Here is a 57671-nt window from a genome sequence, read left to right as displayed (position 1 = left end):
GCCAGCCAACGAAGTTCTGTGGCGTTTGTACCACGAAGAAGAAGTCACCCTCTACGATCCGCAGGATGTTGAGTTCAAATGTACCTGTTCACGCGAACGCTGCGCAGGCGCTCTGAAAACGCTGCCGGATGAAGAAGTTGACAGCATTCTGGCAGAAGAAGGTGAGATCGATATGCACTGCGATTATTGCGGTAGCCACTATCTGTTTAACGCCATGGATATTGCAGAGATCCGCAGCAACGCCTCCCCTGCCGATCCACAGGTGCATTAATCCTCGTTTTGCCCGGTGGCGCGCAGCTTTAAGCCCTACGGTAAAACTGTTGTAGGCCGGATACGGCGCTCGCGCCGCCATCCGGCAACAGATTCACTCATTGTAATAAGTCATTGGCAGTCTTTTGCCATTAATGGTGATATCCCGCCAGACTCTGGGAGCCGAATCCAGTTGATGATTCGCCAGCGCCTGCAGCAGTTGCTCTTTATTGAATCCCTCCGGTAGTCGGGCTGTCGCAATCAACACCCATTTGTTCTCCTTAACGCCAAAGACCAGACTCTCCCCATCACCAAAAGCATACAATACTTGCTCGGACTGCCCATCCGCGTTGAGATCCTGATCCACCAACACACATGCATCCTGCTCGATACAGGAAGCGATCCGGTAGCGTTGTCCCTGTAAAAACGTCCAAAACGCGTCATCGGGTTTCTTGCTTCCCGGTGCAATCATCACCTTCGGCGCTAACTGCGTTGCCGTCAGCTCATTTACCGGATCGCGATGCCCTCGCAGAATGGCATTTAAATCACGCCTGCGTTTGCTGTCTTTGTTGAACGCATCATCTTTTTGTAATGCTTCCAGTGCGGCGCGACCGGGTTTTCCGCTGTGATCCAACATATACAGACTGACCTGGTCAGCCGTAATTTTCCCGCTGTAGTAGCGCCCCATATGGCTATTGACGCTAATACGCCAGACATCAATGACCGGCGACGTCAGCAGAATCAATAGGCCCAATGTCAGGAGCGAAACGCCAAGAATGACCTTTCCCTGAATATCGAGCGGGTTGCCTCCCGCGCGCAAAATACTGACCAGATAACCGAGGGACCACACCAGTAATACAAAGACCACTAATGCGCCATACAAACGCTCAGGCGTCCAGCCATACTGATGAATTCTCAGCCACATTGCCCAACCGGCAATCAGCATATAGAGAGGAGCAACAACCAGTGAAGCGTTAATCAAATAACGTAATGCACCAGGATAAGGTAACGCCTCTTTGTGCGGCTCGCGTACGATGGCCATCAGCAACAGGAAGATCAGCGTCAACGTGGACATCAGGCCCGCCGCTGACACGCGCTGTGAGATAGCATCCAGTCCGGTGAAAGGCAGGGTCAGCATAAACATCAGCGCTAACAGTGCAACCAGTGGGAGTAAACCTGTGGCGAGGAAAGTCAGCAACTTTTGCACCGCAGCAACCAGGCGCGACTGCGTACGCGCCAGTACCACTGCCAGTGCAGTGATCAGGCCAAGCGCCAGATAGACAAACCAGTCAGTCTCAAAGAAAAGCGTGTTGAAGAAAGTGATTCCGACCAGTTGAAACATTTCACTCCACAGCAGGAGCACCAGCCAGAACAGGCCGTTGGCCACAAAAGCGATCAGCAACGTCAGCGAGTTAAGCCACAGGTAGGTATAAAACTGTGGATAGCGAGCCTGTTCACGACGGGCGTGAAGTTGATATTGAATCCACGGCAAAGCCAGCATCGCCATCAACAATAAGCGCCAACCGTAGGCAAAAAAAATGTCATCCTGTCGCCATCTGTCACTGTCCGCCGCACTCCACTTCAGCCACACACTCATCGCCAGCACAACCACGCAGATCAGCGCCATCCAGCACCATAGCGCACGTTGCTTAAATGAGACGACAGTCAGCAAAAGTGCTGAGGAGAGTGCAATCGTTACGGGCATACCGTAGAACAGCCAGTCACTGTTCTGCGGCGCAAGATACGCCATCAGCAGGTAGCACACACACCCTTGTAGCAGTCCGATAAAGACCATGCCCCAGCGGGTCGTTGGTGAAAGCTCAACACTGTCCATGTCGTTTTCCAGAAAGAAGATAAAATCTAATTATCGCATCAACTTCACAAATATGAGTATTCGTCAGCCCATTTCGGACCTCAGCTGCGCGAGGTGAATCGATATTGTTTATGTTTGAGTTACGTTTATTTCTTACATGAATGCGATTACACTCACAAGATTCCCGCCAAAAACACTCTCTATTAACGTTTTAAGAACATTTTCCACAACAAAAAAGGGTTTCCTGCCATAATATCCGCCTCTTTGTGACAGGAGTCGCAGCGTATTCGGTTATTCGTGGAATTACCGGATGCGTAAATCTATGAGCCTTGTCGCGGTTAGCAATCCCTAAAAAACCTTACTATTCCAGGTAATACATATTGGCTAAGGAGCAGTGAAATGCGTGTGAACAACAGTTTAACCCCGCAAGATCTCAAGGCTTATGGTATCAATGACGTTCAGGATATCGTTTACAATCCAGACTACGACACGCTTTATCAGGAAGAACTTGATCCAAACCTGGAAGGTTATGAGCGTGGCGTGTTAACGAATCTGGGCGCCGTTGCAGTTGATACCGGTATCTTTACCGGGCGTTCGCCAAAGGATAAGTACATTGTCCGTGACGACACCACACGAGACACGCTCTGGTGGTCCGACAAAGGTAAAGGTAAGAACGACAACAAACCGCTTTCCCAGGAAACCTGGCAGCATTTGAAAGGGTTAGTCACCCATCAACTCTCCGGCAAACGTCTGTTTATCATTGATGCTTTCTGCGGTGCTAATGCGGATACCCGCCTTTCCGTGCGCTTCATTACTGAAGTCGCCTGGCAGGCACATTTTGTCAAAAACATGTTCATCCGCCCGAGCGACGAAGAACTGGTTGATTTCAAACCTGATTTCATCGTGATGAACGGTGCAAAATGCACTAACCCACAGTGGAAAGAACAAGGTCTGAACTCCGAAAACTTCGTGGCGTTCAACCTGACTGAACGCATTCAGTTAATTGGCGGCACCTGGTACGGCGGCGAGATGAAGAAAGGTATGTTCTCCGTCATGAACTACCTGCTGCCGCTGAAAGGCATTGCATCGATGCACTGCTCAGCAAACGTCGGTGAAAAAGGTGATGTGGCGGTCTTCTTTGGCCTGTCCGGTACCGGTAAAACCACGCTGTCCACCGACCCGAAACGCCGCCTGATTGGCGATGACGAGCATGGCTGGGATGACGACGGCGTGTTTAACTTCGAAGGCGGTTGCTACGCGAAGACCATCAAACTGTCTAAAGATGCTGAGCCGGAAATCTACAACGCGATCCGCCGTGATGCCCTGCTGGAAAACGTCACCGTGCGCGAAGATGGATCCATCGATTTCGATGATGGTTCCAAAACCGAGAACACTCGCGTTTCCTACCCGATTTATCACATCGACAATATCGTTAAGCCGGTGTCAAAAGCGGGTCATGCAACCAAAGTCATCTTCCTGACCGCCGACGCATTTGGCGTACTGCCACCGGTTTCTCGCCTGACGGCCGATCAAACGCAGTATCACTTCCTGTCTGGCTTTACCGCCAAACTGGCTGGTACCGAGCGTGGCGTAACTGAGCCAACGCCAACCTTCTCTGCCTGTTTCGGCGCAGCATTCCTGTCACTGCACCCAACGCAGTACGCAGAAGTGCTGGTAAAACGCATGCAGGCGGCTGGCGCACAGGCTTATCTGGTTAACACCGGCTGGAACGGCACCGGCAAACGTATCTCAATCAAAGATACCCGTGCCATTATCGATGCCATCCTGAACGGGTCTCTGGATGACGCAGAAACGTTCCGTCTGCCGATGTTTGACCTGGCAATCCCAACCGAACTGCCGGGTGTGGATACACGTATTCTCGATCCGCGTAATACCTACGCATCCCCGGAGCAGTGGCAGGAAAAAGCCAACGCGCTGGCGAAACTGTTTATTGAGAACTTCGAGAAGTACACCGACACGCCTGCAGGCGCCGCGTTAGTCAGCGCCGGTCCGAAGCTGTAACGAAAAGTGCCGGATGGCGGCTTCGTCTTATCCGGCCTACAGCAACTGATAAGCGCAGCAACATCAGGCGGTTAGCGAAATAAAAAGGGAGGCATTTAGCCTCCCTTTTCTACGCGTCTTTCGTTGTCCCCTGCGCACGCGTGAAGGGCACCGGAAGCCAGGCGCGTATCGACAGCCCGCCCCGTTCACTGGTACCAATTTCCAGCATACCGTTATGGTTATCGATAATACGCTGCACAATCGCCAGTCCCAGGCCCGTGCCGCTGGTGCTACGCGCGCTATCGCCGCGTACAAACGGCTGGAACAGGTGTTGACGCTGTTCCGGTTTGATACCCGGCCCGTCATCTTCGACCTGGAACCAGGCGCGATGCGGTTCCATACCGCTGCTGACCTTAATCCAGCCATTACCGTAGCGGGCGGCGTTAACCACCATATTAGCAACCGCGCGTTTGATAGACAGTGGGTGCATCTTCACCTGAATGACGCCAGGACGTAATGCAGTATCAATTTCACGCTCGTAACCACTTTCTGCCGCGATCACTTCACCTAATACCGAGTTCAGATCGGCCATCTCCATCGGCATCTCCTGACCCGTTCGCAGATAATCGATGAACTGTTCGATAATGGCATTACACTCTTCGATATCCTTGTTGATGGACTCCGCGAGGTATCCATCTTCTTCACCCATCATTTCCGTCGCCAGACGGATACGTGTAAGCGGGGTGCGTAAATCATGGCTCACGCCCGCCATTAGCAGTGTACGGTCATCAGCCAGCTGTTTTACACCGGCGGCCATATGGTTGAAGGCTCGGGTAACAGAGCGCACCTCAGAGGCGCCATACTCGCGCAGCGGCGGCGGAATAATGCCTTTTCCCACCTGTAACGCCGCATGTTCCAGATCCACCAACGGCCGGTTCTGAATACGGATAAATAGCCACGCGCCACCGATAGCCAGTAGCATGATCGCCAGCGTATAGCGGAACAGCGGTGAGAAGTCACCCTGATGGATTTCAGTGAGCGGCACGCGTACCCAGATATTGGGGGACAGCCAGGTTTTCAGCCAGACGACAGGCGAGCTCTTGTTGACCTCAACACGTACTTCCGTTGGACCACCCAACTGCTGCGCCATCTGATGGCTTAAGAATTCATAGTGTTGTGCCCAACGCAGACCCGCTTCTTCAGCGGCTTCGTTGGAATAAAGGGAAATACCGAGCTCACGGTAAATTTCCCGACGGAATGCAGGTGGCACGACCAGTTGCGTACCGTCCTCCAGTTGCAGTTTATCAGTCATCAGCATACGGACTTCGTAGGCCAGGACCTTATTAAACTGCTGGAGGCTCGGCAGAATCGCGAAGTTCAGCACCACAAGGTAGGTCGTCACCAGGCTTGCAAACAGCAAGGTGACGATAAGCAATAACGTGCGAGCAAACGAACTTCGTGGCGAGAAGCGCATTCGCCTCATGCTTTAGAACCGTCCGGAACAAAAACGTAGCCCAGACCCCATACAGTCTGAATATAACGAGGATGAGCCGGATCTTCTTCCACCATACGACGCAGACGAGAAATCTGCACGTCGATGGAACGTTCCATCGCGGAGTACTCACGACCACGCGCCAGGTTCATCAGTTTATCGCGGGACAGTGGTTCACGTGGGTGGCTTACCAACGCTTTCAGCACCGCAAATTCACCGCTAGTGAGCGGCATAGGCTCATCTTCGCGGAACATTTCACGCGTCCCCAGGTTCAGCTTAAACTTACCGAAAGCGATAACGGCTTCTTCCTGAGAAGGCGCGCCCGGCAGTTCGTTCGCCTGACGACGCAACACCGCGCGAATACGCGCCAGCAGTTCACGTGGGTTAAAGGGTTTCGGGATGTAATCGTCAGCACCGATTTCCAGCCCAACGATACGGTCAACCTCTTCGCCCTTCGCCGTCACCATAATGATCGGCATTGGGTTGCTTTGACTGCGCAGGCGGCGGCAAATTGACAGGCCATCTTCCCCTGGCAGCATTAAATCCAGAACCATCAAGTGGAAGGACTCACGGGTCAGCAGACGGTCCATCTGCTCAGCGTTTGCGACGCTTCGAACCTGGAAGCCCTGCTCGGTCAGATAACGTTCCAGAAGCGCACGCAAGCGCATGTCGTCATCGACCACCAGAATCTTATAGTTCTCTTGCATTGTTATTACTCCCAAAGGTTCGCAACAATTAAGTGTATATTCTTAAGAAAGCTCGCGTGAGTCACCAGCGAATTCTGGTATGAATTCCAGGCTAAATTGTTACAAAGCATATTAAACAGCAGCTTAAGTATACAATGTTTCTCGCAATACATTATTTATTCTGTTGATATGCTCACGTAATACTAATTGTGCGCATCATCACAGAGTCGAAGGTAAAACAATAAGATGAAAACGCCCCTGATAACCCGTGAAGGGTATGAAAAACTCAAACAAGAGCTCAATTATCTCTGGCGTGAAGAGCGCCCGGAAGTCACCAAGAAGGTTACCTGGGCCGCAAGTCTGGGCGACCGCAGCGAAAATGCTGACTACCAGTATAATAAAAAGCGCCTGCGCGAGATCGACCGTCGCGTCCGTTATTTGACCAAGTGCATGGAGAATCTGAAAATTGTCGATTACTCCCCACAGCAAGAGGGTAAAGTCTTCTTTGGCGCGTGGGTCGAGATTGAAAACGACAATGGCGATATCCGCAAATTCCGCATTGTTGGCTACGATGAAATTTTTGGCCGTAAGGATTACATCTCTATCGATTCCCCCATGGCGCGTGCGCTGCTGAAAAAAGAGGTCGGCGATCTCGCGGTGGTGAACACCCCTGCCGGGGAAGCCAGCTGGTACGTCAATGAGATCGAATACGTGAAGTGAGACCGGAACAATCCGAAGCCCCTGTAGATGACTGGCATTTTTGCCAGTCAGTCCGTATAACTATCCCCTGATTTTTTATCCTATAGACGAAGCTATCCATGATGAATGATTCTTTCTGCCGCATTATCGCAGGTGAAATTCAGGCTCGTGCAGAACAGGTAGAAGCTGCCGTTCGCCTGCTTGACGAAGGGAACACCGTGCCGTTTATCGCACGTTATCGTAAGGAAATCACCGGCGGTCTGGATGATACGCAACTGCGTAATCTGGAGACCCGTCTGGGGTATCTGCGTGAACTGGAAGACCGCCGTCAGGCGATCCTGAAATCTATCGGCGAGCAAGGCAAACTGACCGACGACCTGGCAAACGCTATCAACGGCACGTTAAGTAAGACCGAACTCGAAGACCTTTATCTGCCGTACAAACCTAAACGCCGCACCCGTGGGCAAATCGCCATTGAGGCCGGGCTGGAACCACTGGCAGACATGTTGTGGAACGATCCGTCTCACGACCCGGAAACAGAAGCGGCCAAATACCTCAACGCTGACAACGGTGTGGCGGATACCAAAGCGGCCCTTGACGGTGCACGCTACATCCTGATGGAACGCTTCGCTGAAGATGCCGCACTGCTGGCGAAAGTGCGTGACTACCTGTGGAAAAACGCGCATCTGGTTTCCACCGTGGTAAGCGGTAAAGAAGAGGAAGGCGCGAAATTCCGCGACTACTTCGATCACCACGAACCTATTTCTACCGTTCCGTCTCACCGTGCGCTGGCCATGTTCCGCGGCCGTAATGAAGGCATCTTACAGCTGTCCCTGAATGCCGATCCGCAGTTCGATGAGCCACCGAAAGAGAGCCACGGCGAGCAAATCATTCAGGATCACCTTGGCCTGCGACTGAACAACGCACCGGCAGACAGCTGGCGTAAAGGCGTTGTCAGCTGGACGTGGCGCATCAAAGTGCTGATGCACCTCGAAACCGAACTGATGGGCACTGTGCGCGAACGCGCGGAAGATGAAGCAATCAACGTCTTTGCCCGTAACCTGCACGACCTGCTGATGGCGGCCCCGGCCGGACTGCGCGCCACAATGGGTCTCGATCCGGGCCTGCGTACCGGTGTAAAAGTGGCTGTTGTTGACGGTACCGGCAAGCTGGTCGCCACCGACACTATTTATCCACATACCGGTCAGGCTGCCAAAGCCGCCGTTGCCGTTGCAGCGTTATGTGAGAAGTACAACGTAGAGCTGGTAGCCATTGGTAACGGTACGGCGTCGCGCGAAACCGAACGTTTCTTCCTCGACGTACAGAAGCAATTCCCGCAAGTGACCGCACAGAAAGTGATTGTCAGTGAAGCCGGGGCATCGGTTTACTCTGCCTCTGAACTGGCGGCGCTGGAGTTCCCGGACCTCGATGTGTCGCTGCGTGGCGCAGTATCTATTGCTCGCCGTCTGCAGGACCCGTTGGCTGAACTGGTGAAAATCGACCCGAAATCTATCGGTGTGGGCCAGTATCAGCACGACGTTAGCCAGACCCAGCTTGCCCGTAAGCTGGATGCGGTGGTGGAAGACTGCGTAAATGCCGTCGGCGTTGATCTGAACACCGCCTCCGTCCCCCTGCTGACCCGCGTTGCCGGCCTGACCCGGATGATGGCACAAAATATCGTCGCCTGGCGTGATGAGAACGGCCAGTTCCAGAACCGTCAGCAGTTGCTAAAAGTCAGTCGTCTGGGGCCAAAAGCCTTTGAACAGTGCGCGGGCTTCCTGCGTATCAACCACGGCGACAACCCGCTGGACGCTTCCACGGTTCACCCGGAAGCCTACCCGATAGTGGAACGCATTCTGGCCGCCACCGAGCAATCGCTGCGTGACCTGATGGGCAACAGCGACGCGCTGCGTCATCTCAAAGCGTCCGACTTCACCGACGAACGCTTCGGGGTGCCGACCGTCACCGACATCATCAAAGAGCTGGAAAAGCCGGGCCGCGATCCGCGTCCTGAGTTTAAAACCGCGCAGTTTGCCGATGGCGTAGAAACCATGAACGACCTGCTGCCGGGGATGATTCTGGAAGGGGCTGTCACCAACGTCACTAACTTCGGCGCGTTTGTTGATATCGGCGTTCACCAGGACGGTCTGGTACATATCTCCTCTCTGTCGAACAAATTTGTTGAAGATCCACACACCGTGGTGAAAGCGGGCGACATTGTGAAGGTGAAAGTGCTGGAAGTTGACCTGCAGCGTAAGCGTATCGCGCTGACCATGCGTCTGGACGAGCAGCCGGGTGAAACTAATGCGCGTCGCGGCGGCGGGAATAACGAACGCACTCAGGGCAATCGCCCGGCACCAAAAGCGGCGAAACCGCGTGGCCGTGAGGCACAGCCTGCGGGCAACAGCGCGATGATGGATGCGCTGGCGGCGGCAATGGGTAAAAAGCGCTAAGTTTAAACCATGTGCCGGATGGCGGCGTAAACGCCCTGTCCGGCCGGGTTGGCGCAATTAATTCGTAGGCCGGATAAGACGCATGAGCGTCGACATCCGGCATATTTAATCTATGCCTCGCTTTGTTCCACAATATATTTATCACTTTATTAACAGATGAAACCTTAATTAAACATTAAGATCCCCAATAATTACTTCCGCGCATCCTTCGTTCCCAATCAGAATAAATATTGAGGAATATCAAAATTGGCTCAAATTATTATCCAATTGCACATTCCGTCACATTTATTCTATTGATGATAGAAACCATTCTCATTATCATTGATTTGTTGATTATTTACTCTTTCCTTACGTTGGCTAATCATCTGGTCTCATGCCGCCCTGTCGCCCCATGAGGTAATCATCCAGTTAGCGAGATATAAGTAGGTCCCTATGCAATTCACTCCTGACAGTGCGTGGAAAATTACCGGTTTTGCTCGTGAAATCAGCCCGGCTTATCGACAGAAACTGTTATCCCTCGGCATGCTGCCCGGGTCGTCCTTCAATGTGGTTCGTGTCGCCCCGCTCGGCGATCCTATTCATATTGAAACGCGTCGCGTAAGTCTGGTATTGCGTAAGAAGGATCTGGCGTTATTAGAAGTGGAAGCGGTTTCCTGTTAATACAGTGAGTCTATTAAAATGAAAAAACTAACCATTGGTTTAATTGGTAATCCTAATTCCGGCAAGACAACCTTATTCAACCAGCTCACCGGTGCACGCCAGCGTGTGGGTAACTGGGCTGGTGTGACCGTCGAGCGTAAAGAAGGTCATTTTGCGACCACAGACCATCAGGTCACGCTGGTCGATTTACCCGGCACCTATTCTCTGACGACAATCTCATCTCAAACCTCTCTCGATGAGCAAATTGCCTGCCACTACATTTTAAGCGGTGACGCGGATCTGTTGATCAACGTGGTCGATGCTTCAAACCTTGAACGCAACCTCTACCTGACGTTGCAACTGCTTGAGCTGGGTATTCCCTGCATCGTCGCACTGAACATGCTGGATATTGCTGAGAAACAGCAAATCCGTATCGATATCGACGCCCTCTCCGCTCGTCTTGGCTGCCCGGTGGTTCCGCTGGTTTCCACCCGCGCCCGCGGCATTGAAGCACTGAAGCTGGCGATCGATCGCTACAAAGAAAACGACACCGTCGAGCTGGTCCATTATGCCCAGCCACTGCTGCAAGAAGCTGATACCCTCGCCGATGCGATGGCTAAAGATATGCCGCTTAAACAGCGCCGCTGGCTGGGCCTGCAGATGCTGGAAGGCGATATCTACAGCCGTGCTTACGCCGGTGATGCAGCACAAAATCTTGATGCCGCGGTTGCTCGTCTGAGCGAGACAATGGACGACCCGGCGCTGCATATTGCCGATGCGCGTTACCAGTGCATTGCCGCTATCTGCGATACCGTCAGTAATACCCTGACGGCAGAGCCGAGCCGTTTCACCACCGCGGTAGATAAAATTATCCTCAACCGCTTCCTCGGTCTGCCGATTTTCCTGTTCGTGATGTACCTGATGTTCCTGCTCGCCATCAACATTGGCGGCGCGCTGCAACCGTTGTTTGATGTTGGCTCCGTAGCGCTCTTTATCCATGGTATTCAGTGGATTGGCTATACGCTACATTTCCCGGATTGGCTAACCATCTTCCTGGCCCAGGGCCTTGGCGGCGGGATTAACACCGTGCTACCGCTGGTACCGCAAATCGGCATGATGTACCTGTTCCTCTCCTTCCTTGAAGACTCAGGTTACATGGCACGCGCCGCGTTTGTGATGGACCGACTAATGCAGGCGCTGGGACTGCCGGGCAAATCGTTCGTCCCGCTGATCGTCGGCTTTGGCTGTAACGTACCATCAGTGATGGGCGCACGTACGCTGGACGCCCCGCGTGAGCGTCTGATGACCATCATGATGGCACCGTTTATGTCCTGTGGCGCACGTCTGGCGATTTTCGCTGTCTTTGCCGCCGCGTTCTTTGGTCAGAACGGCGCGTTGGCGGTCTTCTCGCTGTACGTACTAGGTATCGTTATGGCGGTGTTGACCGGCCTGATGCTCAAACACACCATCATGCGTGGCGAAGCTACACCGTTCGTGATGGAGCTTCCGGTGTACCACGTGCCGCACATTAAGAGTCTGATCATTCAAACCTGGCAGCGCCTGAAAGGCTTCGTTCTGCGTGCTGGTAAAGTCATTATCATCGTCAGCATTTTCCTCAGCGCGTTCAACAGCTTCTCGCTAAGCGGAAAAATCGTCGACAACATCAACGACTCCGCGTTGGCTTCCGTTAGCCGCGTTATTACCCCTGTCTTTAAACCGATTGGTGTTCACGAAGATAACTGGCAGGCAACCGTCGGTCTGTTCACCGGCGCGATGGCGAAAGAAGTGGTTGTCGGTACGCTGAACACGCTCTATACCGCAGAAAACATTCAGGAAGAAGAGTTCAACCCGGCAGATTTCCACCTCGGTGACGAGCTGCTCGGTGCGGTGGATGAAACCTGGCAAAGCCTGAAAGACACCTTCAGCCTGAGCGTGCTGGCCAACCCTATCGAAGCCAGTAAAGGTGACGGTGAGATGGCTACCGGCGCAATGGGCGTGATGGGCGAGAAATTCGGCAGCGCTGCTGCGGCATACAGCTACCTGATTTTCGTGCTGCTGTATGTACCGTGCATTTCTGTGATGGGCGCCATCGCACGTGAATCCAGCCGTGGCTGGATGAGCTTCTCGATTCTGTGGGGTTTGAACATCGCCTACTCTCTGTCGACGCTGTTTTATCAGACGGTCAGCTACAAAGAGCACCCGACCTACAGCCTGGTGTGCATTTTAGCCGTCATCCTGTTTAACATCGTGTTGCTGGGTCTGCTACGTCGCGCTCGCAGCCACGTGGACCTCGCGCTGCTGGCGACCAACAGGACGGCAAGTTCCTGCTGTTCAAGCACCACTGGCGATTGCCACTAAGGTTATCGACGATGGCATCGCTTATTCAGGTTCGTGATTTACTGGCTCTGCGGGGGCGCATGGAGGCGAAGCAAATTAGCCACACGCTGCATACCCCGCAGCCCATGATTGACGCCATGCTGAATCAGTTAGAGAAGATGGGCAAAGCGGTGCGGATTCAGGAGGATGCTGATGGGTGTCTGTCCGGAAGCTGCAAAAGCTGCCCGGAAGGTAAAGCCTGCCTGCGCGAGTGGTGGGCTTTGCGCTAATCAGCTGCTCTTTGCCGGATAGCGCTACGCTTATCCGGCCTACAAATAACTGCAAATGTTCAGGCCGGATAAAGCGTTTACGCTGATATCCGGCTTTTTGCGTAATGGATTCCACTAAAAGGTCTTTGTTTCAGCAAAACAGATTTATCCTTCAGCCTGCCGCGCATCATTATCAACTCATGGATGATTACTGGCGACCAGGAAAGTAGAGTCTCGTCATCTTGTTTCTCAGGTGACGGATCGCCATGAATACTGACACTTCTACTACGCCACATGATGCGATTTTCAAAACGTTCTTAAACCACCCAGCGACCGCACGTGACTTTCTTCAGCTCCATCTTCCAGCCTCTTTGCAAAAACTGTGCGATCTGAAAACGCTACAACTGGAATCGGGCAGCTTTATTGAGGACGATTTGCGCGCATACTACTCTGATGTACTGTGGTCGTTAAAAACATGCGAAGGCGATGGCTATATTTACACCATCATTGAGCATCAGAGTACCGCCGATGCCCATATGGCGTTTCGGCTAATGCGTTATGCCATTGCGGTAATGCATCGGCATTTGGCTGCAGGCCACAAGAAACTCCCGCTGGTGATACCTATGCTTTTTTATCATGGCTCAGCAAGCCCATACCCCTACTCACTTTGTTGGCTGGACGAGTTTGATGACCCAAAATCCGCCAGACAACTTTATAGCACCGCGTTTCCACTGATCGATATCACCGTCGTGCCCGATGACGAGATCATGCAGCATCGCCGGATGGCGCTGCTGGAACTTATCCAAAAACATATTCGTAAACGCGATTTGATGGGGCTGGTAGAAAAACTGGCCATCCTGCTTGTTAAAGGACACGCTAATGACAACCAGTTGAAAGCCTTGTTTAATTATTTAATCCAGGCCGGGAACACCACACATTTTAGCGAATTTCTTCATGAAGTCGCCGAACGTTTACCCCAACATAAGGAAAAGTTGATGACTATCGCCGAAAGATTACGTCAGGAAGGGCACCTTAATGGTCTTCAGGAAGGTCATAGAAAAGGGTTAAAAGAGGGGTTACAAACGGGTCTGCAACAAGGTAAACGAGAGGAAGCTTTACGTATTGCATCAACCATGCAGGCTGATGGTATAGACCCGCTGACCATCTTCAGAATTACCGGTCTGACCGCTGAGGATCTGGCTACGCGTAGCCATTAATCTCAGGCCCGGCAAGCGTGGCTGTGCCGGGCAACGCAACGGATTTATAACCGCTGTTTTAACGTCACCAGCGCAGAGCAGAACTCGGCAGGATGCGAGATAAACGGCGCATGAGCGGCTTTAGCAAACACCAGTGACTCACTCTTCGGCCACAGAGCATCCAGCATTGGCACCACTTTGCGCGGAACCAGGCCATCGAGATAACCGTATAAGCGCAGGAACGGCAGGTTTAACGCACAGAGCGGTTCACGTAGATCGACCGTTTTCAGGATCTCCAGTCCACCATTGAGCACGTCGACGTCCGGCATGGGGAGCGCCAGTACCGTTTTCTTCAGCGCCCGTGCATCCTGACGCGCGGTTTCCGTGCCCATCGTCTGCAATGCCAGAAAACGCTCTACCGTTTTCTGGAAGTCTTCGCTTAGCTGCTGCTGGAAGCCAGCCAGTACCTCTGGTTTAATGCCCGGCCACGTTTCGCGCGCGCTAAAACAGGGAGAAGAGGCAACCGTCACCAGCGCCTGAACGCGCTCAGGATGGGTCAATGCTACCTGACTCGCCACCAGACCGCCCAGACTCCAGCCGAGCCAGATGGCTTCCCCCGGAGCCTGTCTTAATACCCGTTCAGCCATCTCTTCCAGCGACATCGCGCCAAAACCCTGACTACGGCCAAATCCCGGTAAGTCGACAAGATGCAGTGTAAAATGCGAGCTCAGTTCCTCGCTTATGCAATGCCACACCTCTGCATTCAGTCCCCATCCGTGCAGCAGCACAAGATGGCAATTTCCCGAACCCTGGGTCTGCCACCAGATGTCATTCATCAGTTACTGTTCTCTTTTAGCTAACAAGGATGTCTCTATGCTAACAGTACCAGGATTATGCTGGCTATGCCGAATGCCGCTGAGGTTGGGGCATTGGGGGATTTGCTCAGTCTGCACACAGGCAATACGCCAGCACGACAGTCTGTGCCCGCAGTGCGGACTACCGGCCATTCACACCTCGGTTCCCTGTGGTCGTTGCCTACAAAAACCACCGCCGTGGCAGCGCCTGGTTTCAGTCAGCGACTATGTTCCTCCAGTAAGCGGGCTTATCCACCAGCTTAAATTTTCACGACGCAACGAAATAGCCCCTGCGCTTGCACGTCTGCTGTTGCTGGAGGTATTGCAGGCCCGACGCACTCACGGTTCCCCCCTGCCAGACAGGCTCATCAGCGTACCGCTCTGGCAACGTCGTCATTGGCGCAGGGGATTTAATCAAAGTGACTTGCTATGCCGTCCTTTGGCACGTTGGCTGGGCTGCGACTGGGACAGGCAGGCCATAACACGGGTGCGGGCGACCGCTACACAACACCATCTCAGCGCCCGGTTACGCAAACGTAACCTGAAAAATGCCTTTCGCCTTGAATTGCCAGTGCAGGGACTCCATATGGTTATTGTGGATGATGTCGTCACTACCGGAAGTACCGTCGCGGAAATCGCGCAGCTGCTTTTACGCAACGGCGCGGCGACTGTCCAGGTATGGTGCCTGTGTCGAACCTTGTAGAGCCTCGATGATGGGCGTATTATAACCAAGTAAAATAGTCAACTATTAGGCCATTACTATGATCCATATTTCCGATGCTGCACAAGCGCACTTTGCCAAACTGCTGGCAAATCAGGAAGAAGGGACACAAATCCGTGTATTTGTGATCAATCCCGGCACGCCTAACGCTGAATGTGGCGTTTCTTATTGTCCGCCGGACGCCGTGGAAGCAACCGACACCGCCATTAAATTTGACCTGCTGACCGCATATGTTGATGAACTGAGCGCACCGTATCTGGAAGATGCAGAAATCGATTTCGTCACTGACCAATTAGGTTCTCAGCTGACCCTGAAAGCACCGAACGCAAAAATGCGCAAAGTTGCCGATGATGCGCCGTTGATGGAACGCGTGGAGTATATGCTGCAATCGCAGATCAACCCACAGCTGGCTGGCCACGGTGGTCGTGTCTCTCTGATGGAAATTACCGATGAAGGCTTCGCCATTCTGCAGTTTGGCGGCGGCTGTAACGGCTGTTCAATGGTCGACGTTACGCTGAAAGAAGGTATCGAGAAACAGCTATTGGCTGAATTCCCCGAACTGAAGGGCGTTCGTGATTTAACCGAACACCAGCGTGGTGAGCACTCTTACTACTAACGACCAGACCAGTAGAGTATTCGCAGCCCCGATAAGACACATCAGCGTCGTCATCGGGCATTGATGCCGGATAGTCGCGTTAACGCGTTATCCGGCCCTCGACCTAACCGGGCCAACATTCCTCTGTTACATTCCTGCAATAAAACCCTCCATAATTTGACCAGCTTCTCATAATTTAAATTTTGCCTGCCCAGGTGATTTTCAAGCGCAGCATGTTACCCGTATCATTCGTATCAGCACCCAAGACGCATATAACAGCCAGCTAAACTGATTAGTTTTACAGGCAATCAGCATTGGTGCTGTGAATACTCTGTTCCCGGTCGGGACAATCGGAATTTGTCATCTAAACACTGACGTTACCCATAACAAAGTAAAGGCCAGGTAAATCATGCCATTAGTCATCGTTGCTATCGGTGTAATCTTGTTACTCCTCCTGATGATCCGTTTCAAAATGAACGGTTTCATCGCTCTCGTCCTGGTGGCGCTTGCTGTCGGATTGATGCAAGGGATGCCACTGGATAAAGTCATTGGTTCTATTAAAGCCGGTGTCGGCGGAACCCTTGGCAGCCTCGCCCTGATTATGGGTTTTGGCGCCATGCTGGGCAAAATGTTGGCAGACTGCGGCGGTGCGCAGCGCATTGCGACCACGCTGATTGCTAAATTCGGCAAAAAACACATTCAATGGGCGGTGGTCTTAACCGGCTTCACCGTTGGTTTTGCCCTGTTCTACGAAGTCGGCTTCGTGCTGATGCTGCCGCTGGTATTCACCATCGCTGCTGCTGCGAATATTCCGCTGCTGTACGTTGGTGTGCCGATGGCCGCTGCGCTGTCCGTGACTCACGGCTTCCTGCCGCCGCACCCGGGTCCGACCGCTATCGCGACCATTTTCCACGCCGATATGGGTAAAACCCTGCTGTTTGGTACGATTCTGGCAATCCCGACCGTCATTCTCGCAGGTCCGGTTTACGCACGTTTCCTGAAAGGCATCGATAAGCCGATCCCGGAAGGTCTGTACAGCGCGAAAACCTTCACTGAAGAAGAAATGCCGGGCTTTGGCGTCAGCGTCTGGACCTCTCTGGTACCGGTCATTCTGATGGCGATGCGCGCCGTCGCGGAGATGATTCTGCCAAAAGGTCATGCTTTCCTGACGGTGGCAGAATTCCTTGGCGACCCGGTCATGGCTACGCTTATCGCGGTGCTGATTGCGATGTTCACGTTTGGTCTGAACCGTGGACGTTCGATGGATCAGATTAACGACACGCTGGTGTCCTCAATCAAAATCATCGCGATGATGCTGTTGATCATCGGTGGTGGCGGTGCCTTCAAACAGGTCCTGGTGGATAGCGGCGTCGACAAATACATCGCTTCAATGATGCACGGCTCTAACGTTTCTCCGCTGCTGATGGCATGGTCTATTGCTGCGGTACTGCGTATCGCACTGGGTTCTGCAACCGTTGCAGCAATCACTGCAGGTGGGATTGTGGCACCGCTGATCGCGACCACCGGCGTAAGCCCAGAGCTGATGGTTATCGCAGTAGGTTCCGGTTCCGTCATTTTCTCCCACGTGAACGATCCTGGCTTCTGGCTGTTCAAGGAGTACTTCAACCTGACCATCGGTGAAACCATCAAGTCATGGTCAATGCTGGAAACCATTATCTCCGTCTGCGGTCTGGTAGGGTGTCTGCTGCTGGGTATGGTGGTTTAATCGAGACGGCTTGTAGGCCGGATAAGGCAAAGCCGCCATCCGGCAGCCTGATGGCGCTACGCTTATCAGGCCTACATACTACGAGCTATCACCATAAAAAAGCCGGGGAAATCCCCGGCATTTTTACTTTTTCTTCGCAGCCGCTTTTCGCCGTCTGTCCAAATCCTTAATCAGCTTGTTCACCCCTTCATTGGCAAACATCTGTTCAAGCGTGGCGGTAAGCTTACGCCGCCAATTTTTGTACTGATCGCTGGTGCCCGGAATATTGACTGGTTCCGCCATATCCAGCCAGTCTTCAGGCTGTAGACCCAGAAGTGCACTGTTGCTGTCGGCGATATAACGCTGCATCCCGCGATTGAGGATCGGCGTCATCGACATCAGCGATGCCTTATGCCCGGCACGTTTTGGCAGACAACCGTACTTATGCAGCGCATCCAGCAACCCCTGCTTGGCCAGTTCCCGGTCCTGATACAACCCCCGCAGCACAACCTCATCCGGATACAGCCCCAGCGCTTTACCCAACGTCAGGTCGCCGCTGTCCCAATAGCCTTTAAGCGTAGGAAGGTCATGCGTCGCCGCGACTGCCATTGATTGTTCCGGGTACGCTTTTGGTGCGCGGAAATTCTTCTCATGGTCATTCTCAAAATAGAGCACCTTGTAGGAATACACACCGCTATCACGCAGTTTGCTGACAATCTCTACCGGCACAGTACCCAGATCTTCACCAATCACCATACAGTGATGGCGTTTACTTTCCAGCGCCAGAATAGAGAGTAGGTCATCAACCGGATAATGGACGTAGGCGCCGTGATCGGCAGTCTCTCCGTAGGGGATCCACCACAGGCGCAGCATCGACATCACATGATCGATACGCAACGCGCCGCAGTTCTGCATATTGGCACGCAGCAGTTCGATAAACGGTTCGTAGGCCCGTGCCGTGATGATGTGCGGATCCATCGGCGGCAGCCCCCAGTTTTGCCCAAGCGGCCCAAGAATATCCGGCGGCGCACCAACGGAGGCTTTCAGACAATACAGTTCACGGTCACACCAGGTCTCTGACCCACCTTCTGCCACACCAACTGCCAGATCACGATACAACCCAATCGGCATGGCAAAGCCCTGACTGGTTTCCCAGCAATCCGCAAATTGGGTATACGCCAGCCACTGCAGCCACAGGTAGAAATCCACCTCGTCACGATGCTCTGCGCAGAACTGTTTGACCTCCGGCGAATCTACCGACTGGAAAGCTTCCGGCCATACCGGCCATCCCCAGCGCAACGTATCCTCTTTCACCTGATGCGCATGCAGCGCATCAAAGGCTGCCTGCCAGTACAGACTGTCGCCTTCCTGAGTCACAAACTGGCGAAATGCCGCCATCTGCTCATCATCACGAGCGGAGAAGCCTTTCCACGCCATGCGCAGCGCGGTCATCTTCAGTGCGGTAACGGCAGAATAATCAACCCATTCGGCATCCCGCGCACGTTGCAGGGCTTGCTGAGTTGTGGGTTTCAGCCACCAGCTTTGCGCCTCTTTGCTTAGATGAAAATCCTCCACTGCGTTGACGTCGATATAAATGACGTTCAACCAGCGACGCGAAGACGGACTGTACGGGCTGGCGCTCTCCGGATTCGCCGGATACAACGCATGAATCGGATTAAGACCGATAAACGCCCCTCCGCGTTTCGCCACGTCCACCAGCATGGTACGGAGATCGCCAAAGTCGCCAATCCCCCAGTTTTTCTCTGAACGCAGGGTGTAGAGCTGAACGCACGCGCCCCACAGTTTTTGCCCCTCCAGCAGCGCCTGCGGTTCATAGCAGCGTTTTGGCGCCACAATGACGCGACAGTGAGTGCGCAGCTCGCCCTGCGTCAATGTCAGCGTGTGATAGCCCTCCGGCAGTTTCGTCGGAAGGTGAAAAGATTTGCCGCCGGTGGCATGCCCTTTGTGCTGCACACCATCTTCAGTGGTCAGCAGCCAGCTAAACTCCCCGCAACCTTCAACCGCCAGTGGCATTTTCTTACCCGCGGTATACACCATGACATTGGGCACCGGCGTCACCGCCACCTGCGTGGCGGCGGTGGTGCGATGCATGGCTTCAAGCAAACGCCGCTTGGTTTCGGCACCAATAGACTGCGGTTTGCCGTGAGCGTTAATGTAATTGGGGCTGATCCCCGCCGCCAGCGCGGCATTATCCAGACGTTTGCTTTCCATCGCGATTCCTTAGCGTTTCGCCTGCCAGATACGAGCCTGATAATCGCGGATTGAGCGGTCTGAACTGAACATGCCGCAGCGCGCGGTATTCAGGATCGCCGCCCGCGTCCAGGCATCCTGGTCACGGTACAACACATCAACTTGCTTCTGGGCTTCAACGTAGGCCGCGAAGTCCGCCATCACCAGATACGGGTCACCGCCCTGCTTACCTATACTGTGCAGCATCTGGTCAAAAGCATGTTTATCGCCGTCGCTGTATTTACCGCTTTCAAGCTCCTTCAGAATCGCATCCAGCACTTTGTCTTTCTTACGCCATTTCACCGGGTCATAGCCTTTCGCTTTCAGCGCCTTCACCTCTTCCACCGTGTGGCCAAAGATAAAGATATTCTCATCACCCACCTTCTCAGCGATTTCGACGTTAGCGCCATCCAGCGTACCCACCGTTAACGCGCCGTTCAGCGCCAGTTTCATGTTACCGGTGCCGGAGGCCTCTTTGCCCGCCGTCGAGATCTGCTCGGAGATATCCGCCGCCGGGATCAGCATTTCCGCCGCCGAGACGCAGTAATCCGGCAGGAACACGACCTTCAGCTTATCGCCAACTTTCGGGTCGTTATTGATGGTTTCCGCTACCTTGTTAATGGCGAAAATGATGTTCTTCGCCAGGTAGTAACCCGGAGCCGCTTTCGCCCCAAACAGGAATACGCGCGGTACGCGATCCGTCTGCGGGTTTTCACGGATTTCTTTGTACAATGCCAGAATATGCAACAGGTTCAGGTGCTGGCGTTTGTACTCATGCAGGCGCTTGATCTGAATATCAAAGATAGCGTTAGTCGTTATCTCAATACCGGTACGCGCTTTAATAAACTTCACCAGCCGTTCTTTGTTCGCCAGCTTGATATCGCGGTACTGCTGACGGAATTTCGCATCGTCGGCGTATTTTTCCAGGTTAATCAGTTGGTCTAAATCGTTGGCCCACTCTTTTTTCAGCGACTTATCCAGCAGCGCTGCAAGCGCCGGGTTGCACTGCTTGATCCAACGACGCGGGGTAATTCCGTTAGTCACATTATGGAATTTGTTCGGCCACAGCTGGTGGTATTCCGGGAACAGATCTTTCACCACCAGATCAGAGTGCAGCGCTGCCACACCATTAACCGCAAAGCCGCTGACTACGCACATATTCGCCATGCGCACTTGTTTGTTGTGCACCACCGCCAGCTTCGCCCAAACGGCGGCATCGCCTGGCCAGGTTTTATCGACCAGTTTCTTAAAGCGGTCATTAATCTCTTTGATGATTTGCATATGACGCGGCAGCAGCGCCTTCACCAGCTTCTCATCCCAGCACTCAAGCGCTTCAGGCATCAGAGTATGGTTGGTGTAAGCAAACGTCTTGCTGGTGATCGCCCATGCATCGTCCCAGCTCATCTGATGCTCATCGATCAGCACGCGCAGCAGTTCAGGGATCGCAATAGTCGGGTGGGTGTCGTTCAGTTGAATAACTTCGTAGTCGGCCAGTTCGTGCAGTTTACGTCCCGCCAGATGATGACGGCGCAGAATGTCTGCTACGGAGCAGGCACACTGGAAGTACTGCTGCATCAGGCGCAGCTTTTTACCTGCCGTATGGTTATCGTTTGGGTACAACACTTTAGTGAGTTTTTCGGCGTCGATCCCCTGCTGTTCCGCACGCAGGAAATCACCGTCATTAAATTTGGTCAGGTTAAACGGGTGCGCATGAGTGGCCTGCCACAGACGTAGAGGTTGTGCCACGCCGTTGCGGTAGCCCAGTACCGGCAGGTCCCAGGCCTGACCGGTGATGGTGAATCCCGGCTCCCAGCGCCCGTCTTTGGTGACCTTGCCGCCAATGCCGACTTGCACATCCAGTGCTTCATTGTGGCGAAACCACGGGTAGCTGCCGCGATGCCAGTCATCCGGCGCTTCCATCTGTTGACCATCAGCAAATGACTGACGGAACAAACCGTACTGATAGTTGAGGCCGTAACCCGTCGCCGACTGGCCAACCGTTGCCATCGAATCGAGGAAACACGCGGCCAGACGACCCAGCCCTCCGTTCCCCAACGCCGGATCGGTTTCTTCTTCCAGCAAGTCGGTCAGGTTGATGTCGTGTGCTTTCAGCTCGTCGCTCACCGCCTGATACCAGCCCAGATTGAGCAAGTTGTTCCCCGTCAGACGACCAATCAAAAACTCCATTGAGATGTAGTTAACATGACGCTGATTTTTTGCCGGTTTCACCGCAGGCTGGGCACTGAGTAATTCAGCCAACGCCCCACTCACGGCCTGCCACCACTGGCGCGACGTCATTTCGTGAGCCGACGATAAACCGAAGCGCTGCCACTGACGTGTCAGGGCAGCCTGAAATTGATCTTTGTTGAAAGTAGGCTGTGACATAGGGATTCCAGGTCCTTAGGTAATAAACAACGTTATCGCTAGTTTGCCAGGCTCGTTGTTGACCTTCCTCATCCTGCCAGGGATTAGACAGGGAGGAGGAGCGGGGATGAGCGTTAAAATGTGATCGCCGCCACTTTAAGAGGGGGTGTTATGGCCGATAAATACGCAGGTTATCCGCATACCCTCTGAAATGCATCGCGGTTTTCGCATTAATCAAAAGAGATTATCCAGACAATATCAAACAGGAAGATGACATTTAGAAAAAATATGTAAACGAAGAAATAGTTTCTAACCTGAAATACATATTCTGCTTGAGATATTTCACATGAAAGTTTTAAGTCGAGCACAAAATTCATCGATTTTTATTCATCGCCACAGTAGCCACATTAAAAAAGAGGAATTGTTCCACCCCGTAAAAATAACGCTGGATCCAGTCACCATGCCTGTTGCGACTCTTTAAAACAATTATTGCAATAGATGTATAGATTTGTGACATAGTGCAAAATCAGACACACAAAAAGTCCGCTTAGCTTGCAATAAATCCCGATCTGGCCGACCTTATATCTATTAATTACGAAGCGCAAAAAAAATCGTTTTCCCCCATATTCACACAGTGAAGTGACTAACTTATGTTGATTCCGTCTAAATTAAGTCGTCCGGTTCGACTCGACCATACGGTGGTTCGTGAGCGCCTGCTGGCTAAACTTTCCGGCGCGAACAATTTCAGGCTTGCCCTGATAACAAGTCCTGCTGGTTATGGAAAAACAACGCTTGTTTCACAATGGGCGGCGGGGAAGAACGAATTAGGCTGGTACTCTCTGGATGAAGGCGATAACCAGCAAGAGCGCTTCGCCAGCTATTTGATTGCGGCAATCCAACAGGCGACCGGTGGGCACTGCACCACCAGCGAAGCCATGGTGCAAAAACGCCAGTATGCCAGCCTGACCTCACTGTTTGCCCAGCTGTTCATTGAACTGGCGGAGTGGCATCGTCCACTCTATCTGGTCGTGGATGATTATCATCTGATCTCCAATCCAGCCATCCACGAAGCAATGCGTTTTTTCCTGCGCCATCAGCCGGAAAATCTGACGTTAGTCGTGCTGTCGCGTAACCTACCGCAACTGGGCATTGCCAACCTGCGCGTACGCGATCAACTGCTGGAAATCGGCAGCCAGCAGCTGGCCTTTAACCACCAGGAAGCCAAACAATTTTTTGACCGCCGCCTGTCCTCCCCGATTGAGGCTGCGGAAAGTAGCCGCATGTGCGATGACGTTGCAGGCTGGGCCACGGCGTTACAGCTGATCGCCTTATCTGCCCGTCAGAACAACCATTCTGCCCACCAGTCGGCACGACGTCTGGCCGGTATCAACGCCAGCCATTTATCCGATTATCTGGTCGATGAAGTCCTGGACAGCGTCGATATCGGAACCCGCCATTTCCTGCTAAAAAGCGCCATCCTGCGCTCGATGAACGATGCGCTGATTGTTCGGGTCACGGGCGAAGAAAACGGCCAAATGCGGCTGGAGGAAATTGAGCGGCAGGGATTATTCCTGCAGCGGATGGATGATGTCGGCGAATGGTTTAGCTATCACCCGCTATTTGGCAGCTTTTTACGCCAGCGTTGTCAGTGGGAGTTAGCTACCGAACTTCCTGAAATACACCGCGCCGCCGCTGAAAGCTGGATGGCGCAAGGTTTTCCGACGGAAGCCATCCACCACGCGCTGGCGGCAGGTGACGCCCATATGCTGCGCGATATTCTGCTTAACCATGCGTGGGGACTGTTTAACCACAGCGAATTGGCATTACTTGAAGAATCATTGAAAGCTCTGCCGTGGGAAAGCCTGCTGGAAAATCCACGCCTGGTGCTGCTGCAGGCCTGGCTGATGCAAAGCCAACACCGCTACAGCGAAGTTAACACCCTGCTGGCTCGCGCAGAGCAGGAAATGAAAGGCGATATGGAACAGACGCTACATGCCGAATTTAACGCTTTGCGTGCGCAGGTAGCGATTAACGACGGCAACCCGGACGAGGCAGAACGTCTGGCAAAACTGGCACTGGATGAATTACCGATTGCCTGGTTTTATAGTCGTATCGTTGCCACGTCAGTGCACGGTGAAGTCCTGCACTGTAAAGGCGACCTCACGCGTTCTCTGGCGTTGATGCAGCAAACAGAGCAAATGGCGCGTCATCATGACGTCTGGCATTACGCGCTGTGGAGTCTGATCCAACAAAGCGAAATTTTATTTGCCCAGGGCTTTTTACAGGCCGCCTGGGAGACACAGGAAAAAGCGTTCCAGCTGATTAAAGAGCAGCATCTGGAACAGCTGCCGATGCACGAATTTCTGGTGCGTATACGGGCGCAACTCCTGTGGGCATGGGCGCGTCTGGATGAATCAGAGGCCTCTGCCCGCAGCGGCATTGAACTGCTTGCAACCTTCCAGCCGCAGCAACAGCTTCAGTGCCTGGCGCTGCTGGTTCAGTGTTCGCTGGCGCGGGGCGATTTGGACAACGCTCGCAGCCTGCTTAACCGTCTGGAAAACCTGCTGGGCAACGGCCACTATCACAGCGACTGGATCTCCAACGCCGATAAAGTGCGCGTCATTTACTGGCAAATGGTCGGTGACAAAAACTCCGCCGCCAACTGGCTGCGCCACACGCCGAAACCAGAATTCGCTAACAACCACTTCCTGCAAAGCCAGTGGCGTAACATCGCCCGCGCGCAGATCCTGCTGGGTGAGTTTGAACCGGCAGAAATTGTGCTGGAAGAACTAAACGAAAATGCGCGTAACCTGCGCCTGATGAGCGATCTTAACCGTAACCTGCTGCTGCTTAACCAGTTGTACTGGCAAGCGGGGCGTAAAAATGATGCACAGCGGGTGTTGCTCGATGCCCTGCAACTGGCGAACCGCACCGGGTTCATCAGCCACTTTGTGATCGAAGGCGAGGCCATGGCGCAGCAGCTACGCCAGCTGATTCAGCTCAACACATTACCGGAACTTGAGCAGCATCGTGCGCAGCGTATTTTGCGCGAGATTAACCAGCATCACCGCCACAAATTCGCCCACTTTGATGAAGGGTTCGTTGAACGCCTGCTCACCCACCCGGACGTCCCGGAGCTGATCCGTACCAGCCCGCTGACCCAACGTGAATGGCAGGTTCTCGGTCTGATTTATTCTGGCTACAGCAACGAGCAGATTGCCGGTGAGCTGGCTGTTGCTGCGACGACCATTAAGACGCATATCCGCAACTTGTACCAAAAGCTTGGCGTGGCGCACCGCCAGGATGCGGTGCAACATGCGCAGAAGCTGCTGAAAATGATGGGGTATGGCGTTTAGTTAACGCCTGATGCGCTACGCGTATCAGGCCTGGAATTCGCTTAGCACAGCTCTAACTGGATATGATGGTCAGCAATGACCTGCATCACGCCAGCAGGCGGCAGCGTGTCGGTATATACCGCATCGACCATGCTGATACTGCCCATGTTCACCATCGCATTACGACCAAACTTCGAATGATCCACCACCAGCATCACATGACGTGAATTCTCAATAATGGCGCGTTTGGTGCGAACTTCGTGATAATCAAACTCCAGCAGCGAACCATCGCTGTCGATACCGCTTATCCCTAAGATGCCAAAGTCCAGACGAAACTGTGAAATAAAGTCGAGGGTCGCTTCGCCCATAATCCCACCATCGCGGCTTCGCAGTTCGCCACCGGCCAGAATAATGCGGAAGTCCTCTTTTGCCATCAGCGTATTCGCCACATTGAGATTGTTGGTCACAATGCGCAGGTTGCTGTGATTAAGCAGCGCATGAGCGACCGCTTCCGGCGTGGTGCCAATGTCGATAAACAGCGTGGAGCCGTTCGGGATCTGCGTGGCAACTTTACGGGCAATACGCTCTTTTTCCGCCGTCTGTGTCGCCTTACGGTCATGCCACGGGGTATTCACAGAACTGGACGGCAACGCTGCGCCGCCATGATGGCGCAGAATCATGTTCTGATCGGCCAGATCGTTGAGATCCCGGCGAATCGTTTGTGGGCTGACGGAGAAATGCTCCACCAGCTCTTCGGTGCTGACATATCCCTGTTTTTTTACCAGCTCGATGATCGCGTCATGTCGTTGTGTTTGCTTCATTATTGTTCCCTGAAATTACGTTCGTTTTCGCACATGAATAGTATCGGCAAACGCCATTGCCAGACCCACGGCCAACCCGGCGATATGAGCGCCATTCGCCATCGACATGCCGAATAGATCAAACCAGCCGGCAACAATCCAGATCAAAGCAAAGATAATCAAACCACGCTGCAGGAAAATACCGCTTTGCGGATCACGCTCGCCGCGCAACCACACATAGCCCATCAGCGCATATACCACGCCAGACAACCCACCAAACCACGGGCCGCTAAATTTCTGCTGAACATAGCCGCTCAACAGGGCGCTGATCACGGTAATAACAATCAGTTTTCCACTACCCAGACGCTTTTCAACCGCACCGCCGAGATACCACCACCACAACAGGTTGAACAGAATGTGCATCAGAGAGAAGTGCATAAACGCGTGGGTGAAATAACGCCAGAATTCAAATTTCAGCGTAGGATCAAACGGCCATGCCAGCCAGAGCATAACCGCCTGGTCACCCATCACATTCATCGCGATAAACACCAGCACACACGCGGCCATCACCGCCCAGGTCACCGGCCCCGCACGTTCGCGTAACGTGGCAAGAAACGGATAGCGTTGATAGCGCAAACCACTGTCGGTCTGGCCCGACTGCCAGCTTGCCGCCAGATAACGCGGATCGCCCGGATTCTCCAGAAAACGCGCCAGTTCAGCCCGCACGCGCTCGGCCTGGGACTCATCCGCCAGCCAGACATCCGTTTGCTGATGTTGTTGAATCGTCAGAATAACGCCCTGTGTCGCCATGTAATCAACAAACGCCTGCGCCACGCGGGGGTTAGCAAAAGAGGTAATCATCAACATTGTTGCTGTCGCTTCATCCACACAAAAGAGGACAGTATATAGACCCAGCCTGTTTCAGGCTGCATCTTTGTTAGCTTACGAACCAAACGTCACTTCTGCCGGAAAATGTCGATGCCAGGCATCAAAGCCGCCGTCGACGCTGTAAACCGCATCATAACCTTGCTGAAGCAGATACTGCGCCGCACCTTTACTGCTGTTGCCGTGATAGCACATCACCATCACGGCGGTATCGAAATCGTGGTCACGCATAAACGTCCCCAGCGTATCGTTCGTCAGATGAAACGCCTGGGGCGCGTGACCCATCGCATAACTTTGCGGATCGCGAATATCCACCAGCACCGCCATTCCGTGCAGTAGTTTCTGATGGGCTTCTTCGACATTGATACATTCAAACTGATCCATGGTGTTCTCTTTTTAAGTTCTACTTATGTTCTGGCAGGTAACCAATATTACCCTCCAGTGTACGTTGCCTGAGCAGGTAAACGCCATAATGTTATATGTATCACTGTAAATTGTTTATCCGATGTTACCAATGGCGCGATTCTTTGCTATTATGCTCGATAACGAACATTAATGAGCTATAACGAAAGTGCGAGAGGCCAGCATGGAAACCAAAGATCTGATTGTGATAGGTGGAGGCATCAACGGTGCCGGTATCGCGGCAGATGCCGCTGGACGCGGTTTATCCGTGCTGATGCTGGAAGCACAGGATTTAGCCTGCGCGACCTCCTCCGCCAGTTCCAAACTCATCCACGGTGGCCTGCGCTACCTGGAACACTACGAATTCCGCCTGGTTAGCGAAGCGCTGGCCGAACGTGAAGTGCTGTTGAAAATGGCACCGCATATCGCCTTCCCAATGCGCTTTCGCCTGCCCCACCGCCCGCACCTGCGTCCGGCATGGATGATCCGTATTGGTCTGTTTATGTACGATCATCTGGGCAAACGCACCAGTTTGCCGGGCTCGACCGGTTTGCGTTTTGGCGCGGATTCCGTAATGAAACCCGAGATTGTGCGCGGTTTCGAATATTCTGACTGCTGGGTAGACGATGCACGTCTGGTTTTGGCAAACGCCCAAATGGTGGTGCGTAAAGGTGGGGAAGTATTAACCCGTACCCGCGCAACCTCCGCTCGCCGTGAAAACGGTCTGTGGGTTGTTGAAGCTGAAGATATCGATACCGGTAAAAAACACACCTGGCAGGCGCGCGGTCTGGTAAACGCCACCGGCCCGTGGGTAAAAGAGTTCTTCGACGACGGCATGCACCTGCCATCACCATACGGTATCCGCCTGATTAAAGGCAGCCACATTGTGGTGCCGCGCGTGCATACCCAGAAGCAGGCGTACATCCTGCAAAACGAAGATAAACGTATTGTGTTTGTTATCCCATGGATGGATGAGTTCTCGATTATCGGGACGACCGACGTGGAGTACAAAGGCGATCCAAAAGCAGTGAAAATTGATGAAAGCGAAATCAATTACCTGCTGAAAGTCTACAACGCTCACTTTAAGAAACAGCTGGGCCGTGACGATATCGTCTGGACCTATTCAGGTGTGCGTCCGCTGTGCGATGACGAATCAGACTCACCACAGGCTATCACCCGTGATTACACGTTGGATATCCATGATGAAAACGGCAAAGCTCCGCTGTTGTCCGTCTTCGGCGGCAAGTTGACGACCTACCGTAAACTGGCCGAACACGCGATGGAAAAACTGTCGTCTTACTATCAGGGCATTGGGCCAGCATGGACCAAAGAGTGCATCCTGCCAGGCGGCGATATTGGTGGCGATCGTGAGGATTACGCGGCAAAACTGCGCCGTCGCTATCCGTTCCTGACCGAGTCGCTGGCGCGCCATTATTCTCGCACCTATGGCAGCAACACGGAATGGATCATCGGCGAAGCGACTTCGGTTGCCGAGTTGGGCGAAGACTTTGGCCATGAATTCTATGAAGCCGAGCTGAAATACCTGGTCGAGCACGAGTGGGTTCGCCGTGCAGAAGATGCACTGTGGCGTCGTACGAAAGAAGGGATGTGGCTAAATGCCGAACAGCAGTCCCGCATGACACAGTGGCTGGCAGAATACGTTGAGAAACACCAGCTATCTCTGGCCTCCTGATAAAAATGCCGGATGGCGGCTAACGCCTTATCCGGCCTACAAGAGTAGATAAATGTAGGCCGGGCAAGCGAAGCGCCCCCGGGCATTTTGCCGGATGGCGGCTAGCGCCTTATCCGGCCTACAAGAGTAGATAAATGTAGGCCGGGCAAGCGAAGCGCCCCCAGGCATTTTGCCGGATGGCGGCTAGCGCCTTATCCGGCCTACAAGAGTAGATAAACGTAGGCCGGGCAAGCGAAGCGCCCCCAGGCATTTTGCCGGATGGCGGCTAACGCCTTATCCGGCCTACAAAAGTAGATAAACGTAGGCCGGGCAAGCGAAGCGCCCCGGGCATTTTGCCGGATGGCGGCTAACGCCTTATCCGGCCTACAAGAGTAGATAAACGTAGGCCGGGCAAGCGAAGCGCCCCCAGGCATTTTGCCGGATGGCGGCTAGCGCCTTATCTGGCCTACAAGAGTAGATAAATGTAGGCCGGGCAAGCGAAGCGCCCCCGGCATCGTGTGTTACAACCGCACCGAATCAATATGCCAGATGTTCTCGGCGTACTCTTTGATCGTCCTGTCCGATGAGAAGTAGCCCATATTGGCGATATTTATCATCGACTTCGTGGTCCACTCTTCCGGGTGGCGATACAGTTCGTCAACTTTGTCCTGGCAATCAACGTAGCTGCGATAGTCCGCCAGCACCTGATAGTGGTCACCAAAGTTAATCAGTGAGTCCACCAGGTCACGGTAGCGTCCCGGCTCCTCGGGGCTGAATACGCCACTGCCAATTTGCGTCAGCACCTGGTGCAGCTCTTCATCTTTCTCGTAATACTCACGCGGCTTGTAGCCCTGGCTGCGTAAAGCCTCGACCTCTTCCGCCGTATTCCCGAAGATAAAGATATTTTCTGCGCCCACATGCTCCAGCATCTCAACGTTAGCGCCGTCCAGCGTCCCGATGGTCAGCGCACCGTTGAGAGCAAATTTCATATTACTGGTCCCGGAGGCTTCGGTTCCGGCCAGTGAGATCTGCTCAGACAGGTCGGCGGCAGGAATAATCACCTGTGCCAGGCTGACGCTGTAGTTAGGAATAAACACCACCTTCAGCTTATCGCCAATCTGCGGATCGTTATTGATCACTTTCGCGACATCGTTAATCAGGTGAATGATGTGCTTCGCCATGTAATAAGCCGAAGCCGCCTTACCGGCAAAAATATTCACACGCGGCACCCACTCGGCATCAGGATCGGCCTTAATGCGGTTGTAGCGGGTAATCACATGCAGCACGTTCATCAACTGACGCTTGTACTCGTGAATACGCTTGATCTGCACATCAAACAGCGATTTCGGATTCACCACCACATTCAGCTGCTGTGCGATGAGCGTCGCCAGGCGCTTTTTGTTCTCCAGCTTCGCATGACGCACCGCCTGGTTCACCAGCGGGAAATCGCAGTGTTGTTCCAGTTCGCTGAGCTGACTGAGATCGGTGCGCCAGGTACGGCCAATGTTCTCATCCAGCACATTGGAAAGCGGCGGGTTCGCCAGCGCCAGCCAACGACGCGGTGTCACACCATTGGTAACGTTGCAAAAACGGGTTGGGAAGATATTTGCAAAATCAGCAAACAGCGACTGTACCATCAGGTTAGAGTGCAACTCCGACACACCGTTAACTTTGTGGCTCACCACGACTGCCAGCCACGCCATACGCACGCGACGGCCGTTCGACTCATCAATGATCGAAGTACGCCCCAACAGACCCGTATCGTTCGGATACTGCTCCTGCAGCGTTTTCAGGAAGTAATCGTTAATCTCAAAGATAATTTGCAGGTGGCGCGGCAGAATTTTACCCAGCATATCCACCGGCCAGGTTTCCAGCGCCTCGCTCATCAGCGTATGGTTGGTATACGAGAAGACCTGACAGCACACCTCAAAGGCATCGTCCCAGCTAAACTTGTGCTCATCAATCAGCAGACGCATCAGCTCAGGAATCGACAGCACCGGATGGGTGTCATTGAGGTGAATAGCAATTTTATCTGCCAGATTATCGTAGGTTTTGTGCAGTTGATAATGACGATTCAGAATGTCCTGCACCGTGGCGGAGACCAGGAAATACTCCTGACGCAAGCGCAGCTCGCGTCCCGAATAGGTGGAGTCATCCGGATACAGCACGCGGGAAACGTTCTCGGAATGGTTTTTATCTTCCACCGCCGCAAAGTAGTCGCCCTGATTGAATTTACCGAGGTTGATTTCGCTACTGGCCTGCGCATTCCACAGACGCAACGTGTTGGTGGCGTCTGTGTCGTAACCAGGGATAATCTGGTCATACGCCACCGCGAGGATCTCTTCGGTCTCAATCCAGCGCGTTTTCTTGCCTTCCTGCTGAATACGCCCACCAAAACGCACTTTGTAACGCGTATTGTGGCGTTTAAATTCCCACGGGTTACCGTATTCCAGCCAGTAGTCCGGCGACTCTTTCTGTCGGCCATCGACAATGTTCTGTTTGAACATCCCGTAGTCATAGCGAATACCGTAACCGCGTCCCGGCAGGCCCAGCGTTGCCAGAGAGTCAAGGAAGCAGGCCGCCAGACGACCAAGGCCGCCGTTACCAAGACCAGGGTCATTCTCTTCGTCAATCAGATCTTCAAGATCCAGCCCCATGCCTTCCAGCGCATTTTTGACATCATCATAAATACCCAATGATAACAGTGCATTGGAAAGCGTGCGGCCAATCAGGAACTCCATAGACAGGTAATAGACCTGGCGAGTTTCCTGGGATAATTGCGCACGATTAGAACGCAGCCAGCGCTCCACGAGACGATCGCGCACCGCGAACAATGTGGCGTTCAGCCACTCATGTTTATTGGCAATGACCGGGTCTTTACCAATCGTGAACATCAGCTTGTAGGCAATAGAATGCTTAAGTGCCTCTACGCTGAGTGTGGGCGATGCATAAGTAAATGGAGCATTCATATAGGTGATTCCTGGATATCTATTTCAAGCGATAGTAAAGCTCACGGTAAGACTTCGCCGCGACTTGCCAGCTAAAATCCATGGTCATGGCCTGACGTTGTACGAACCGCCAAAGTGAAGGCCGGGACCACAATACGAAAGCACGCCGGATCGCCCGTAGCAGCGACCAGGCATTACTATCTTCAAATACAAACCCACTGGCGATACCGTCCGCCAGGTTCTCCAGCGAACTATCAGACACCGTATCAGCCAGCCCACCGGTACGCCGCACCAGCGGCAACGTGCCGTACTTCAGTCCATACAATTGCGTTAAGCCGCACGGCTCAAAACGGCTGGGCACCAATATCACATCGGCCCCGCCCATGATGCGATGCGAGAAGGCCTCGTGATAACCAATCTGCACGCCAACCTGGCCTGGATGTTCCGCGGCCGCCGCTAAGAACCCTTCCTGCAATACCGGATCGCCCGCGCCGAGCAACGCCAGTTGTCCGCCCTGCTCTAACAACCCAGGCAGCGCTTCCAGCACCAGATCCAGCCCTTTTTGACTGGTCAGACGGCTCACAACAGCAAACAGCGGCACTTTATCGTTAACCTTAAGTCCCATCGCAATCTGTAGCTGCCGTTTGTTCTCGGCCTTCTCTTCCAGCGAGTCACGGGTATACCGCGATGCCAATAACAGATCGGTTTCCGGGCTCCAGATTTTTTCATCAACACCGTTCAGTACGCCGGAAAGACGCCCCTCACGATGACGCTGTTGCAACAACCCTTCCATGCCATAGGCAAACTGCGGCTCGGTAATTTCCCGTGCGTAGGTCGGACTCACCGCCGTAATATGGTCGGCGTAGTACAAACCGGCCTTCAGGAATGAAATCTGCCCGTTAAACTCCAGTCCGTGCACATTAAAGAACGACCATGGCAATTGGATGTCATCCATATGCTTTGCATAAAACATGCCTTGATACGCCAGGTTGTGTACGGTGAACACCGATTTCGCCGGATGGCCGCGCGCCGCCAGATACGCCGGCGCCAGGCCAGCGTGCCAGTCATGCGCATGCACCACATCCGGGCGCCAGAATGGATCAAGCCCACAGGCCATTTCACAGCCTACCCAGCCGAGCAGCGCAAAACGTTGTACGTTATCGGAGTAAGCAAACAGGTTCGTATCGTGATACGGGCTGCCGGGACGGTCATAGAGATGCGGCGCATCAATCAGATAAATGCCGACGCCGTTGTAATGGCCAAACAACAGCGTTATCCGTCCGGCGAAGGTATCCCGACGCGTCACGACCTGTGCATCAGGAATGCCGCGACGAATATCAGGAAACGCCGGAAGCAACACGCGGGCATCCACGCCGTCCGCAATTTGTGCCGCAGGTAACGCCCCAATAACATCCGCCAGTCCCCCGGTTTTTAACAGGGGGAACATCTCTGAACAAACGTGTAAAACCTGCATTATCGCTCCTGTTTGATTTGCAGTTTGCGTAGCATTTCACGCGTGACCAGCACAATGCCTTCCTCTGAGCGGTAGAAGCGACGAGCATCTTCTTCCGCATTTTCGCCAATCACCATGCCCTCAGGAATGACGCAGGCGCGATCGATAATGCAACGACGTAAGCGGCACGAACGTCCAACCCAGACTTCAGGTAACAACACTGCCGAATCAATGTTACAGAAAGAATTCACCCGCACTCGCGGGAACAGTACGGACTGCACCACCACCGAACCGGAAATAATACAGCCACCGGAAACCAGCGAGTTCAGCGTCATTCCGTGGCTACCGGAACGGTCCTGCACGAATTTCGCTGGCGGCAGTGATTCCATATGTGTACGGATTGGCCAGTTCTGGTCATACATGTCCAGTTCAGGCGTTACCGAGGCCAGATCGAGGTTCGCCTTCCAGTAGGCTTCCAGCGTTCCCACATCACGCCAGTATGGCTCGGATTCCGGATCAGACTGCACGCAGGACAACGGGAATGGGTGTGCATAAGCCATGCCAGCTTCGGTGATTTTCGGGATCAGGTCTTTACCAAAATCGTGGCTGGAGGTTTCATTCAGGTCATCTTCTGCCAGCAATTCATACAGATAATCGGCGTCAAAAACGTAGATCCCCATACTGGCGAGAGATTTAGTGGGGTCACCTGGCATAGCAGGCGGATTCGCTGGTTTTTCAACGAATTCGATAATTTTTTCGTTTTCGTCAACAGCCATTACTCCAAACGCACTGGCTTCTTCGATAGGCACTGGCATACAGGCAACGGTGCAACGTGCACCTTTCTCAACGTGGTCGATCAGCATGCGTGAGTAGTCTTGCTTATAGATATGATCGCCTGCGAGGATCACCACATATTCCGCTTTGTAGCGTCGAATGATGTCCAGGTTTTGGGTCACCGCATCCGCCGTGCCGCGATACCAATTTTCGCCCTGCATCCTTTGCTGGGCGGGCAGCAGATCGACAAACTCATTCATCTCTTCGCTAAAGAATGACCAGCCACGCTGAATATGCTGCACCAGGGTATGTGACTGGTACTGCGTGATCACGCCAATACGACGGATCCCGGAGTTAATGCAGTTGGATAAGGCAAAATCAATAATGCGGAATTTACCGCCAAAGTGCACGGCAGGCTTAGCACGTTTGTTGGTTAAATCTTTCAGGCGGGTACCGCGGCCACCGGCCAGGATCAGGGCAACAGATTTTAATGGCAGCTGGCGCGCCAACATTACACGATCGTTCTTCTCTAAACTCACCATGACTAACTCCTTTTTTATCTTCTCTGGAACACACACAGTCCGTGCGCAGGTCCCTGCCAGACAGCCGTAAGCACCGGATTGTCCTCTCCGGCAAATGGGGGAATGGCATGCCATTCCCCTTCAGGTAAAACGATATCTGTCACCTCAAGCGTGGCGTTTATTGCAATCAGGAAACGGTCTGAAAGCAGGATTTGCATCTGTTTCGGGCCGTTTTGCCACTCATCCGCACTTAAGGGTTGTGCGTACTTATTCAGCCAGCGGACATTGCCATCGCCGTCTTCCCACCAGCAATCTCCGGTGAGAGCCGGGATTTGCTGGCGGAGATGAATCAGGGCGGCGGTAAATGTCGTTAGCCCACTGTTTGCCTGCTGCCAGTCCAGCCAGGTTAGCGCGTTATCCTGGCAGTAAGCGTTATTGTTACCGTGCTGGCTATGACCATGCTCATCGCCTGCCAGCAACATCGGCGTCCCCTGGGAGAGCAGCAGCGTGGTTAACAGCGCATGAATGCTGTCGCGCCGCCGTTCAATCAGGTCCAGCGAGCCGCCTAATCCTTCTTTACCATGATTGTCGCTGTAGTTATTGCTAGTGCCGTCCCGATTTTCCTCACCATTCGCTTCATTGTGCTTATTTGTGAAGCACACACAGTCGCGCAGCGTAAAACCGTCATGCGCGGTCACCAGATTGACGGTAGCGCTGGGTTTGCGGCCATTGCGTTTAAACACATCGCTGGATGCGGCGAAACGTCCGGCAAACTTCCCCAAAGACAGATTACGCTGAAGCCAGAAGCGTCGACTGGCATCGCGAAAATGGTCATTCCACTCGGCAAACGGCGGTGGGAAATTACCCACCTGATATCCGCCTTCACCAATATCCCACGGTTCCGCAATCAGTTTGACGCGAGAGAGCAGCGGACAGTTTTGGATCGCGGTAAACAGGGGGGCATCCTGACGAAACGCAGGCGTACGCCCCATGACGGAAGCTAAATCAAAACGAAAACCATCGACGTGGCAGGTTTCAACCCAGTAACGCAGGCATTCACAGGCATACTCCACGACACCAGGATGGCTCAGATTGAGGGTGTTCCCACAGCCGGTCCAGTTGTAGTAATCACCATCGTCCCTGATCCAATAATAGCTACGGTTATCAATTCCGCGCAGCGAGAAGACAGGCCCCTCAAGATCCAGTTCGGCACTGTGGTTCAAAACGATATCGAGAATGACCTCAATACCCGCTTTATGCAGTGCTTTTACCGCATCACGAAACTCATCCAACGCACTCTCTGGCGAGCAGGCATAGGCTGGATGCAATGCAAACATCGCCACCGGGTTGTACCCCCAGTAGTTCGACAACCCCAACCGCTGAAGGCGCGGTTCGTTGGCGAAATGTGCAACGGGCAACAGCTCCAGCGCGGTAATGCCAAGACGCTTGAAATAGTCGAGCATCACCGGATGACCGAGCGCTTTGTAGGTACCGCGTATCTCTTCAGGGATATCAGGATGCAGATACGTCAGCCCTTTGACATGCGCTTCGTAAATCACGGTATTGCCCCACGGCGTGCGTGGCGGGGTATCGTCTTCCCAGTCATACCGGTCTGACACCACCACGCTTTTCAGGGCGATGGCGGCATTATCGTGATGATCCGGTTCATCAATCCCGCCGTGCAGCAGAGGGTTATCTTTTAATTCACCTTCAACCCGACGCGCGCAAGGGTCGAGAAGCAGCTTCGCCGGATTGAAGCGGTGACCCTGCCCAGGCTGCCACGGTCCATGCACGCGATAACCGTAGCGCAGACCTGGTCTGGCATCGGCCAAATAGCCGTGCCAGATATCCCCGCTACGCCCCGGCAGGTCATAGCGGTGTTCGCAACCTTGCTCGTCGAATACGCATAACTCAACGCGTTCGGCATGGGCCGAGAAAAGGGTGAAATTGACGCCATGGCCGTCATACGTTGCACCATGGGGTGTGGCGTTGCCGGTTGCCAGTTGCGTCATTCCCCCTCCCGAACCAGCCAAATCGTTGCCAGCGGTGGCAACGTGAGGCTCAGTGAGTGTTGACGCCCATGGCTGGCGATTTCATCACTGTGCACAGCCCCACCATTACCGGTATTGCTGCCGTGGTAATGCATCGAGTCGGTATTGAGGATTTCACGCCATTTGCCCGGTTGATTGATGCCGAAACGGTAGCCATGGCGCGGCACTGGCGTGAAGTTACTGGCGACGATAATTTCATTACCAACCTTGTCACGGCGGACAAAAATCAGCACCGACCGTTCGTTGTCATCCACCACCAGCCACTCAAAGCCATAGGCATCAAAATCAAGCTCATGCAACGCTTTATGATGACGATAGGTGTGGTTCAGGTCGCGTACCAGTCGCTGTACACCGTGGTGCCAGTTGTCGCCCCCTTCCAGCAAATGCCAGTCAAGGCTGGCGTCGTGGTTCCACTCGCGTCCCTGAGCAAATTCGTTCCCCATAAACAGCAGTTTCTTACCAGGGAAGGCCCACATCCAGCCGTAATAGGCACGCAGGTTGGCAAATTTCTGCCATGCGTCTCCCGGCATGCGGTCGAGAATCGATTTCTTACCGTGTACGACTTCATCGTGTGACAGTGGCAGAACAAAATTTTCGGTGTAGTTGTACAGCATGCCGAAGGTCAGCTTATCGTGGTGATACTGACGATGAACCGGGTCCAGCTTCATGTAATCCAGCGTGTCGTGCATCCAGCCCAGGTTCCACTTGTACCAGAAACCTAAACCGCCCATATCCTGCGGCCTGGAGACACCGGCAAAATCGGTGGACTCTTCCGCCATGCTCACGGCACCAGGAACCTGTTCGCCAAGAATACGGTTGGTATTGCGCAAGAACTCAATGGCTTCGAGGTTTTCGCGACCACCAAATTCATTCGGGATCCATTCCCCTTCTTTACGGCTGTAGTCGCGATAAATCATTGATGCCACGGCATCCACACGCAGCGCATCGATACCAAAGCGCTCAATCCAGTACAGGGCGTTGCCCACCAGATAGTTGCTGACTTCACGGCGGCCATAGTTGTAGATCAGCGTATTCCAGTCCTGGTGATAGCCTTCACGCGGGTCGCTGTGTTCATACAAACTGGTGCCATCAAACTGAGCCAGACCAAAGTCGTCCGACGGGAAATGACCCGGAACCCAATCGAGGATCACGTTCAGCCCCGCCTGATGGGCGGCATTGACAAAATAGCGGAAGTCATCGCGTGTGCCGAAACGGCGGGTCGGCGCGTACATGCCGGTAGGCTGGTAACCCCAACTGCCGTCAAACGGGTGTTCGTTGATCGGCAGCAGTTCGAGATGGGTAAAGCCCATCCACTTTGCGTAGGGAACCAACTGATCTGCCAGCTCACGATAGCTCAGCCAGAAGTTGTTATCGGTATGGCGACGCCATGAACCCAGATGCACTTCATAGATAGAGATTGGCGCATCAAACTGATTAGCTCTTTTGCGCTCCTCAGTTTGCACCACTTTTTCCGGCAAACCGCAGATAAGCGATGCAGTTTCCGGGCGCATTTGCGCTTCAAACGCGTAGGGGTCGGCTTTAATACGCAGCTTACCGTTCGCATCGATCATCTCGTATTTATACAGCTGACCCTGCTGGGCTCCGGGGATAAACAGTTCCCAGATACCACTCTCTTTACGCAGGCGCATGGGGTGGCGGCGGCCATCCCAATAGTTGAACTGTCCCACGACTGAAACACGCTGTGCATTCGGCGCCCAGACGGAAAAACGCGTGCCGGTAACGCCATCCATGGTGTCTGCATGCGCCCCCAGCGTCTCGTAAGGTCGCAGATGCGTACCTTCAGATAACAGCCAGGCATCCATATCCTGGATTAGCGGGCCAAAACGATAAGGGTCATCAATCAGATTCTGCTGTCCATGCCAGACAACGGCCAACTGATAGCGAAAGAAATTTTTACGGCGGGGAAGTACAGCACAAAAAAAACCGCGAGAGTCGAGGCAATCCAGCTTGCCCACTTTACGTCCGGTCTTTGGTTCGATCACCCACACTTCGGTGGCATCGGGTAATAGGGCGCGGACTTCGAGTCCAGCTTCAGTTTGGTGCATACCCAGTACGGAAAAAGGATCCGCAAAATGGCCTGCAATTAGCGCATTAATCACGTCTCTATCGATACGAACGGACATGGTTGTCTTCCTGTTTTATGGTGTCACCCCTTCCAACTGATTTTCGACATCAGGTGCGACACTTCTTTGACCTGAACGGCGCAGCACAATTGTGCATCCTCTCTGCGTCGTCCCACCTTCAGGCAACAACTTAATACCTCCGGTACTAAGTCACCCTTAAAGAATAGCCAATGCTTTATCTTACTCCCGGTAAAAAATGAAACATCTGCGCTTACTCCTGTATTACGCAAAAAAAAGGGCGACTCAGCACCCAATGTTTATTCACAATATGTGTCTGCCAGATGGCGGTGCGGCCTTACCCGGCCTGCTGACTCGCGTCATTTACAGGCCCGATAAGCGTAGCGCCATCAGGCAGTCCCGCATTACGCCAGCTGACGCAGCATACGGCGCAGTGGCTCCGCGGCACCCCAGAGCAGTTGGTCGCCTACGGTAAAGGCTGACAGGAACTCCGGTCCCATATTCAGCTTACGCAGACGGCCTACTGGCGTGGTCAACGTACCGGTAACGGCCGCTGGGGTTAACTCACGCATAGTGATATCCCGATCGTTTGGCACTACTTTTGCCCACGGATTGTGCGCAGCAAGCAGTTCTTCAACGGTCGGAATAGACACATCTTTTTTCAGTTTAATGGTGAATGCCTGGCTATGGCAGCGCAGCGCACCGACGCGCACGCACAAACCATCAACCGGAATCACCGAAGACGTGTTGAGAATTTTGTTGGTTTCCGCCTGCCCCTTCCACTCTTCACGGCTCTGGCCGTTATCGAGCTGTTTGTCGATCCACGGAATCAGGCTACCGGCCAGCGGTACGCCAAAGTTATCAACCGGCAGTTCACCGCTACGGGACAGGGTCGTGACTTTGCGTTCGATGTCGAGGATAGCAGAGGAAGGTGTCGCCAGTTCATCGGCCACATGGCTATACAGATGCCCCATCTGCGACAGCAGTTCACGCATATGACGTGCGCCGCCGCCGGAGGCCGCCTGGTAAGTTGCCACGGATACCCAGTCAACCAAATCATTGGCAAACAGGCCGCCGAGCGACATCAGCATCAGGCTAACGGTGCAGTTACCGCCGACAAAAGTCTTAATACCTTTGTTCAGACCGTCGGTAATGACATCCTGGTTAACCGGATCGAGAATGATGATGGCATCGTCTTTCATGCGCAATGAAGAAGCCGCGTCAATCCAGTAACCCTGCCAACCGCTTTCACGAAGCTTTGGATAGATTTCGTTGGTATAATCGCCGCCCTGACAGGTCACGATAATGTCCAGCGCCTTCAGCGCGTCCAGATCAAAAGCGTCCTGAAGTGTGCCGGTAGTCGAACCACCGAACGTCGGTGCCGCCTGCCCGAGCTGGGAAGTAGAAAAGAAAACAGGGCGAATGGCGTCAAAGTCGCGCTCTTCAACCATGCGTTGCATGAGAACAGAGCCGACCATACCGCGCCAGCCGATAAAACCAACATTTTTCATAGCGTTTTTTTCCTGCAGAGATGTGTGCTGTGTATGCTAACCAGTATCCTACTGGCCTATCCTTCACCATACAAAAAGCAGCCAAAGTCGCAAGTGAAATTAATCAATGATAGCGAAGCCATCAGTAATGCGACTTATCCCGCTGCGCAAGCAAGCAGAAAGTCCGCGGTAATTATCAGGGAATTTGAGTTATGAATGAAATCATTTCAGCGGCAGTTTTATTGATCCTGATTATGGATCCGCTCGGAAATCTGCCCATTTTCATGTCCGTATTGAAACATACCGAACCAAAACGCCGTCGCGCGATTATGATTCGCGAGCTGTTCATTGCTCTGTTGGTGATGTTCATTTTCCTGTTTGCGGGCGAGAAAATTCTGGCATTTCTTAACCTGCGAGCAGAAACCGTCTCCATCTCCGGAGGCATCATTTTGTTCCTGATTGCCATCAAAATGATTTTCCCCAGCGCCACCGGGAATAGCACCGGGCTTCCGGCAGGCGAAGAACCCTTTATCGTGCCGCTGGCGATTCCACTGGTTGCTGGTCCAACAATTCTGGCATCGTTGATGCTGCTATCGCACCAGTACCCGAATCAGATGGGGCATCTGGTGATTGCGCTACTGATCGCCTGGGGCGGTACCTTTGTGATTTTGTTGCAGTCTTCGCTGTTTTTACGTCTGCTGGGTGAGAAAGGGGTTAACGCCCTTGAGCGCCTGATGGGACTGATTCTGGTGATGATGGCCACCCAGATGTTCCTCGATGGCGTACGGATGTGGATGAAGGGGTAACGTATTCGTTGCACGCCGGGTGGCGGCTTCGCCTTACCCGGCCTACGGTATGAAATGTACTTGATGTAGGCCCGGTAAGCGCAAACGCCACCGGGCAACCGTTTTGAAGCTGGAGAGCATGGCATTTCAGAGAACGATTCCGTTCACATTATGTTCATTGCTTCTCTGAGATCTAGTCACCGGTGAACGTGTTAAGGGGGCTACGCAGCCCCCTTAACAATCCCGGCTCTCCGGCAGGAAAATCGCCACTTCGTGGTTCCCTCCGCTTATTCCTTCAGGCTACCGGGCCGGGCGCGAGGCAGCGTCCATGCAAAACGCGCCCTGAACCCGCATCCCTGCGGGTTCTCCCGGCCTTACGGAAACGCGTCGGCAATTTTCAGCCGGACCAGCCCACACCTCACCACCTGAGCTTTTACTTGAATACCTCTGAACAGCAAAACGGATATAGCTGAAAGCCAGAGCGCTGAAGCGACACCCTGGTCCGGCTGAAAATCGATGAGGTGTTGACGGCTGACCGGGTCTGCCCGCAGGGATGCGGGCAGAGGGGACGGCCTGCATGGATGCAGGCTCGGCCCCGACCCGACAGGCAGACGGAATAAGACGAATAACTCGCGCAGCGACGATTTTCCCGCCGGGAGCCTGGGTTGCAAGGGAGGCGGCGGTGAGCCTCCCTTGCACGTTCACGGGTATCAGAGTTTCAGAGAAATGACACCACTGAGGTGAACGGAAACCTGAGCAATAGTCACATGTTCACCCTACATGCTTAACTGAACGGCATTGCGCTGTAATTTCAGGTATTCCTTACGCTTTTAACTCGCTGAAAAAGCGTATTTTCATTTCTGCGAGGAGCCTTCCGGAATGCCCTCTTGTCAGCATCGCAGATTAGCATTATCTTCTCGCTGCACCTGCAAAATCAGGTGCCAGAATTAGCCTTCTGAACTCCTTCATCGGTGACGCAAGTATTTTTGTGTCGCACGCTTAGGTACACTTCAATGGTGGACCGGGCGGGGGCGTCGCAAGACGCGCCGGTATCCGATGAGGCCGGTAAGGCTAACCCTGCTCGGTTCCACCGCCAGTGAGATTAGCCTCTCCAGTGGTGGATGAAAATCACTCATCGGAGGCTGCCCTATGGCGACTACCCCTCTCTTTTCACACTCTTTATTTACCCTGCCCTTTAGCCATGCCACGGATTTCACCGAGCTGGCGGATAACTGCGAGCGTTTTGTCGAAGGACTTGTTGAATGCCATGACCCGGTTGAAAAACTGGCGATTTGTGCGCGCCTGTCGGCCTGTCTGGCACTATTGCAACCAACCTTAACGGAACCCGTACCGCATCACCTGCAAGCCAGCCTGATGGTGGAAACATTCCCCACCCGTTCTCCCCTCTTTGAACCCGAGCCAGACCAGATGGGGCGTTACTGCCAGCTCTTGACGCATTTACTGATGAGCAAAATGCTGTCTGACGAGATGGAACGCGTGGCGGGTGATTTACTGCAGGATCTGGTGGGCTATTTCGCTGATACGTTAAAAGCGCCGCGTTGGTTGAAAACCGGGGATGGTGTGAGGATGCTGTAAAAAAGCCGGGTGGCGGCTTCGCCTGACCCGGCCTACGATGCGGATATGTAATTGATGTAGGCCCGGTAAGCGCAAGCGCCACCGGGCAACAAGACTCAGCTCAACAGCTGGAAAGCAATCATCCCGACAATTGCACCGACCGTACCGAGGATGGTTTCCATCATCGTCCAGGTCTTCAGCGTTTGCGCTTCCGTTGCACCGGTAAATTTACCGAACAGCCAGAAACCGGCATCGTTCACGTGGCTGACCACGATAGAGCCGCCCGCGATACAGATAGACAGTGCCGCCATCTGCGCACCGGAGAAGTTCAGTTGCTCAATCACTGGCATCACCAGACCCACAGCCGTTAAGCAGGCCACGGTCGCGGAACCCTGAATAATACGTACCGCCGCCGCCAGCACAAAGCAGGTAATGGCAATCGGCAAGCCCATACCGGTTAACGCTTCCCCCAAAGCAGGACCGACACCGGAATCCACCAGCACCTGTTTGAACACGCCACCGGCACCGATCACCAGCAGAATAATCCCCGCCGGTTGCAGCGCGTGGCCGCAGATCTCCATCACCCGGTCTTTCGCCATACCCTGACGAATGGCCAGACCATAAATAGCAACCAGACAGGCGACCAGAATCGCAGTGAACGGATGACCAATAAATTCGAACCATTCATACGCAGTAGAACCGACCGGCACAAAACGTGCGGCGATAGTTTTCAGGCCGACCAGCACCAGCGGCAGCAGGATCAGCGACAGGCTGAAGCCAAAGGATGGCATCTTGCCTTCGCCCAGATGCGGCTCGGTAATGTCTTCCGGTACATGCAGTTCAACGTAACGGCTGATAAAGTTGCCCCACAGCGGCCCGGCGATAATCATGCCCGGAATCGCCGCACACAGGCCAATCAGGATCATCCAGCCAAAGTCAGCGTGCATTTGCGAAGCCAGCAGCATTGGCGCCGGCCCTGGCAGCAGGAACGCGGCAGCAGCAGCCACACCCGCAAACAGTGGAATAACCAGCTTCACCAGGTTAGTTCCCGTATGGCGCGCCATCGAGAATGCGACACTTATCAGCAGCACAATCGCCACTTCAAAGAACAGCGGTAGCGCGCAAATCAGACCGGCCAGACCGATCGCATAATGCGCACGGCTGTGACCGAAGGATTTCAGCATTTTAACGGCAATCTGATCGACCGCGCCCGTCTCATGCAAAATCTTGCCGAACATCGCCCCCAGCGCCACCACAATCGCCAGAAAGCCGAGCGTGCCTCCCATCCCTTTTTCCATCGTTGCCGCGATTTTATCGAGCGGCATACCAGAAAAGAGACCTGCACCAATGGATACCACCATCAAAGCAACGAAGGCGTGCATACGCGCCTTCATTACTAAAAACAGCAGTAATAAAACGGACCCTACTGCTGTTAAAACAAGCGTTAATGTAGTCACTACTTACTGCCCTGGTTAATAACCTCAATGGTGCTAGCTACCACACCGTCCAGCGGCTGATCGATATCCACCACCAGAACATCGTTTTCATTTGCACCCGGTTCTTCCAGCGCTTCAAACTGAGTTACCAGCATCTGCGTTTTGAAGAAGTGACCTTTACGCGCCTTCAGACGACTTTCGATAACGTCAAAATCCCCTTTCAGGTAGATGAAAGAGAGATTCGGGTTACCGTCACGCAACTGGTCACGATAGTCTTTTTTCAAGGCAGAGCAGACGATCAGCGAAACCTTGTTGGTGCGCTGCATCGCGAAGGCGGCGTCATTCAGCGCCTGTAACCACGGTTTACGGTCGTCATCGTTTAATGGCTCACCGGAAGCCATTTTCATGATGTTGCTGCGCGGATGGAGAAAATCGCCATCAAGAAACGCGGCCTGCAGTTGATGCGCCACTTCGCTGGCGACAGCAGATTTACCGCTGCCCGATACGCCCATCAGAACGTAAACGTGGTGATCATGATTAGTCGTGCTCAAAGCGTTGCCCCCACTGGTACAAGAATCAGGAAATTGTTACGGGTAACTGTTATCGGTAACATTGTCCAGCCGGATAAATAGAGAAGCAATATCCATTCGTGCTCGAAGTGTATAAGTGTGAGCTACTTCAAACTTGTTGGGTTAAATAGATCCGCCCGGTGACAAGGTGAAACCTAAATCTAACATTTTAGGTGTGACTACCTCACCACGGATGCGCGCCAGCAGACGTTCTGCGCCAATACTGCCCATTCTTTCACGCGGCGTCAGTACGCTCGCCAGGCGCGGTTCCATCACCTGGCCGATATCGTGACCGTGAAAACCGGCAATCGCCATATCATCGGGTATTCTTAGTCCCAAACGCTGACATTCAAATGCTGCGCCTACCGCTAAGTCATCGTTGGTACAAAAAACACCGTCCAGCTGTGGATATTCACGCCGCGCCTGACGAATAAGCTCGATACCGGAAGAGTAGGAAGAAGACTGTTCCACCATCACGCTATAGGGCACCAGATTGGCGTCGCGCATGGCCTGTTCGTAGCCCCGCTGTTTGATGATAGTACGTTCATCAAGACGCGCACCCAGATAGGCAATATGGCGATGGCCACGCGCGATAATGGCGGCCGTCATCTGACGTGCGGCTTCAAAGTTGTCGAAGCCGACGGCAATATCCAGACACGGTGACTGGCTGTCCATCAGTTCAACGACCGGGATCCCCGCCACTTCGATCATTTTCAACGTCCGGGGTGTATGGCTACGTTCAGTGAGGATCAGACCATCGATATTCCACGACAGCATTGATTCCAGGCGCTCTTGTTCCATCTCCGGTTTATAGCCGTAGTGCGCCAACATGGTTTGATAGCCATGGGCGTCGGTGACGGCTTCTATGCCGCGCAGGACTTCAGCAAAAACCTGGTTGGTGAGAGACGGTAACAGCACGCCAATTGCACGGCTGGTGGCATTAGAAAGGATATCAGGAGCACGATTGGGAATATAACCCAGCTCATCAAGTGCAGCGGCAATTTTGCCCCGCAGCGCCACGGAGACCTGCTCCGGGTTACGCAAAAAGCGACTGACCGTCATTTTAGTCACGCCCACGCGGTCGGCTACATCCTGAAGTACGGGTCTTTTCTTTTTCATCGTCCTGAAGCGTTAAAAAGGGATAGATATCCCCAGTTTACCACGGACGTGCGGAATAAATGACAAAGGATGAAGAGCCGGATGGCGACGCTTTCGCGTCTTATCCGGCCTACATCAGTACGTAGGCCCGATAAGCTACGCGCCATCGGGCAAGATTACGCAGATTTATACTGGTGGCAGGTCAAACAGTAGCACTTCGCTATCGCTATCGGCATGAATAGAAATTGCCTGCTCATCCCAGATTGCGAGGCCATCGCTGGTAGTGGCTTTCGTCCCATTAATGGTGACGTTACCTTTTACCACCTGGATCCAGACGCGGCGTTCAGCGGCGATTTGATGCACCGACTGTTCATCTTTAAGCAGCGCCCAACGGTACAGCTCCATATCCTGGTAAACTTTCAGCGAACCCTCTCGTGCATCCGGTGACAGCACCAACTGTTTGCCCTGAACAGCATCGAAACGACGTTGCTCATAACGCGGTGTAATGCCATTTTCCTGCGGAATGATCCAGATCTGATACAGATGCAGCTTCTCGGTATCGCTTGGGTTGTACTCCGAATGACGGATCCCCGTCCCGGCGCTCATAATCTGGAATTCACCTGCCGGAACCTGCTCCTTATTGCCCATGCTGTCCTGATGTTCTACTGCGCCTTCCAGCACGTAGGTCAGAATTTCCATGTCTTTATGGGGATGAGTACCAAAGCCCTGACCTGCGTCGATTACGTCATCGTTGATCACGCGCAGTGCCGAGAATCCCATAAAATTCGGGTCATAGTAGTTGGCAAAAGAGAAAGTATGCCAGGAATCGAGCCAACCATGATTAGCATGACCACGGTCGTTAGCTTTGCGTAAATAGATCATTGTGTTCACCCCCAGATGTTTTCGATGGAGTAAGTGTGGACTCAATCCGGTTGGGATCATAGAGGGTGAAAATTGACTCCTCTGTTCAAAAAATATGAACAATCACAGAGGAGTCCATCAACGCTATTTAGCGAGGGTTATCGTGGCAGGCGTTGCCTGTTCAAAGGCGCGTTCGAGGATTTCCAGGTTGGTGAGAACTTCAGATTCCTTGACGTAATTAGGCGTACCCACTGTCAGCGTCTGATACAGCGCATCATAGACGCGGCCATAGTCGCCGACTTCCGGTTTCACCTCTTCTTTCACTGAGACGCCTTCATCATTGATGTACTCCAGCAGCCCAATGGAGTCGTCAGCGGCAAAACCGGGTTCTCCCGGCATGATATTGGCCTTCAGGCTGGTTTCCTGCTGATCGATGCCATACTTCACAAACGAGCCTTTTGTACCGTGGACGATAAACTTCGGATAATCGATTTTCACCAGATGACTGGTTTTGACAATGGCTTTCAGGTCACCGTAAAACAGCTGCGCTTCAAAAGTATCGTCCGGGTTCGCTTTGTTACGCAGGCTACGGATGTCGTAGGCCACATGGTCGGGGCGGCCGAACAGGGAGATAATTTGATCCATGGTGTGTACGCCCAGACCATAAAATGCGCCGTCCTGAGGCAGACCTGGTTTGGTTTCAGCGACCGGGCGGTAATAGTCAAAATGGCTTTCAACTTCAACAATCTCGCCCAACTTGCCGCTCTCAATCGCCTTTTTCGCGGTGAGGAAACAGGAGTCAAAACGACGATTCTGATATGGCGTAACGGTCAATCCCTTGCTTTGCGCTAGCTCAAACAGCTCTTTGGCTTGCGCAAGCGTCGGGGTGAAAGGTTTCTCAACCAGCACGCTTTTCCCGGCTTCCAGCGCACGTTTGGCGTATTCGAAATGGCTGTCAGCATGTGTACAGACGATCACCAGTTTCACCTGTGGATCATTTAAGATCTCGTCGAGGTCGCTGGTAAAGTGGATATGTGAATACTGCGGCGCCTGCTCTTCCGGTTTCGCGTTGCGGCGAAAAATATGTGCGACATGCCAGCTGTCTTTGCGGTTCAGGACATAAGGTAAATGGTAGCGAGTGGTACTTTTGCCAAAACCAATAAATGCGCAATGTAAGGCCATGAGACAATCCTTCTGAAGGTGAATGTCTACACCATAGCGCAAAGCGGCTGGAGACTGAATCCATCCTGTCATCGTGCCGGATGCGGAGTTGCCTTATCCGGCCTACAAAACTGAATCCATCCTGTTATCATGCCGGATGCGGCGTTGCCTTATCCGGCCTACCGCATTATACAGCCAAAAGATCGGGCGTAAGTGGCGTAGGCAGATTATTCACGGCCTGCGCGCAGCAACCGGAGCGTACACAGAGTACGTGAGGATTGCGAGCACAGCCCGGGATTAAGCTGGCAAGCAAACTAGCCCGAAACCCAGCCCAAAAAAAAGCCAGCAAAAGCTGGCTAAAGTAATACTGGAAGCAATGTGAGCAATGTCGTGCTTTCAGGTTCTCCGTAGGGGTTCCCCTGAACGCAGAGCAATAATAATCATTCTCATTCGCACTTGTCTACTTATTTTTGCAAAAAAATGCAGTTGACGGAATTTTCTTTCTCAGCGAGTGTAAATACACAATTACCCCTGCAGGAGATAAGGAATGAGTGAGATAGTGATACGCCACGCTGAACCAAAAGATTACGACGCTATTCGTCAGATCCATGCGCAGCCGGAGGTGTACCACAACACGCTACAGGTTCCTCATCCTTCCATGGAGATGTGGCAAGTGCGACTCGCCGAGCAGCCCGGCGTCAAACAACTGGTTGCCTGCATTGATGATATCGTCGTGGGACATCTTTCCATTGCCGTCGCCCAACGCCCGCGCCGCAGCCACGTCGCTGATTTTGGTATTTGTGTTGATGCTCGTTGGCAGAACCGCGGCGTTGCCAGCGCCCTGATTCGCACAATGATCGACATGTGCGACAACTGGCTGCGCGTCGATCGTATTGAGCTAACGGTGTTTGTTGATAATGAGCCTGCGGTCGCAGTCTATAAGAAGTACGGCTTTGAAATCGAAGGCACCGGCAAGAAATATGGCCTGCGCAACGGTGAGTACGTTGATGCTTACTTTATGGCGCGCGTGAAATAACGGGTAAGAAACCACCAGGAAGCACTCGCCGGGCCTGCATCAACGGCAGACCCGGCAATACCATCAATATCCCGCCGTTAAATCATCCACGGAACGCGGGTCGGACGCGCCATACAGTGCGCCATCCGGTCCAACCATAATGCTCTGAGTGCTGCCCATTGCTTCTTTCAGCACCACTTTCTGTCCTTTTTGCTCCAGCAACTTGAGCGTGTCCGGGCTAAAACCTTTTTCAACACGCAGTTCATCCGGCAACCACTGATGGTGGAAGCGCGGGGCATTGGTGGCCTCAGCGACGTTCATCCCAAAATCAATGCTGTTAACCACCATTTGCAGCACGGTAGTGATAATTCGACTCCCGCCAGGGCTGCCGGTAACCAACCAGGTTTTCCCGTCTTTAACCACAATTGTCGGCGACATCGACGACAACGGACGTTTCTTCGGTCCGACTGCGTTGGCATCGCCGCCCACCAGTCCGTAAACGTTCGGCACACCCGGTTTAGCAGAGAAATCATCCATCTCATTATTGAGCAGAATACCGGTGTTACCCGCCACAATACCGGTTCCGAAGGTGGTATTCAGGGTATAGGTCACCGCCACGGCATTCCCGTCTTTATCCACCACCGAGAAGTGAGTGGTCTGGTTGCTTTCATACGGGGCGAGCTTGCCAGGTTTGATCTGGCTGGAAGGCTTAGCTTTGTTGATATCAATCTGATCGGCAAGCGATTTAGCATAAGCTTTGTTGGTCAGCGCCTGCCACGGTACTTTCACAAAATCCGGGTCGCCAAGATATTCGGAACGGTCGGCGTAAGCATATTTTTCCGCTTCAGCCATGACCTGCATGGCATCGGCGCTGCCAAACCCGTACTTTTTCATATCGAAGTTTTCGAGAATGTTGAGGATCTGCACGATATGAATTCCCCCGGAAGATGGCGGCGGCATCGAGAAGACCTGATAACCACGGTAGTCACCGCTGATTGGCGCACGCTCTACAGCTTTGTAGTCAGCTAAGTCCGCTTTGGTGATAAGCCCGCCGTTCTTCTTCATCTCCTCGGCTATCTGATCGGCAATAGCCCCTTTATAAAACGCATCAGGGCCATTCTCGGCAATCATCTCCAGGCTTTTTGCCAGGTTCTTTTGCACCAGCTTATCGCCCTTTTTCAGCGGCTCGCCATCTTTCCAGAAAATGGCTTTGCTATTTTCGTGGTTGGGGAGCACTTCGCTGCCGTAGGTTTTCAAGTCGTCGGCCAGTGCGTCGTTAACCACAAATCCCTCTTCCGCCAGCTTCATTGCCGGACGTACCACTTTATTCAACGGCAGCGTACCGTACTTCTCCAGGGCCAGCGAAAAACCCGCCACGGTGCCTGGCGTACCGGAAGCCAGATGCGACGTCAGCGACTTTTTCGCATCGGCGTTACCCTGTTCATCAAGGAACATATCGCGAGTCGCGCCAGCTGGCGCCATTTCACGGAAATCAATTGCTGTCGTCTTCCCGTCTTTGGTGCGCAGCATCATAAAGCCGCCGCCACCCAGGTTACCCGCCTGCGGATGCGTCACCGCCAGCGCGTAACCAACGGCGACGGCAGCATCGACGGCATTCCCGCCCTGTTTAAGAATGTCCACCCCAACCTGGGTAGCTAAAGCATCCACGGAGGCCACCATCCCCTGCTGCGCACGCACAGGATGGAACACATCTTCTTCAACACCGTAGGATACCGGTGGCGGCGCAGCCGGTGCTGCCGCAACGCTAAAACAACTTCCTGAGAGCAGAGCAGCAATGGCTACCCGGCGTAAAAACGTCGGTTTTATCATCGTTATTCTCCAGATTTATGGGGTCGGCCCCCACTAAGCCTGGTGCATAACTCTGAAATAATCATCGTAACGGCGAGAAAGGAGTAAACTTAAACGATCCCCGAGAGGAGAAAAGCGATGAAACGACTCTTACTTTTAGCCATGCTATTGCCGTTTGCAGGCTTTGCACAGCCAATCAACACCATGAATAACCCGAATCAACCCGGTTATCAGATCCCGAGTCAACAGCGTATGCAAACACAAATGCAAACGCAGCAAATTCAGCAGAAAGGGATGCTCAACCAGCAGTTGCAAACGCAGACACGCATGCAGCAACAGCATATGGAAAACCAAATCAACACCAACTCCCAGCGAGTACGTCAGTCTCAGCCAGGTGAGTTGAATTCCGGCCAGCAGCAAATGCTGCCCAACAGCAATGGCGGGATGTTAAGCGGAACGCATAACCCGGACAACTCGCTGAATAAACAGCAACAGATGCTGCCGGAAAAAAAGAATGGCGACATGCTAAAACCGTCCAGCACGCCGCAACCTAACGTTCCGTTAAAAACGCTTGGACCTTAACAGGGCTGGAAATCCGACCCGATGACATCAATCGCATCGGTACAGATGCAGTCTACTCCCCAGCGTAGCAGTTCTGCCGCGCGCTGGGGTCGGTTGACGGTATACACCAGAATCCGCAGCCCCGCATCGCGCAACGCATCCACCCGCGCCTCATCCAGCAGCTTATGATTAAGATGAATAGAGACACAGCCCAACCGGGTGGTGAGCTCTCGCCAGTCGTCACGCCATTCATCAAGCAGTAAACCACGCGGCAGTTCTGGGGCCGCTTGCTGCGCCGCTTCAAGTGCATCAATTTCAAAAGATGACAGCAGCGGCGGCGTCATTCCCGCCCACAGTTCACGCGCGGCCAGTGCCACGGCTTTCCCGGTCAGCGTCCCGGTTCCGGTGGTCGGTTTGATTTCAATATTCGCCATCATGCCATGCTGGCGGCAGCGCTCCGCCACCTGGGAGAGCAGCGGCAATGGCTCGCCTTTAAACTCACCGCTAAACCAGCCGCCGGCATCAACACGCAGAAGATCCTGCCAGTTCAATTCACCCGCAACGCCCCAGCCGTTGCTGGTACGTTCCAGATTGTCGTCATGCAGCAGAAATATCTCACCGTCTTTCGACAATTTGGCATCGAATTCAATCATGGTGTGCCCGTATCGCGCCCCCACGTCAATCGCCGCCAGGGTATTTTCCGGTGCCAACTTACCGCCACCACGATGGGCGACAATATGGGGATAAGGCCAGTTACTCATACGCGTTGTCCTGTTTCGCCATCAAAGAGATGCAAATGATTGTCTGGCAGATGCAGCCATAGCGTGCTGCCTGCCGTCGGGCGATGCTGATGCGCCAGTCGCACCACCAGCTTTTGCTCACCCCAGCGTCCGTGTGCCAGGTTATCTGCGCCCAGCATTTCCAGCGTATCTAACACCAGCGGCACGCCGCCTTCGGCCTGCGAGCTTAGCGCAATATGCTCCGGGCGGATACCCAGCGTCATATTACGCCCACCAGACTCCCTGGCGCTTCTACCAAGCGGTAACGTCATACCGCCTTCCAGTTCAAAATGTGTGCCAGACGCGCTAACGTACCCATCCAGCAGGTTCATCGCCGGGCTACCGATAAAGCTCGCCACAAAGCGACTGGCGGGTTTTTCGTAGACTTCCACTGGCGTGCCAATCTGTTCAGCAATGCCCTTGTTCATCACCAGCACACGCTGGGCCAGCGTCATTGCCTCAACCTGATCGTGTGTGACGTACAACGAGGTGGTTTTCAGTCGGCGATGCAGATGTTGTAACTCAAGACGCATCTGCACACGCAGCTTTGCATCAAGGTTTGAAAGCGGTTCATCGAACAGGAATACCGCCGGGTCGCGGACAATCGCCCGCCCCATCGCCACGCGCTGACGTTGGCCGCCAGAAAGTTCACGTGGACGGCGTTTGAGCAGTTCGCCCAGCTCAAGAATACGCGCCGCCTCTTTCACCCGTTCGGCAATATGCTCCTTGCCCATTCCCCGAATCTTCAATCCCCAGGCCATGTTTTCTTCCACGCTCATATGCGGGTAGAGTGCATAGTTCTGGAACACCATCGCAATACCACGATCTTTCGGTTCCATTTCGGTGACTCGCTTATTATCAATCCAGATGTCGCCGCCGCTCACCCGCTCCAGACCGGCGACCATCCGCAGCAACGTAGACTTTCCGCAACCGGATGGGCCTACCATCACAATGAATTCCCCGTCCGCGACGTCCAGCGTCAGCGGTTTAATCACCTGGGTTTTGCCGTCCCAGCTTTTGGTTACTGCCTGTAGTTTTAAACCAGCCATTTTTATTTCTCACTATCGACCAGGCCGCGTACGAAGGCACGCTGCATGGCTAACACGATGATTACCGGAGGGATGAGCGTCAGCAGCATGGCAGCCATCACCTGGTTCCATTGGGTAGTGCCTTCACCGGTAGCAATCATGCCTTTGATGCCTGCTACGGCGGTGCCCAGGTTAACGTCGGTAATAATTAACAACGGCCACAGATACTGGTTCCAGCCGTAGATGAAGGTGATCACGAACAACGCCGCCAGATTGGTTTTCGACAGTGGCAGCACGATATCGCGGAAAAAACGCATCGGCGACGCACCGTCAATACGCGCCGCTTCAACCAGCTCATCTGGTAGCGTCATAAAGAACTGACGGAACAGGAATGTCGCGGTAGCCGATGCCATGAGCGGCAACGTCAGACCCGCATAACTGTCGAGCATCTTCAGGTTGGCGATAACCTCCACCGTCGGGAAGATACGCACCTCCACCGGCAGCATCAGGGTGATAAAAATCATCCAGAAGAACAGGTTACGCAGAGGAAAGCGAAACCAGACAATGGCGAACGCGGACAGCATAGAGACGGTGATTTTTCCCACCGTAATACTGAATGCCATGATGAAACTGTTGAGCATCATCAGCCAGAACGGTGCGCTATTTACCCCTACACCATTGACCCAAATGTATTTCATGTTTTCCAGCAGTTGTGTGCCGGGCACCAGCGTCATCGGCGTTTCAAACACCGCTTTGTTATCCAGCGTCGCCGCAACAAACGCGACGTACAGCGGAAACAAGATCACCATGATCCCCAGAATCAACATGGTATGGCTGAATATTGTCAGCCCGCGACGATTCTCAATCATTGGTAACGCACCTTACTTTCCACATAGCGGAACTGCACCACCGTCAAAATAATGACGAGGAACATCAGCACGACCGACTGCGCGGCTGATGCGGAGAGATCCAGTCCGACAAAACCTTCACGATAGATTTTATAAATTAGCGTAGTGGTAGCCTGCACTGGCCCACCCGCTGTCGCAGCATCGATCACCGGGAAGGTGTCAAAGAAGGCGTAAACCAGGTTCACCACCAGCAGAAAAAAGCTAACCGGCGCGATTAGCGGTAGCGCTAATTTAAAGAAGCGGCGAATCGGCCCAGCGCCATCAATTGCAGCCGCTTCGATCAGTGAACGCGGGATCGACTGCAGTGCGGCAAAGAAGAACAGGAAGTTGTAACTAATCTGCTTCCAGACTGATGCAAACACCACCAGAAACATCGCCTGACCGCTGTTTTGCGCATGGTTCCAGTCATAGCCAAATTCACCGAGAAAATGGGTAATCAGCCCACGTCCTGGGTTAAACAGAAAGATCCACAGCACGGCGGCAACCGCAGGCGCAACGGCGTAAGGCAACAGCATCAGCGTTTGATAAAAACGGCTTCCGCGTACCACATAATTCACCAACGCGGCAAAAAATAACGACACCAACAGGCCGCTTACCGTAACCAACGAGCTGAACTTGATAGTGGTCCAGAACGAATCAAGGTAGTACGGGTCATGGAACAGTGCGACAAAGTTTTCCAGCCCGACGAACTGACTGGAAAGACCAAAGGGATCAACGCTTTGCAGTGAGTACCACAGCGCTTCACCGGCAGGCCAGATAAAGAAAATAACGGTGATAACCAACTGCGGGGCAACCAATGCGTAAGGCAGCCAGCGCGATTTAAACACCGGACGGGATGATGACATGAAGTTTTTATTCCTGAGCAGTGCCGGATGGCGCTGCGCTTATCCGACCTACGGGTATGAGTAGGCCGGGTAAGGCGTAGCCGCCTCCCGGCATTTCACGATTAAGACTTGGTCGATTGCTCAAAGCGGCGCAGTAACTGGTTGCCACGTTCAACGGCAGCATCCAGCGCCTGTTGCGGGGTTTTCTTCCCGGTCCATACACTTTCCAGCTCTTCATCCACGATGGTACGGATCTGCGGCATATTGCCCAGGCGCAGCCCTTTAGTGAACGGCAACGGCGGCTTGTTCAGCATCTGACGAGTTGCGATATCCGCACCTGGGTTCTTATCATAGAAACCCTGCTCGCGGGTCAGATCGTAGGCGGCGGTGGTGATGGGCAGATAACCTGTTTTCTGATGCCATTCAGCAGCAATTTCAGGTTTTGCCAGGAAGTTGAGGAACTCCGCGACGCCCTGGTAGGTTGCTTTGTCTTTACCCTGCATCACCCACAGACTGGCTCCACCAATAATGGCGTTCTGCGGTGCACCTTTCACATCAGCATCGTATGGCATCATACCAACGCCATAGTTGAATTTAGCGTAGTGGCGGATATCCGCCAGAGAGCCGGACGATGCTGTGGTAATCGCACAATCACCGTTGTAGAACTTCTCGGTGGATTCATCTTTACGCCCGAAATAGCTGAAATCGCCCTTTTTATTCAGCTCTTCCAGCAGCGCGATATGTTTCACCTGCTCCGGCTTGTTGAACTCCAGTACTGCATCTGTACCGTCAAAACCGTTATTTTCAGTCGCAACCGGTAATCCGTTCCAGGCGCTGAAGTTTTCAATCTGGATCCAGCCCTGCCAGCCGCTGGCATACCCGCACTTCATACCTGCGGCTTTCAGCTTCGCGGTGTACTCCGCCAGATCCTGCCAGGTTTTCGGCGGTTGTTCAGGATCTAAACCGGCTTTTTTGAAGGCGTCTTTGTTGTAGTACAGCACCGGAGTGGAACTGTTAAACGGCTGAGAGAGCAAATGTCCGGTTTTAGAGTCGGTGTAATAACCTGAAACCGTCGGCACGAACTGAGATTCATCGAAGTTAATCCCGGCCTCTTTAAACACTTCATAGACCGGTTTAATGGCTTTGGAGGCCATCATCGTGGCGGTACCGACTTCATAAACCTGCAGCAGTGCAGGTGCGTTTCCGGTACGGAAGGCGGCAATACCCGCGCTCAGACTCTGCTCATAGTTGCCTTTGTACTGCGGAACAATTTTGTAGTCAGGATGAGCCTCATTAAAACGTTGCGCCAGTGAATCAACTTCTTTACCCAGTTCGCCTTCCATTGAATGCCAGAACGGGATGGTGGTAACTGCCAGTGCCTGACCTGCAAACGCCAGGCTAAGTGCCAGTCCTAAAGCTGTATGTCGTAACGATATCATCGGTTATCTCTCTTGTTGTGCCGTATGCGCGATATCACGCGTTTTATGCTCGCGGGGGTAACATGACATGCTCGAATGACAGAAAAATAACTTTTTTATTACAAAAAAAAGATAGTAAGGCGACAAACAGATGGCAAGGCGGTGAAAGCGGAGTGACAGGAAAATGCGGGGTGGAGCACAACAAAGCCGGGGAAGTGCCTTACCCGGCCCATAAAAAGATTTGCCGTACAGATGAGATCACTCAGGTTGTGCGAACGTAAACTCCAGCGCCAGGCCCAGGATCTGCATACCATGAATGTTATCTTCCGGAGATATCGCCACCAGGCTTTCCAGAAACTTGAGTCGCCGTGACTGGGCGTTGATGATGAGTTTTCCCCGTAATGCAGGAAGCTTCAGTGAAGAGATGGGATAAACCACGCGCCCACAGACTTCCACCGGCAGCCTGCGCAAATCGACTTGCTGAAGTACGCCCACAGAGGAATACAGCAGCGCTACAGGCGTTACGGCGAGCAACGGTGAGAGACTAATACTGACAAAATCCAGCAAGAGTTCTGGACGCAGATAGTTCAGCCCATTAAACGAAACCGTGACGCCATCAATTGCGGGCATGGGCTGCACATTAGTTTGACGCGGCGAATCATTCATGCAATTACCATTGATATAAAATATAAATCAAGCTATTGATTATGCAGAATATAGCGTACAAATGCTGGGACAGAACTCGCAATCCCTGAAGGTATGAATGATTGCGTTGCCAGTCTTACTCTCTTCGCCAGCGTCGTTCATATTCGTTCTGTAAACGCTGCTGCTCCCGCCGCTCACGGTCACGCTGGATATCCGATTTTTCATCTTCCCAACCCGGACACACTGAACTGCTGAATACCTCGCAGGGTGAGTTGGATTGTGCTAACGGGTTGACCGGCTTTTCTTGCCAGATTGCAGGATCGCGCGGATCGAAAGTTTGCTCATTCACTGCCTGCGCACTGAATGAGCAGGCCACTAGCAGACTTCCAATAGCCATACAGGCACCTGAACGTGTCATCCTTTCTCCATGTTCATTTTTATTATTGATAATCATTATCAATAAT

At 53.2% G+C, this 57671-nt stretch carries 45 protein-coding genes (1 of these 45 running past the window's edge); 17 read left to right on the top strand and 28 right to left on the bottom strand.

Annotation, left to right across the window (positions count from 1 at the left end; all coding sequences use genetic code 11):
* Nucleotides 1-271, top strand: partial view of an Hsp33 family molecular chaperone HslO gene (hslO, locus tag NNN64_RS10880; protein WP_005121631.1) — the 3' portion only. Its footprint begins 608 nt before the window's first position; the window shows 271 of its 879 coding nt (coding positions 609-879); the start codon falls outside the window, past its left edge; the stop codon is at nt 269-271.
* Between the two features lie 93 nt (nt 272-364).
* On the opposite strand, the gene NNN64_RS10875 is transcribed toward hslO, so the two are convergent.
* Nucleotides 365-2083 (bottom strand): DUF4153 domain-containing protein, encoded by a 1719-nt coding sequence (locus NNN64_RS10875; RefSeq protein WP_271441392.1) that lies wholly within the window; start codon nt 2081-2083, stop codon nt 365-367.
* Nucleotides 2084-2461: 378 nt separating this feature from the next.
* On the opposite strand from NNN64_RS10875, the gene pckA reads away from it, so the two are divergent.
* Complete coding sequence (pckA, locus tag NNN64_RS10870) at nt 2462-4084, top strand: phosphoenolpyruvate carboxykinase (ATP) (protein ID WP_271441391.1); 1623 nt, start codon at nt 2462-2464, stop codon at nt 4082-4084.
* Between the two features lie 109 nt (nt 4085-4193).
* Here pckA and envZ read toward each other — a convergent pair whose 3' ends face one another.
* Nucleotides 4194-5546 (bottom strand): two-component system sensor histidine kinase EnvZ, encoded by a 1353-nt coding sequence (gene envZ, locus NNN64_RS10865; RefSeq protein ID WP_271441390.1) that lies wholly within the window; start codon nt 5544-5546, stop codon nt 4194-4196.
* Complete coding sequence (ompR, locus tag NNN64_RS10860; RefSeq protein ID WP_001157751.1) at nt 5543-6262, bottom strand: osmolarity response regulator transcription factor OmpR; 720 nt, start codon at nt 6260-6262, stop codon at nt 5543-5545. The genes envZ and ompR overlap by 4 nt, the downstream gene beginning before the upstream one ends.
* A gap of 225 nt (nt 6263-6487) precedes the next feature.
* On the opposite strand from ompR, the gene greB reads away from it, so the two are divergent.
* From greB to NNN64_RS10830, 6 genes are all read left to right on the top strand, one after another.
* Complete coding sequence (gene greB / locus NNN64_RS10855) at nt 6488-6961, top strand: transcription elongation factor GreB (RefSeq protein ID WP_137383524.1); 474 nt, start codon at nt 6488-6490, stop codon at nt 6959-6961.
* A gap of 98 nt (nt 6962-7059) precedes the next feature.
* Complete coding sequence (locus NNN64_RS10850) at nt 7060-9393, top strand: Tex family protein (RefSeq protein ID WP_271441389.1); 2334 nt, start codon at nt 7060-7062, stop codon at nt 9391-9393.
* 432 nt (nt 9394-9825) lie between these two features.
* Nucleotides 9826-10053: a ferrous iron transporter A gene (feoA, locus tag NNN64_RS10845; protein ID WP_003023519.1), complete on the top strand. Its 228-nt coding sequence runs from the start codon at nt 9826-9828 to the stop codon at nt 10051-10053.
* 18 nt (nt 10054-10071) lie between these two features.
* Complete coding sequence (gene feoB, locus NNN64_RS10840; RefSeq protein ID WP_271441388.1) at nt 10072-12390, top strand: Fe(2+) transporter permease subunit FeoB; 2319 nt, start codon at nt 10072-10074, stop codon at nt 12388-12390.
* 11 nt (nt 12391-12401) lie between these two features.
* The gene (gene feoC, locus NNN64_RS10835; RefSeq protein WP_038634895.1) at nt 12402-12638 is read left to right on the top strand and encodes a [Fe-S]-dependent transcriptional repressor FeoC; all 237 of its coding nucleotides are present in this window, start codon (nt 12402-12404) and stop codon (nt 12636-12638) included.
* Between the two features lie 245 nt (nt 12639-12883).
* Nucleotides 12884-13834 carry an Rpn family recombination-promoting nuclease/putative transposase gene (locus tag NNN64_RS10830; protein ID WP_271441387.1) on the top strand — a complete coding sequence of 317 codons (951 nt, stop codon included), beginning with the start codon at nt 12884-12886 and terminating at the stop codon, nt 13832-13834.
* 44 nt (nt 13835-13878) lie between these two features.
* On the opposite strand, the gene bioH is transcribed toward NNN64_RS10830, so the two are convergent.
* On the bottom strand, nt 13879-14649 hold the full coding sequence (gene bioH / locus NNN64_RS10825) for a pimeloyl-ACP methyl ester esterase BioH (RefSeq protein ID WP_271441386.1): 771 nt from the start codon (nt 14647-14649) through the stop codon (nt 13879-13881).
* A gap of 37 nt (nt 14650-14686) precedes the next feature.
* Here bioH and gntX point away from each other — a divergent pair, with 37 nt between their 5' ends.
* The 3 genes from gntX to gntT all read left to right on the top strand — a co-directional run bounded on the left by gntX (nt 14687) and on the right by gntT (nt 17709).
* Complete coding sequence (gene gntX / locus NNN64_RS10820; RefSeq protein WP_271441385.1) at nt 14687-15370, top strand: DNA utilization protein GntX; 684 nt, start codon at nt 14687-14689, stop codon at nt 15368-15370.
* 58 nt (nt 15371-15428) lie between these two features.
* The gene (gene nfuA, locus NNN64_RS10815; protein WP_005121621.1) at nt 15429-16004 is read left to right on the top strand and encodes a Fe-S biogenesis protein NfuA; all 576 of its coding nucleotides are present in this window, start codon (nt 15429-15431) and stop codon (nt 16002-16004) included.
* A gap of 388 nt (nt 16005-16392) precedes the next feature.
* The gene (gntT, locus tag NNN64_RS10810) at nt 16393-17709 is read left to right on the top strand and encodes a gluconate transporter (protein WP_003023507.1); all 1317 of its coding nucleotides are present in this window, start codon (nt 16393-16395) and stop codon (nt 17707-17709) included.
* Nucleotides 17710-17832: 123 nt separating this feature from the next.
* Here gntT and malQ read toward each other — a convergent pair whose 3' ends face one another.
* Both malQ and malP read right to left on the bottom strand, forming a co-directional pair.
* Complete coding sequence (malQ, locus tag NNN64_RS10805) at nt 17833-19920, bottom strand: 4-alpha-glucanotransferase (protein WP_271441384.1); 2088 nt, start codon at nt 19918-19920, stop codon at nt 17833-17835.
* A gap of 9 nt (nt 19921-19929) precedes the next feature.
* On the bottom strand, nt 19930-22323 hold the full coding sequence (malP, locus tag NNN64_RS10800; RefSeq protein ID WP_271441383.1) for a maltodextrin phosphorylase: 2394 nt from the start codon (nt 22321-22323) through the stop codon (nt 19930-19932).
* 629 nt (nt 22324-22952) lie between these two features.
* On the opposite strand from malP, the gene malT reads away from it, so the two are divergent.
* Nucleotides 22953-25658, top strand: a complete 2706-nt coding sequence (malT, locus tag NNN64_RS10795) for an HTH-type transcriptional regulator MalT (RefSeq protein WP_202037548.1) — start codon at nt 22953-22955, stop codon at nt 25656-25658.
* 41 nt (nt 25659-25699) lie between these two features.
* On the opposite strand, the gene NNN64_RS10790 is transcribed toward malT, so the two are convergent.
* The 3 genes from NNN64_RS10790 to glpE form a co-directional block, all read right to left on the bottom strand.
* Nucleotides 25700-26458 carry a DeoR/GlpR family transcriptional regulator gene (locus NNN64_RS10790; protein ID WP_003023499.1) on the bottom strand — a complete coding sequence of 253 codons (759 nt, stop codon included), beginning with the start codon at nt 26456-26458 and terminating at the stop codon, nt 25700-25702.
* A gap of 15 nt (nt 26459-26473) precedes the next feature.
* On the bottom strand, nt 26474-27304 hold the full coding sequence (gene glpG / locus NNN64_RS10785) for a rhomboid family intramembrane serine protease GlpG (protein WP_271441382.1): 831 nt from the start codon (nt 27302-27304) through the stop codon (nt 26474-26476).
* A gap of 75 nt (nt 27305-27379) precedes the next feature.
* On the bottom strand, nt 27380-27706 hold the full coding sequence (gene glpE, locus NNN64_RS10780; protein WP_005121614.1) for a thiosulfate sulfurtransferase GlpE: 327 nt from the start codon (nt 27704-27706) through the stop codon (nt 27380-27382).
* Between the two features lie 202 nt (nt 27707-27908).
* Here glpE and glpD point away from each other — a divergent pair, with 202 nt between their 5' ends.
* The gene (glpD, locus tag NNN64_RS10775; protein ID WP_271441381.1) at nt 27909-29417 is read left to right on the top strand and encodes a glycerol-3-phosphate dehydrogenase; all 1509 of its coding nucleotides are present in this window, start codon (nt 27909-27911) and stop codon (nt 29415-29417) included.
* A gap of 500 nt (nt 29418-29917) precedes the next feature.
* Here glpD and glgP read toward each other — a convergent pair whose 3' ends face one another.
* The 6 genes from glgP to asd all read right to left on the bottom strand — a co-directional run bounded on the left by glgP (nt 29918) and on the right by asd (nt 40756).
* The gene (gene glgP, locus NNN64_RS10770; protein ID WP_271441380.1) at nt 29918-32365 is read right to left on the bottom strand and encodes a glycogen phosphorylase; all 2448 of its coding nucleotides are present in this window, start codon (nt 32363-32365) and stop codon (nt 29918-29920) included.
* 19 nt (nt 32366-32384) lie between these two features.
* Nucleotides 32385-33818, bottom strand: coding sequence for a glycogen synthase GlgA (gene glgA, locus NNN64_RS10765; protein WP_271441379.1), 1434 nt, complete (start codon nt 33816-33818; stop codon nt 32385-32387).
* Entirely contained in the window at nt 33818-35113 is a 1296-nt protein-coding gene (glgC, locus tag NNN64_RS10760; RefSeq protein WP_271441378.1) for a glucose-1-phosphate adenylyltransferase, read from the bottom strand. The genes glgA and glgC overlap by 1 nt, the downstream gene beginning before the upstream one ends.
* Nucleotides 35114-35127: 14 nt before the next feature.
* Nucleotides 35128-37104 carry a glycogen debranching protein GlgX gene (glgX, locus tag NNN64_RS10755; RefSeq protein ID WP_271441377.1) on the bottom strand — a complete coding sequence of 659 codons (1977 nt, stop codon included), beginning with the start codon at nt 37102-37104 and terminating at the stop codon, nt 35128-35130.
* A complete protein-coding gene (gene glgB, locus NNN64_RS10750; RefSeq protein ID WP_271441376.1) occupies nt 37101-39287 on the bottom strand; it encodes a 1,4-alpha-glucan branching enzyme in 2187 nt (728 codons plus the stop codon). The genes glgX and glgB overlap by 4 nt, the downstream gene beginning before the upstream one ends.
* A gap of 362 nt (nt 39288-39649) precedes the next feature.
* Nucleotides 39650-40756: an aspartate-semialdehyde dehydrogenase gene (gene asd / locus NNN64_RS10745; protein ID WP_271441375.1), complete on the bottom strand. Its 1107-nt coding sequence runs from the start codon at nt 40754-40756 to the stop codon at nt 39650-39652.
* A 191-nt stretch (nt 40757-40947) separates the two neighbouring features.
* On the opposite strand from asd, the gene yhgN reads away from it, so the two are divergent.
* Together yhgN and NNN64_RS10735 are read left to right on the top strand one after the other, a co-directional pair.
* Nucleotides 40948-41541: an NAAT family transporter YhgN gene (gene yhgN / locus NNN64_RS10740; protein WP_006687438.1), complete on the top strand. Its 594-nt coding sequence runs from the start codon at nt 40948-40950 to the stop codon at nt 41539-41541.
* Between the two features lie 1128 nt (nt 41542-42669).
* Nucleotides 42670-43116 (top strand): hypothetical protein, encoded by a 447-nt coding sequence (locus NNN64_RS10735; RefSeq protein WP_271441374.1) that lies wholly within the window; start codon nt 42670-42672, stop codon nt 43114-43116.
* A gap of 95 nt (nt 43117-43211) precedes the next feature.
* Here the strand turns inward: NNN64_RS10735 and gntU are convergent, their stop codons facing one another.
* The 5 genes from gntU to NNN64_RS10710 form a co-directional block, all read right to left on the bottom strand.
* Nucleotides 43212-44552 carry a gluconate transporter gene (gntU, locus tag NNN64_RS10730; protein WP_137381956.1) on the bottom strand — a complete coding sequence of 447 codons (1341 nt, stop codon included), beginning with the start codon at nt 44550-44552 and terminating at the stop codon, nt 43212-43214.
* Nucleotides 44552-45082 carry a gluconokinase gene (gene gntK / locus NNN64_RS10725; protein ID WP_032940611.1) on the bottom strand — a complete coding sequence of 177 codons (531 nt, stop codon included), beginning with the start codon at nt 45080-45082 and terminating at the stop codon, nt 44552-44554. Before gntK ends, gntU begins: the two co-directional genes overlap by 1 nt.
* Before the next feature lie 141 nt (nt 45083-45223).
* Nucleotides 45224-46219 (bottom strand): gluconate operon transcriptional repressor GntR, encoded by a 996-nt coding sequence (gene gntR / locus NNN64_RS10720; RefSeq protein WP_271441373.1) that lies wholly within the window; start codon nt 46217-46219, stop codon nt 45224-45226.
* A gap of 165 nt (nt 46220-46384) precedes the next feature.
* The gene (yhhW, locus tag NNN64_RS10715) at nt 46385-47080 is read right to left on the bottom strand and encodes a quercetin 2,3-dioxygenase (protein ID WP_271441372.1); all 696 of its coding nucleotides are present in this window, start codon (nt 47078-47080) and stop codon (nt 46385-46387) included.
* A gap of 123 nt (nt 47081-47203) precedes the next feature.
* Entirely contained in the window at nt 47204-48241 is a 1038-nt protein-coding gene (locus NNN64_RS10710) for an oxidoreductase (protein WP_271441371.1), read from the bottom strand.
* Nucleotides 48242-48767: 526 nt separating this feature from the next.
* Between NNN64_RS10710 and yhhY the strand changes: the two genes are divergently transcribed.
* Nucleotides 48768-49256 (top strand): N-acetyltransferase, encoded by a 489-nt coding sequence (gene yhhY, locus NNN64_RS10705; protein WP_137381960.1) that lies wholly within the window; start codon nt 48768-48770, stop codon nt 49254-49256.
* Between the two features lie 63 nt (nt 49257-49319).
* Here the strand turns inward: yhhY and ggt are convergent, their stop codons facing one another.
* Nucleotides 49320-51065 carry a gamma-glutamyltransferase gene (gene ggt / locus NNN64_RS10700; RefSeq protein WP_271441370.1) on the bottom strand — a complete coding sequence of 582 codons (1746 nt, stop codon included), beginning with the start codon at nt 51063-51065 and terminating at the stop codon, nt 49320-49322.
* Between the two features lie 117 nt (nt 51066-51182).
* Between ggt and NNN64_RS10695 the strand changes: the two genes are divergently transcribed.
* Nucleotides 51183-51626: a DUF2756 family protein gene (locus NNN64_RS10695; protein WP_202037535.1), complete on the top strand. Its 444-nt coding sequence runs from the start codon at nt 51183-51185 to the stop codon at nt 51624-51626.
* On the opposite strand, the gene ugpQ is transcribed toward NNN64_RS10695, so the two are convergent.
* The 7 genes from ugpQ to NNN64_RS10660 all read right to left on the bottom strand — a co-directional run bounded on the left by ugpQ (nt 51623) and on the right by NNN64_RS10660 (nt 57625).
* Nucleotides 51623-52366, bottom strand: a complete 744-nt coding sequence (ugpQ, locus tag NNN64_RS10690; RefSeq protein ID WP_271441369.1) for a glycerophosphodiester phosphodiesterase — start codon at nt 52364-52366, stop codon at nt 51623-51625. The two genes, NNN64_RS10695 and ugpQ, sit on opposite strands and share 4 nt — an antisense overlap.
* Nucleotides 52363-53433, bottom strand: a complete 1071-nt coding sequence (locus NNN64_RS10685) for a sn-glycerol-3-phosphate import ATP-binding protein UgpC (protein WP_271441368.1) — start codon at nt 53431-53433, stop codon at nt 52363-52365. Before NNN64_RS10685 ends, ugpQ begins: the two co-directional genes overlap by 4 nt.
* A gap of 2 nt (nt 53434-53435) precedes the next feature.
* Nucleotides 53436-54281 (bottom strand): sn-glycerol-3-phosphate ABC transporter permease UgpE, encoded by an 846-nt coding sequence (gene ugpE / locus NNN64_RS10680; RefSeq protein WP_137381964.1) that lies wholly within the window; start codon nt 54279-54281, stop codon nt 53436-53438.
* Nucleotides 54278-55165, bottom strand: a complete 888-nt coding sequence (gene ugpA / locus NNN64_RS10675) for a sn-glycerol-3-phosphate ABC transporter permease UgpA (protein ID WP_271441367.1) — start codon at nt 55163-55165, stop codon at nt 54278-54280. The genes ugpE and ugpA overlap by 4 nt, the downstream gene beginning before the upstream one ends.
* A gap of 101 nt (nt 55166-55266) precedes the next feature.
* The gene (ugpB, locus tag NNN64_RS10670; protein WP_271441366.1) at nt 55267-56583 is read right to left on the bottom strand and encodes a sn-glycerol-3-phosphate ABC transporter substrate-binding protein UgpB; all 1317 of its coding nucleotides are present in this window, start codon (nt 56581-56583) and stop codon (nt 55267-55269) included.
* Between the two features lie 237 nt (nt 56584-56820).
* Entirely contained in the window at nt 56821-57228 is a 408-nt protein-coding gene (locus NNN64_RS10665) for a dTDP-glucose pyrophosphorylase (RefSeq protein ID WP_271441365.1), read from the bottom strand.
* A gap of 115 nt (nt 57229-57343) precedes the next feature.
* Entirely contained in the window at nt 57344-57625 is a 282-nt protein-coding gene (locus NNN64_RS10660; protein WP_271441364.1) for a hypothetical protein, read from the bottom strand.
* Nucleotides 57626-57671 lie beyond the last annotated feature (46 nt).

Source organism: Citrobacter sp. Igbk 14, assembly GCF_028069825.1.
Taxonomy (GTDB): domain Bacteria; phylum Pseudomonadota; class Gammaproteobacteria; order Enterobacterales; family Enterobacteriaceae; genus Citrobacter.
Note: the sequence above shows the minus strand (reverse complement) of the source record. Positions and strands in the feature narration are given on the sequence as shown.

What these genes read in the sequence shown, in the direction of transcription:
- ggt (WP_271441370.1), bottom strand. Translation starts at nt 51,065, where the DNA reads ATGATAAAACCGACGTTTTTACGCCGGGTAGCCATTGCTGCTCTGCTC.
- glgC (WP_271441378.1), bottom strand. Translation starts at nt 35,113, where the DNA reads ATGGTGAGTTTAGAGAAGAACGATCGTGTAATGTTGGCGCGCCAGCTG.
- ugpA (WP_271441367.1), bottom strand. Translation starts at nt 55,165, where the DNA reads ATGTCATCATCCCGTCCGGTGTTTAAATCGCGCTGGCTGCCTTACGCA.
- feoB (WP_271441388.1), top strand. Translation starts at nt 10,072, where the DNA reads ATGAAAAAACTAACCATTGGTTTAATTGGTAATCCTAATTCCGGCAAG.
- NNN64_RS10875 (WP_271441392.1), bottom strand. Translation starts at nt 2,083, where the DNA reads ATGGACAGTGTTGAGCTTTCACCAACGACCCGCTGGGGCATGGTCTTT.
- malT (WP_202037548.1), top strand. Translation starts at nt 22,953, where the DNA reads ATGTTGATTCCGTCTAAATTAAGTCGTCCGGTTCGACTCGACCATACG.
- NNN64_RS10685 (WP_271441368.1), bottom strand. Translation starts at nt 53,433, where the DNA reads ATGGCTGGTTTAAAACTACAGGCAGTAACCAAAAGCTGGGACGGCAAA.
- NNN64_RS10790 (WP_003023499.1), bottom strand. Translation starts at nt 26,458, where the DNA reads ATGAAGCAAACACAACGACATGACGCGATCATCGAGCTGGTAAAAAAA.
- feoA (WP_003023519.1), top strand. Translation starts at nt 9,826, where the DNA reads ATGCAATTCACTCCTGACAGTGCGTGGAAAATTACCGGTTTTGCTCGT.
- ompR (WP_001157751.1), bottom strand. Translation starts at nt 6,262, where the DNA reads ATGCAAGAGAACTATAAGATTCTGGTGGTCGATGACGACATGCGCTTG.
- envZ (WP_271441390.1), bottom strand. Translation starts at nt 5,546, where the DNA reads ATGAGGCGAATGCGCTTCTCGCCACGAAGTTCGTTTGCTCGCACGTTA.
- NNN64_RS10665 (WP_271441365.1), bottom strand. Translation starts at nt 57,228, where the DNA reads ATGAATGATTCGCCGCGTCAAACTAATGTGCAGCCCATGCCCGCAATT.
- glgP (WP_271441380.1), bottom strand. Translation starts at nt 32,365, where the DNA reads ATGAATGCTCCATTTACTTATGCATCGCCCACACTCAGCGTAGAGGCA.
- greB (WP_137383524.1), top strand. Translation starts at nt 6,488, where the DNA reads ATGAAAACGCCCCTGATAACCCGTGAAGGGTATGAAAAACTCAAACAA.
- glgX (WP_271441377.1), bottom strand. Translation starts at nt 37,104, where the DNA reads ATGACGCAACTGGCAACCGGCAACGCCACACCCCATGGTGCAACGTAT.
- NNN64_RS10710 (WP_271441371.1), bottom strand. Translation starts at nt 48,241, where the DNA reads ATGGCCTTACATTGCGCATTTATTGGTTTTGGCAAAAGTACCACTCGC.
- NNN64_RS10695 (WP_202037535.1), top strand. Translation starts at nt 51,183, where the DNA reads ATGAAACGACTCTTACTTTTAGCCATGCTATTGCCGTTTGCAGGCTTT.
- bioH (WP_271441386.1), bottom strand. Translation starts at nt 14,649, where the DNA reads ATGAATGACATCTGGTGGCAGACCCAGGGTTCGGGAAATTGCCATCTT.
- ugpB (WP_271441366.1), bottom strand. Translation starts at nt 56,583, where the DNA reads ATGATATCGTTACGACATACAGCTTTAGGACTGGCACTTAGCCTGGCG.
- gntX (WP_271441385.1), top strand. Translation starts at nt 14,687, where the DNA reads ATGCTAACAGTACCAGGATTATGCTGGCTATGCCGAATGCCGCTGAGG.
- glgA (WP_271441379.1), bottom strand. Translation starts at nt 33,818, where the DNA reads ATGCAGGTTTTACACGTTTGTTCAGAGATGTTCCCCCTGTTAAAAACC.
- glpE (WP_005121614.1), bottom strand. Translation starts at nt 27,706, where the DNA reads ATGGATCAGTTTGAATGTATCAATGTCGAAGAAGCCCATCAGAAACTA.
- yhhW (WP_271441372.1), bottom strand. Translation starts at nt 47,080, where the DNA reads ATGATCTATTTACGCAAAGCTAACGACCGTGGTCATGCTAATCATGGT.
- malQ (WP_271441384.1), bottom strand. Translation starts at nt 19,920, where the DNA reads ATGGAAAGCAAACGTCTGGATAATGCCGCGCTGGCGGCGGGGATCAGC.
- asd (WP_271441375.1), bottom strand. Translation starts at nt 40,756, where the DNA reads ATGAAAAATGTTGGTTTTATCGGCTGGCGCGGTATGGTCGGCTCTGTT.
- malP (WP_271441383.1), bottom strand. Translation starts at nt 22,323, where the DNA reads ATGTCACAGCCTACTTTCAACAAAGATCAATTTCAGGCTGCCCTGACA.
- NNN64_RS10735 (WP_271441374.1), top strand. Translation starts at nt 42,670, where the DNA reads ATGGCGACTACCCCTCTCTTTTCACACTCTTTATTTACCCTGCCCTTT.
- NNN64_RS10830 (WP_271441387.1), top strand. Translation starts at nt 12,884, where the DNA reads ATGAATACTGACACTTCTACTACGCCACATGATGCGATTTTCAAAACG.
- yhhY (WP_137381960.1), top strand. Translation starts at nt 48,768, where the DNA reads ATGAGTGAGATAGTGATACGCCACGCTGAACCAAAAGATTACGACGCT.
- gntR (WP_271441373.1), bottom strand. Translation starts at nt 46,219, where the DNA reads ATGAAAAAGAAAAGACCCGTACTTCAGGATGTAGCCGACCGCGTGGGC.
- ugpQ (WP_271441369.1), bottom strand. Translation starts at nt 52,366, where the DNA reads ATGAGTAACTGGCCTTATCCCCATATTGTCGCCCATCGTGGTGGCGGT.
- glpD (WP_271441381.1), top strand. Translation starts at nt 27,909, where the DNA reads ATGGAAACCAAAGATCTGATTGTGATAGGTGGAGGCATCAACGGTGCC.
- glpG (WP_271441382.1), bottom strand. Translation starts at nt 27,304, where the DNA reads ATGTTGATGATTACCTCTTTTGCTAACCCCCGCGTGGCGCAGGCGTTT.
- gntT (WP_003023507.1), top strand. Translation starts at nt 16,393, where the DNA reads ATGCCATTAGTCATCGTTGCTATCGGTGTAATCTTGTTACTCCTCCTG.
- NNN64_RS10850 (WP_271441389.1), top strand. Translation starts at nt 7,060, where the DNA reads ATGATGAATGATTCTTTCTGCCGCATTATCGCAGGTGAAATTCAGGCT.
- pckA (WP_271441391.1), top strand. Translation starts at nt 2,462, where the DNA reads ATGCGTGTGAACAACAGTTTAACCCCGCAAGATCTCAAGGCTTATGGT.
- feoC (WP_038634895.1), top strand. Translation starts at nt 12,402, where the DNA reads ATGGCATCGCTTATTCAGGTTCGTGATTTACTGGCTCTGCGGGGGCGC.
- glgB (WP_271441376.1), bottom strand. Translation starts at nt 39,287, where the DNA reads ATGTCCGTTCGTATCGATAGAGACGTGATTAATGCGCTAATTGCAGGC.
- NNN64_RS10660 (WP_271441364.1), bottom strand. Translation starts at nt 57,625, where the DNA reads ATGACACGTTCAGGTGCCTGTATGGCTATTGGAAGTCTGCTAGTGGCC.
- nfuA (WP_005121621.1), top strand. Translation starts at nt 15,429, where the DNA reads ATGATCCATATTTCCGATGCTGCACAAGCGCACTTTGCCAAACTGCTG.
- yhgN (WP_006687438.1), top strand. Translation starts at nt 40,948, where the DNA reads ATGAATGAAATCATTTCAGCGGCAGTTTTATTGATCCTGATTATGGAT.
- ugpE (WP_137381964.1), bottom strand. Translation starts at nt 54,281, where the DNA reads ATGATTGAGAATCGTCGCGGGCTGACAATATTCAGCCATACCATGTTG.